This is a genomic window from Streptomyces sp. NPDC054866 (assembly GCF_053610745.1).
This window is the reverse complement of record NZ_JBSGZA010000013.1, coordinates 1-55,226: the sequence shown is the minus strand read 5'-3', so window position 1 is coordinate 55,226 and position 55,226 is coordinate 1. Positions and strand designations below refer to the sequence as shown.

At 67.6% G+C, this 55,226-nt stretch carries 56 protein-coding genes and 5 pseudogenes (1 of these 61 running past the window's edge); 31 read left to right on the top strand and 30 right to left on the bottom strand.

The window, feature by feature from the left end:
- Both secD and ACWGI2_RS39915 read right to left on the bottom strand, forming a co-directional pair.
- Positions 1–1,527 carry the 5' portion of a protein translocase subunit SecD gene (secD, locus tag ACWGI2_RS39920; protein ID WP_453700871.1) on the bottom strand. 816 nt of this gene lie to the left of the window's left edge, so only the first 1,527 of its 2,343 coding nucleotides appear in the window; it begins with the start codon at positions 1,525–1,527; its stop codon lies beyond the left edge, outside the window.
- Between the two features lie 62 nt (positions 1,528–1,589).
- Positions 1,590–1,994 carry a hypothetical protein gene (locus tag ACWGI2_RS39915; RefSeq protein ID WP_453700869.1) on the bottom strand — a complete coding sequence of 135 codons (405 nt, stop codon included), beginning with the start codon at positions 1,992–1,994 and terminating at the stop codon, positions 1,590–1,592.
- Between the two features lie 147 nt (positions 1,995–2,141).
- On the opposite strand from ACWGI2_RS39915, the gene ACWGI2_RS39910 reads away from it, so the two are divergent.
- Together ACWGI2_RS39910 and ACWGI2_RS39905 are read left to right on the top strand one after the other, a co-directional pair.
- A complete protein-coding gene (locus tag ACWGI2_RS39910) occupies positions 2,142–2,438 on the top strand; it encodes a transposase (RefSeq protein WP_453700867.1) in 297 nt (98 codons plus the stop codon).
- Positions 2,435–2,857: a hypothetical protein gene (locus ACWGI2_RS39905; protein ID WP_453700865.1), complete on the top strand. Its 423-nt coding sequence runs from the start codon at positions 2,435–2,437 to the stop codon at positions 2,855–2,857. The genes ACWGI2_RS39910 and ACWGI2_RS39905 overlap by 4 nt, the downstream gene beginning before the upstream one ends.
- 96 nt (positions 2,858–2,953) lie before the next feature.
- Here the strand turns inward: ACWGI2_RS39905 and ACWGI2_RS39900 are convergent, their stop codons facing one another.
- On the bottom strand, positions 2,954–3,373 hold the full coding sequence (locus ACWGI2_RS39900) for a nuclear transport factor 2 family protein (protein WP_453700863.1): 420 nt from the start codon (positions 3,371–3,373) through the stop codon (positions 2,954–2,956).
- Between the two features lie 135 nt (positions 3,374–3,508).
- Between ACWGI2_RS39900 and ACWGI2_RS39895 the strand changes: the two genes are divergently transcribed.
- From ACWGI2_RS39895 to ACWGI2_RS39885, 3 genes are all read left to right on the top strand, one after another.
- The gene (locus ACWGI2_RS39895; protein WP_453700862.1) at positions 3,509–4,408 is read left to right on the top strand and encodes a LysR family transcriptional regulator; all 900 of its coding nucleotides are present in this window, start codon (positions 3,509–3,511) and stop codon (positions 4,406–4,408) included.
- 1,423 nt (positions 4,409–5,831) lie between these two features.
- A complete protein-coding gene (locus tag ACWGI2_RS39890; RefSeq protein WP_453700860.1) occupies positions 5,832–6,491 on the top strand; it encodes a HEAT repeat domain-containing protein in 660 nt (219 codons plus the stop codon).
- 5 nt (positions 6,492–6,496) lie between these two features.
- A complete protein-coding gene (locus tag ACWGI2_RS39885) occupies positions 6,497–7,327 on the top strand; it encodes a HEAT repeat domain-containing protein (protein ID WP_453700858.1) in 831 nt (276 codons plus the stop codon).
- A 46-nt stretch (positions 7,328–7,373) separates the two neighbouring features.
- Here ACWGI2_RS39885 and ACWGI2_RS39880 read toward each other — a convergent pair whose 3' ends face one another.
- The gene (locus ACWGI2_RS39880) at positions 7,374–7,703 is read right to left on the bottom strand and encodes a hypothetical protein (protein WP_453700856.1); all 330 of its coding nucleotides are present in this window, start codon (positions 7,701–7,703) and stop codon (positions 7,374–7,376) included.
- Between the two features lie 103 nt (positions 7,704–7,806).
- A complete protein-coding gene (locus ACWGI2_RS39875) occupies positions 7,807–8,028 on the bottom strand; it encodes a hypothetical protein (protein WP_453700854.1) in 222 nt (73 codons plus the stop codon).
- A gap of 877 nt (positions 8,029–8,905) precedes the next feature.
- On the opposite strand from ACWGI2_RS39875, the pseudogene ACWGI2_RS39870 reads away from it, so the two are divergent.
- Positions 8,906–9,629, top strand: a pseudogene (locus tag ACWGI2_RS39870) (IS5 family transposase).
- Between the two features lie 29 nt (positions 9,630–9,658).
- Here ACWGI2_RS39870 and ACWGI2_RS39865 read toward each other — a convergent pair.
- Both ACWGI2_RS39865 and ACWGI2_RS39860 read right to left on the bottom strand, forming a co-directional pair.
- Entirely contained in the window at positions 9,659–11,344 is a 1,686-nt protein-coding gene (locus ACWGI2_RS39865; protein WP_453700853.1) for a membrane-associated oxidoreductase, read from the bottom strand.
- 226 nt (positions 11,345–11,570) lie between these two features.
- Complete coding sequence (locus tag ACWGI2_RS39860; RefSeq protein ID WP_453398203.1) at positions 11,571–11,696, bottom strand: hypothetical protein; 126 nt, start codon at positions 11,694–11,696, stop codon at positions 11,571–11,573.
- Positions 11,697–12,053: 357 nt separating this feature from the next.
- On the opposite strand from ACWGI2_RS39860, the gene ACWGI2_RS39855 reads away from it, so the two are divergent.
- From ACWGI2_RS39855 to ACWGI2_RS39820, 8 genes are all read left to right on the top strand, one after another.
- The gene (locus ACWGI2_RS39855) at positions 12,054–12,227 is read left to right on the top strand and encodes a CsbD family protein (RefSeq protein WP_453398202.1); all 174 of its coding nucleotides are present in this window, start codon (positions 12,054–12,056) and stop codon (positions 12,225–12,227) included.
- Positions 12,228–12,785: 558 nt separating this feature from the next.
- Positions 12,786–13,535, top strand: coding sequence for a 4-hydroxy-tetrahydrodipicolinate reductase (dapB, locus tag ACWGI2_RS39850; protein WP_453700851.1), 750 nt, complete (start codon positions 12,786–12,788; stop codon positions 13,533–13,535).
- Between the two features lie 104 nt (positions 13,536–13,639).
- Positions 13,640–14,788, top strand: a complete 1,149-nt coding sequence (locus ACWGI2_RS39845; protein WP_453700849.1) for an isopropylmalate synthase — start codon at positions 13,640–13,642, stop codon at positions 14,786–14,788.
- Between the two features lie 26 nt (positions 14,789–14,814).
- Positions 14,815–15,003 carry a lysine biosynthesis protein LysW gene (locus tag ACWGI2_RS39840; protein WP_453398199.1) on the top strand — a complete coding sequence of 63 codons (189 nt, stop codon included), beginning with the start codon at positions 14,815–14,817 and terminating at the stop codon, positions 15,001–15,003.
- Positions 14,987–15,853: an ATP-grasp domain-containing protein gene (locus ACWGI2_RS39835; RefSeq protein ID WP_453700848.1), complete on the top strand. Its 867-nt coding sequence runs from the start codon at positions 14,987–14,989 to the stop codon at positions 15,851–15,853. Before ACWGI2_RS39840 ends, ACWGI2_RS39835 begins: the two co-directional genes overlap by 17 nt.
- Positions 15,850–16,905, top strand: coding sequence for an N-acetyl-gamma-glutamyl-phosphate reductase (gene argC / locus ACWGI2_RS39830; protein WP_453700846.1), 1,056 nt, complete (start codon positions 15,850–15,852; stop codon positions 16,903–16,905). Before ACWGI2_RS39835 ends, argC begins: the two co-directional genes overlap by 4 nt.
- Positions 16,902–17,705, top strand: a complete 804-nt coding sequence (locus ACWGI2_RS39825) for an amino acid kinase family protein (RefSeq protein ID WP_453700845.1) — start codon at positions 16,902–16,904, stop codon at positions 17,703–17,705. Before argC ends, ACWGI2_RS39825 begins: the two co-directional genes overlap by 4 nt.
- Before the next feature lie 13 nt (positions 17,706–17,718).
- The gene (locus ACWGI2_RS39820) at positions 17,719–18,282 is read left to right on the top strand and encodes a type 1 glutamine amidotransferase (RefSeq protein ID WP_453700843.1); all 564 of its coding nucleotides are present in this window, start codon (positions 17,719–17,721) and stop codon (positions 18,280–18,282) included.
- Positions 18,283–18,407: 125 nt separating this feature from the next.
- Here ACWGI2_RS39820 and ACWGI2_RS39815 read toward each other — a convergent pair whose 3' ends face one another.
- Together ACWGI2_RS39815 and ACWGI2_RS39810 are read right to left on the bottom strand one after the other, a co-directional pair.
- A complete protein-coding gene (locus tag ACWGI2_RS39815; protein WP_453700841.1) occupies positions 18,408–18,935 on the bottom strand; it encodes a transposase in 528 nt (175 codons plus the stop codon).
- Between the two features lie 299 nt (positions 18,936–19,234).
- Complete coding sequence (locus tag ACWGI2_RS39810; protein ID WP_453398194.1) at positions 19,235–19,468, bottom strand: hypothetical protein; 234 nt, start codon at positions 19,466–19,468, stop codon at positions 19,235–19,237.
- Positions 19,469–19,610: 142 nt separating this feature from the next.
- Between ACWGI2_RS39810 and ACWGI2_RS39805 the strand changes: the two genes are divergently transcribed.
- The 3 genes from ACWGI2_RS39805 (at position 19,611) to ACWGI2_RS39795 (ending at position 20,927) form a co-directional block, all read left to right on the top strand.
- Positions 19,611–19,895 (top strand): hypothetical protein, encoded by a 285-nt coding sequence (locus tag ACWGI2_RS39805; RefSeq protein ID WP_453398193.1) that lies wholly within the window; start codon positions 19,611–19,613, stop codon positions 19,893–19,895.
- 228 nt (positions 19,896–20,123) lie between these two features.
- On the top strand, positions 20,124–20,588 hold the full coding sequence (locus ACWGI2_RS39800; RefSeq protein WP_453398192.1) for a phospholipase A2: 465 nt from the start codon (positions 20,124–20,126) through the stop codon (positions 20,586–20,588).
- 3 nt (positions 20,589–20,591) lie between these two features.
- The gene (locus ACWGI2_RS39795) at positions 20,592–20,927 is read left to right on the top strand and encodes a hypothetical protein (RefSeq protein WP_453700840.1); all 336 of its coding nucleotides are present in this window, start codon (positions 20,592–20,594) and stop codon (positions 20,925–20,927) included.
- Between the two features lie 3 nt (positions 20,928–20,930).
- Here ACWGI2_RS39795 and ACWGI2_RS39790 read toward each other — a convergent pair whose 3' ends face one another.
- Entirely contained in the window at positions 20,931–21,191 is a 261-nt protein-coding gene (locus ACWGI2_RS39790) for a hypothetical protein (protein ID WP_453700839.1), read from the bottom strand.
- A 190-nt stretch (positions 21,192–21,381) separates the two neighbouring features.
- Positions 21,382–22,251: a hypothetical protein gene (locus ACWGI2_RS39785; protein WP_453700838.1), complete on the bottom strand. Its 870-nt coding sequence runs from the start codon at positions 22,249–22,251 to the stop codon at positions 21,382–21,384.
- Between the two features lie 406 nt (positions 22,252–22,657).
- Between ACWGI2_RS39785 and ACWGI2_RS39780 the strand changes: the two genes are divergently transcribed.
- Positions 22,658–22,942: a hypothetical protein gene (locus tag ACWGI2_RS39780; protein WP_453398188.1), complete on the top strand. Its 285-nt coding sequence runs from the start codon at positions 22,658–22,660 to the stop codon at positions 22,940–22,942.
- A 23-nt stretch (positions 22,943–22,965) separates the two neighbouring features.
- Here ACWGI2_RS39780 and ACWGI2_RS39775 read toward each other — a convergent pair whose 3' ends face one another.
- Positions 22,966–23,370, bottom strand: coding sequence for a hypothetical protein (locus ACWGI2_RS39775; protein ID WP_453700837.1), 405 nt, complete (start codon positions 23,368–23,370; stop codon positions 22,966–22,968).
- A 387-nt stretch (positions 23,371–23,757) separates the two neighbouring features.
- Here ACWGI2_RS39775 and ACWGI2_RS39770 point away from each other — a divergent pair, with 387 nt between their 5' ends.
- Positions 23,758–24,144 carry a hypothetical protein gene (locus ACWGI2_RS39770; RefSeq protein ID WP_453700836.1) on the top strand — a complete coding sequence of 129 codons (387 nt, stop codon included), beginning with the start codon at positions 23,758–23,760 and terminating at the stop codon, positions 24,142–24,144.
- Between the two features lie 96 nt (positions 24,145–24,240).
- Here ACWGI2_RS39770 and ACWGI2_RS39765 read toward each other — a convergent pair whose 3' ends face one another.
- The 6 genes from ACWGI2_RS39765 to ACWGI2_RS39740 form a co-directional block, all read right to left on the bottom strand.
- The gene (locus tag ACWGI2_RS39765) at positions 24,241–25,281 is read right to left on the bottom strand and encodes a terpene synthase family protein (protein ID WP_453700834.1); all 1,041 of its coding nucleotides are present in this window, start codon (positions 25,279–25,281) and stop codon (positions 24,241–24,243) included.
- A 123-nt stretch (positions 25,282–25,404) separates the two neighbouring features.
- The gene (locus ACWGI2_RS39760; RefSeq protein ID WP_453700833.1) at positions 25,405–26,151 is read right to left on the bottom strand and encodes a squalene/phytoene synthase family protein; all 747 of its coding nucleotides are present in this window, start codon (positions 26,149–26,151) and stop codon (positions 25,405–25,407) included.
- A 430-nt stretch (positions 26,152–26,581) separates the two neighbouring features.
- Entirely contained in the window at positions 26,582–27,133 is a 552-nt protein-coding gene (locus tag ACWGI2_RS39755) for a GNAT family N-acetyltransferase (protein ID WP_453398183.1), read from the bottom strand.
- 64 nt (positions 27,134–27,197) lie between these two features.
- Positions 27,198–27,995, bottom strand: a complete 798-nt coding sequence (gene istB, locus ACWGI2_RS39750) for an IS21-like element helper ATPase IstB (protein WP_453700831.1) — start codon at positions 27,993–27,995, stop codon at positions 27,198–27,200.
- On the bottom strand, positions 27,992–28,234 hold the full coding sequence (locus ACWGI2_RS39745; protein WP_453700829.1) for a hypothetical protein: 243 nt from the start codon (positions 28,232–28,234) through the stop codon (positions 27,992–27,994). Before ACWGI2_RS39745 ends, istB begins: the two co-directional genes overlap by 4 nt.
- The gene (locus ACWGI2_RS39740) at positions 28,231–28,932 is read right to left on the bottom strand and encodes a Mu transposase domain-containing protein (protein WP_453700827.1); all 702 of its coding nucleotides are present in this window, start codon (positions 28,930–28,932) and stop codon (positions 28,231–28,233) included. Before ACWGI2_RS39740 ends, ACWGI2_RS39745 begins: the two co-directional genes overlap by 4 nt.
- Before the next feature lie 107 nt (positions 28,933–29,039).
- On the opposite strand from ACWGI2_RS39740, the gene ACWGI2_RS39735 reads away from it, so the two are divergent.
- Together ACWGI2_RS39735 and ACWGI2_RS39730 are read left to right on the top strand one after the other, a co-directional pair.
- Positions 29,040–30,146 carry a tyrosine-type recombinase/integrase gene (locus tag ACWGI2_RS39735; protein ID WP_453700825.1) on the top strand — a complete coding sequence of 369 codons (1,107 nt, stop codon included), beginning with the start codon at positions 29,040–29,042 and terminating at the stop codon, positions 30,144–30,146.
- The gene (locus ACWGI2_RS39730; protein ID WP_453700823.1) at positions 30,143–32,647 is read left to right on the top strand and encodes a tyrosine-type recombinase/integrase; all 2,505 of its coding nucleotides are present in this window, start codon (positions 30,143–30,145) and stop codon (positions 32,645–32,647) included. Before ACWGI2_RS39735 ends, ACWGI2_RS39730 begins: the two co-directional genes overlap by 4 nt.
- Here ACWGI2_RS39730 and ACWGI2_RS39725 read toward each other — a convergent pair.
- The 4 genes from ACWGI2_RS39725 to ACWGI2_RS39710 form a co-directional block, all read right to left on the bottom strand.
- Positions 32,644–33,324: a hypothetical protein gene (locus tag ACWGI2_RS39725; protein WP_453700821.1), complete on the bottom strand. Its 681-nt coding sequence runs from the start codon at positions 33,322–33,324 to the stop codon at positions 32,644–32,646. The genes ACWGI2_RS39730 and ACWGI2_RS39725 overlap by 4 nt on opposite strands.
- Before the next feature lie 123 nt (positions 33,325–33,447).
- Complete coding sequence (locus ACWGI2_RS39720; protein WP_453700819.1) at positions 33,448–33,723, bottom strand: hypothetical protein; 276 nt, start codon at positions 33,721–33,723, stop codon at positions 33,448–33,450.
- Between the two features lie 10 nt (positions 33,724–33,733).
- Positions 33,734–34,591: an IS21 family transposase gene (gene istA / locus ACWGI2_RS39715; RefSeq protein ID WP_453700817.1), complete on the bottom strand. Its 858-nt coding sequence runs from the start codon at positions 34,589–34,591 to the stop codon at positions 33,734–33,736.
- Positions 34,592–35,289: 698 nt separating this feature from the next.
- A complete protein-coding gene (locus tag ACWGI2_RS39710) occupies positions 35,290–36,081 on the bottom strand; it encodes a SigB/SigF/SigG family RNA polymerase sigma factor (RefSeq protein WP_453398174.1) in 792 nt (263 codons plus the stop codon).
- 294 nt (positions 36,082–36,375) lie between these two features.
- Between ACWGI2_RS39710 and ACWGI2_RS39705 the strand changes: the two genes are divergently transcribed.
- A complete protein-coding gene (locus ACWGI2_RS39705; protein ID WP_453700815.1) occupies positions 36,376–36,624 on the top strand; it encodes a DUF5133 domain-containing protein in 249 nt (82 codons plus the stop codon).
- A gap of 309 nt (positions 36,625–36,933) precedes the next feature.
- Here ACWGI2_RS39705 and ACWGI2_RS39700 read toward each other — a convergent pair whose 3' ends face one another.
- Positions 36,934–37,803, bottom strand: coding sequence for an alpha/beta fold hydrolase (locus ACWGI2_RS39700; RefSeq protein ID WP_453700813.1), 870 nt, complete (start codon positions 37,801–37,803; stop codon positions 36,934–36,936).
- Positions 37,804–37,906: 103 nt separating this feature from the next.
- A pseudogene (locus ACWGI2_RS39695) lies at positions 37,907–38,282 on the bottom strand (transposase); the annotation flags it as partial.
- A 479-nt stretch (positions 38,283–38,761) separates the two neighbouring features.
- Between ACWGI2_RS39695 and ACWGI2_RS39690 the strand changes: the two are divergent.
- Positions 38,762–39,487, top strand: coding sequence for a HisA/HisF-related TIM barrel protein (locus ACWGI2_RS39690; protein WP_453398171.1), 726 nt, complete (start codon positions 38,762–38,764; stop codon positions 39,485–39,487).
- A gap of 365 nt (positions 39,488–39,852) precedes the next feature.
- Here ACWGI2_RS39690 and ACWGI2_RS39685 read toward each other — a convergent pair.
- A pseudogene (locus tag ACWGI2_RS39685) lies at positions 39,853–40,278 on the bottom strand (transposase family protein); the annotation flags it as partial.
- Positions 40,279–40,468: 190 nt separating this feature from the next.
- Between ACWGI2_RS39685 and ACWGI2_RS39680 the strand changes: the two are divergent.
- Complete coding sequence (locus tag ACWGI2_RS39680) at positions 40,469–41,203, top strand: formylglycine-generating enzyme family protein (protein WP_453700812.1); 735 nt, start codon at positions 40,469–40,471, stop codon at positions 41,201–41,203.
- Between the two features lie 95 nt (positions 41,204–41,298).
- Here the strand turns inward: ACWGI2_RS39680 and ACWGI2_RS39675 are convergent, their stop codons facing one another.
- Together ACWGI2_RS39675 and ACWGI2_RS39670 are read right to left on the bottom strand one after the other, a co-directional pair.
- Positions 41,299–42,822 carry an ISL3 family transposase gene (locus tag ACWGI2_RS39675; RefSeq protein WP_453700928.1) on the bottom strand — a complete coding sequence of 508 codons (1,524 nt, stop codon included), beginning with the start codon at positions 42,820–42,822 and terminating at the stop codon, positions 41,299–41,301.
- Positions 42,823–42,998: 176 nt separating this feature from the next.
- A pseudogene (locus tag ACWGI2_RS39670) lies at positions 42,999–43,314 on the bottom strand (helix-turn-helix domain-containing protein); the annotation flags it as partial.
- Between the two features lie 233 nt (positions 43,315–43,547).
- Between ACWGI2_RS39670 and ACWGI2_RS39665 the strand changes: the two are divergent.
- Positions 43,548–44,081 (top strand): hypothetical protein, encoded by a 534-nt coding sequence (locus ACWGI2_RS39665; RefSeq protein ID WP_453700810.1) that lies wholly within the window; start codon positions 43,548–43,550, stop codon positions 44,079–44,081.
- Positions 44,082–44,275: 194 nt separating this feature from the next.
- Here the strand turns inward: ACWGI2_RS39665 and ACWGI2_RS39660 are convergent.
- Positions 44,276–44,549: pseudogene (locus ACWGI2_RS39660) on the bottom strand (IS110 family transposase); the annotation flags it as partial.
- Positions 44,550–44,677: 128 nt separating this feature from the next.
- On the opposite strand from ACWGI2_RS39660, the gene ACWGI2_RS39655 reads away from it, so the two are divergent.
- Positions 44,678–44,965 (top strand): DUF6355 family natural product biosynthesis protein, encoded by a 288-nt coding sequence (locus tag ACWGI2_RS39655; protein ID WP_453700809.1) that lies wholly within the window; start codon positions 44,678–44,680, stop codon positions 44,963–44,965.
- Between the two features lie 642 nt (positions 44,966–45,607).
- On the opposite strand, the gene ACWGI2_RS39650 is transcribed toward ACWGI2_RS39655, so the two are convergent.
- Together ACWGI2_RS39650 and ACWGI2_RS39645 are read right to left on the bottom strand one after the other, a co-directional pair.
- Positions 45,608–46,270 carry a response regulator transcription factor gene (locus tag ACWGI2_RS39650; RefSeq protein WP_356749419.1) on the bottom strand — a complete coding sequence of 221 codons (663 nt, stop codon included), beginning with the start codon at positions 46,268–46,270 and terminating at the stop codon, positions 45,608–45,610.
- Positions 46,245–47,417: a sensor histidine kinase gene (locus ACWGI2_RS39645; RefSeq protein WP_453700808.1), complete on the bottom strand. Its 1,173-nt coding sequence runs from the start codon at positions 47,415–47,417 to the stop codon at positions 46,245–46,247. The genes ACWGI2_RS39650 and ACWGI2_RS39645 overlap by 26 nt, the downstream gene beginning before the upstream one ends.
- A 176-nt stretch (positions 47,418–47,593) precedes the next feature.
- Here ACWGI2_RS39645 and ACWGI2_RS39640 point away from each other — a divergent pair, with 176 nt between their 5' ends.
- The 5 genes from ACWGI2_RS39640 (at position 47,594) to ACWGI2_RS39620 (ending at position 54,578) form a co-directional block, all read left to right on the top strand.
- Complete coding sequence (locus tag ACWGI2_RS39640; RefSeq protein WP_453700806.1) at positions 47,594–49,843, top strand: MMPL family transporter; 2,250 nt, start codon at positions 47,594–47,596, stop codon at positions 49,841–49,843.
- A 54-nt stretch (positions 49,844–49,897) separates the two neighbouring features.
- Positions 49,898–50,431: a hypothetical protein gene (locus ACWGI2_RS39635; RefSeq protein WP_453700804.1), complete on the top strand. Its 534-nt coding sequence runs from the start codon at positions 49,898–49,900 to the stop codon at positions 50,429–50,431.
- 566 nt (positions 50,432–50,997) lie between these two features.
- Positions 50,998–52,569: a Mu transposase C-terminal domain-containing protein gene (locus ACWGI2_RS39630; RefSeq protein ID WP_453700927.1), complete on the top strand. Its 1,572-nt coding sequence runs from the start codon at positions 50,998–51,000 to the stop codon at positions 52,567–52,569.
- 3 nt (positions 52,570–52,572) lie between these two features.
- On the top strand, positions 52,573–53,358 hold the full coding sequence (locus tag ACWGI2_RS39625) for an AAA family ATPase (protein ID WP_453700802.1): 786 nt from the start codon (positions 52,573–52,575) through the stop codon (positions 53,356–53,358).
- Positions 53,352–54,578 carry a hypothetical protein gene (locus tag ACWGI2_RS39620; protein WP_453700800.1) on the top strand — a complete coding sequence of 409 codons (1,227 nt, stop codon included), beginning with the start codon at positions 53,352–53,354 and terminating at the stop codon, positions 54,576–54,578. Before ACWGI2_RS39625 ends, ACWGI2_RS39620 begins: the two co-directional genes overlap by 7 nt.
- Positions 54,579–55,226 lie beyond the last annotated feature (648 nt).

Below are 55,226 nucleotides of genomic sequence, written 5' to 3'. Positions count from 1 at the left end.
CAGGCGCCCGCCGGTGAACTCCACCCCGAAGTGCAGGCCGCGCAAACCGATTCCGGCGACGGCAACCACGATCAGCAACGCGCTGACGCCGAGCCAGCGACGCCGGTGGTGCACCAGGCGCGGGGTGCGGTGTGCGAGCCAGGCTCGTACCCGGCCGGTGGAGGTGATGCCCGTCAGGCCGAGCCGGTTGCGTACGAAGCGCCGCCCGATCGCGAAGTCGGCGAGGACCCGGGTAATCACCAGGGCCGAGATCATCGAGACGAGGACACCGATGGAGAGCGTGACACCGAAGCCTTTGACAGGGCCGGTGGCGAAGAAGAAGAGCAGCCCGGCCGCGAGCAGAGTGGTCACATTCGAGTCGACGACCGCGCTCCACGCCTTGCCGAAGCCGGTGCGCAGCGACTTGTCCAGATGCGCCGAGGCCGGATCCAGAGCGCGCACTCCCAGATATTCCTCGCGGGCACGCTCGAAGACCAGCACGTTCGCATCCACAGCCATGCCGATCGCCAGGACGAAACCGGCGAGTCCGGGCAGTGTCAGGGTCGCCCCCAAGGCGACCAGAGCGGCATAGGAGATCAGCCCGTACAGCGCGAGCGCGATGGTGGCCAGGGCGCCCAGCAGCCGGTAGACGACGAGGATGAACAGCCCCGTCAGGGTGAGTCCGATGACCGCGGCCTGGGTGCTGGCGGCGATGGCGTCGGCACCGAGCGTGGGGCCGACGGTGCGCTGCTCCACGACCTCTACGGGCACCGGCAGCGCACCCCCCTTGACGAGCGCGGCCAGATCGCGGGCCTCGTCCTGGCCGAAGCCACCGGTGATCTGCGTGGAGCCGCCGGAGATGCCGACCTCGCACGCCACATCCGCGCTGACGCCGGGCGCCGAGAGGATCTTTCCGTCCAGGACGATGGCGACACGCCGCTCGAGGGCGCCCTGCGGGGCACAGGCCGCCGCCCCGGTGACCCGTGCCCAGTCCTTGTCCGCCTGGCCGCGGAAGGTGAGGTCGACCATCCAGCCCGACATCTTCTGCTGGTCGAGCACCGCCTCGGCGTCCTTGACGCCCTCGCCGGTGAGGGCGGTGGGCCCAAGCTGGAGGAACGCGCCCTTCTGGCCGGGGTCGGCCAGGGTACGCGAGCCGTCCTTGGCTGGCTTCCCCTTGTTCTCGTCCTGCTGGTCCGTCGCGCCCTGGACGGGGTGGACGGTCAACTGCGCGGTGCGGCCGATGACGTCGGCCGCCTCACGCGGGTCCTGCACGCCGGGCAGTTCGACGATGATCCGCTGCTGCCCGGACCGGTACAGGCTCGGCTCGGACACACCGAGAGCGTCGACCCTCTGACGGAGCACCTCCAGGGCCCGCTGGGTCGATTCGGCATCCGCCTCGACGACGGGCGAGTTCTTGGTCTCCAGGACGATCTGGGTGCCGCCGCGCAGGTCGAGGCCGAGGCGGGGGGATTGGGTGAGAGCGAAGAAGAGCGAGGCGGCGATCACGCCTAGGGCGACGATCGCCCGCCACATCTGCGCGCGAGACATGAGTTCTCCACGATGGGCAGGCAGACGGAGTCGACGTCTGCCCCGGGCGCGGAGGCGAAGGGTCAGGCGTCGATATGGACTTCGGTGCTCCATCGGGAGGGTGGGCCACGCGGGCGATAGGCGTCGGCGTCCTGGCTCGCTCCTGTGGCCGAGGTCGCCACGGCCACGGCGGGGCCGCCGACGGAGCGGTGCGGGGCCGTGTCCCCTGCGCCAGGGCGCAGGAAACCGTGGAACGGGTAGGGCACGGCCTCGGCGTGGCCGAGGACGGGGTGCGCCACGGTGACGGTTCGCTGCGCGTGGACGGTCGCGGATGCCTGCGCGGTCGCCGTCGCGGCCGTGCCCGTCGAGGACGGGCGGGGCGCGGCCACCGTTTTGGCCGACGCCGGCAGGAGGAAGGTCAGGGCCGCGAGCAGCGCGGAGAGAACGACGGCGGCCGGACGCGTGGGGTGAGCGCGGTGGTGCTGCACGCCTCTTGCCCCCGCTCAAGTCGTTGTACGGATTCAGCAGTTGGGCACTGTGAGCCGACGACACGGCCCGCCCGGTCGTCATTGACACGAACGCCCTCGAGCCCCCGGAGGTTCCCGACTCACCGCAGGAACGTCTCCGGCGGTGGCATGCGCTGGTACTTCGTCCCTGGAGATGAGCGGGTGGAGGACGGCTCCGCGCACGGGCAGCAGATGGGTGTCGAGGTGGAGATCGTGGAGCGTGACCCCTCGCAGAGCGGGTTCGTCCCTCAGGCCAAGCGGTGGGTCGTGGAGCGTGCGTACGGGATCTTGATGCTGCACCGCAGGCTGGTGCGTGACTACGAGCATCTGCCCCGCAGTTCGGAGTCGCGGGTGTACTGGGCGATGACCGCGGTGATACTGCGCCGGCTGACCGGGGCGGCCGTGCCGGCCTGGCGCACCGCATGAGTGGCGGGGAGCTGACGCTCGGCGTGGTGCTGGCACGGCTGGAGGAGCGGGAAGGCGAGATCACCGCGCAGGCCGAGACCGTGCGGCAACAGATCACGCAGCTGACCGCCCGGCTCGACGAACTCGCCCGGGCCGCCGAGGAAGTCCGGGTCACCCGCAAGACGCTGATGGAGCTGCCCGAGCCGCAACCACCTGCGTCGCTGGCACCGGAGCTGCCGGACCATCCGGCCGACCAGCAGATCATGGCGGTGTTCCACGCGGCCGACCATCCGCTGTGGGCGCGGCAGGTCTGCGAGGCGATGGACCTGCCGGTCGCACCCAACAACATCAACAACGTCCGTCTGAAGCTCAAGCGGCTGACCGGCCGGGGAATCCTGGCCGAGACGGAGCCAGGCTTGTTCACCCAGCCCCGGCCGTAGACACCCGGCGACTCCGCGGCCAGCCCGCTTATCCCTCCCGAAAGAGCGAAACGAACATGAGCTCACGCACCGCCACTTACACCGGGTAATGAAGCGTCAGCCCGCCCACATGGTGCTGTTCACATGCGCGGTGTCGTGGTGTTCGTGGTATTTGCTGATCTTTCCGCCGCTGATCTCGAAGAGGAGGTGATAGTGGTTGCGGTACTCTCGCGTGTTCTTCAGTTTCATTGTCGAGTACGCCTCCACGGCGACCCTTGGGCCTTGAATGGTCCATGCGGTGGGTGTGATGACCAGCGGGCCGTCCGTGATCGAGTCGAGCGGCTTGAGCATGGCGCGGAACTGGTCCTTGGTGACGTGACCGTCTCCCGGAGCCCCGCTCATCCACCATTCAACGTCGTCGGTGAGGCTGTCCAGGAGCTCCTCCAGCGGTTCCGTGTTGTCGGCCGCTCCCCACCGCCCCTTGGCATAGAGGCTCAGGAAGTGTTCGACGATTGCCCTCTTCTGCGCGTCGTCCATCACGCATCTCCGGTTTCTGGTGGTTGGTGGCCAGTGTGTGCGAGCCAGCGTGCATGACCGCAGGTACGCGCACAAATGATGATTGAGCACCCCAGGTATGCATTCTTGGAATACCTCGGCTGTAGGGTGAAGGGCATGACGGATGTGACTCTCGTGGGACTGCGGGTAGTGCGCGAAGTCGCTGCGACGGGCTCCTTCAGCGAGGCAGCAGCTTCCCTCGGCTACACGCAATCGGCTGTATCCCGGCAGGTGAAAGTTGTCGAGTCCGCCGTGGGTGCGGCCCTTTTCGAGAGGAGGGCACGTGGGGTGACACCCACGGAGGCCGGCGTGGCGTTCGCACGGCACGCGGCCGACGTACTGTCGGGCCTCGACGCCGCCGTCCGTGAGGTCAGCGCACTGCGTCAACACATCACGGGCTGTGTGACGATCGGCGCGATCCCGGCTGCGGCTGCAGCTCTGGCTCCGCTTGCCCTCGCGCAGCTGGCGGACGAACACCCCCATGTGACCGTCGGCTTCGTGGAGGATTCAACCCCCAGCCTTTTGCGGCAGCTACGTTCCAACCGTCTGGACATTGCCGTCGTGGGTGTGTGCGCCGGGCCGCAGGAGCATGACCTCGACGGGCTGCGCCAGGAAACGCTCCTGGAAGACGATCTACGTGTCGCGCTGCCCCGGCATCACCCATTGGCCACCCGGCCCCTGGTGCGGGCCGACGAACTGCGCCACGACAGTTGGATCGTCGAGAACGCTGCCGGTGACACCCCGTACTACGGTGCCTGGCCTACCCTCGTTCGGCCAACGGTCGCCCATCAGGCGCGCGAATGGTCCACACGTCTGGGAATGGTGGCTGCCGGCCTGGGGATCTGTCTGCTGCCGGGTATGGCGGTCTCCTCCGCTCCAGCCGGCGTGAGAATCGTCCGGGTCGAGGACCGCCACTGGCAGGGACGAGCGACCATCGCCGTGACCAACGAACAGCGCTCAGCGGAAGCCGACGCGGCTGTCGCAGCCCTCAGACAACAGGCGTCTGACCTGCATTGAGCTTTTCCCAGCATTGCCTCTCCCGGGTGGAGATAGCTGCGGTGACGGTGTCATTCGCTTCGGGCTGCTCCGCGACCTGCGGAAGGACGCACCAGGACTGCAGGCGCGCCATCCCCGTTCGATGGGGGCACGCGCCAGGGCCCGGCTCGCACTGCAACCTGGCTAGCCTCCGGGCCAGATGCCGGGGATGCCACCTGCACTGCGACCGGGACCACCATGCCCGCACCCGGCCCACCCCCGTCCCATCGCAGCGGAATCCTGATCGAGACCGAGCAAGTCTCGTTCACCCGGCCGCGGCCGTCGCCGCCCGGCAACACCGCGGCCGACCCGCTTGCCACTCCCCGAAAGAGCAAAATAGGTATAAGCCAACATACCGCCCTCTGAGCGCTGCGAGTTGACCATCGGCGACTCTCGATAACATGCCATAACGTCGGCCCCACTCCTTGAGGAGCGGGGCCGTAGCCGTTGCCAGGCTCAGTGGTCATGGCACTTGCAGAACGAGTCCCCGCACGTGTAGCAGCCGGGAGATACGCACGTGGATTGCGAGCCTGGCGGGAGGGGCGGCGCACGTCAACGGGAGGGGAGCGGCCGTCATTTGTCGGACCATTGGCGATCGATGGCCTGGATGGCGGAGCACCACATCGAGCATGCGTACCACGACCGTGTCGCTCGCGCCGGCAGCGCCGAGAAAGCACTGCGTCGGCACTGTGACGTCCTCACCAAAACATCACCGCGCACGCCGTGAAGCCGTCAGCCTGGCTGGTTGCCGTCGCACGCCCCACCCGGCCCCTCCCGCACCGGGCTGCTCGCGACGGCGGGCAGGCTTCACGAGGTGGCAGACGTCCTGCACCGTCTCCTCCTGGATGCCCAGGACACCGCCGTGACGTCGGATACGGCCGAAGCCCTGCTGGTGCGCAAGGACACCCTTGGCCTGGCGCTATGTGCTTCTGGCAAGGAGCTGGGCCGCGGATCCCTCGACGGCAGAGGAGATCCAGGCGGCACTGGACTGCGACCCGGACTGGATGACGACGGCGGGCGCAGACCGATCGATCAAGCAACCGCGGGAGCTGGCCACGGACAGCGATCACGGTGTCCGCGATGAAGTGCAAAGGACTCTCGCGCGCATACGTCCACGAGAGGACTGGGCGGGAGGCACGCACGACCAGACACCTGATCCGACTCGTCGGCGGGACCAATCCGAGTCCTGTCAACAGACGCCGCCGTTCGTCCAGGAGCAGCAGAATCGCCTCGAAGCTGGGTGCCAGCACAGCCCGTTGCCCTTCCAGCGCACTCAAGCCAGACCAACGAACCACCGAGCAGAAAGCCACAAGGCAAAGATCTGCACGCCGCTGGACGAATGACATAGGCGTCCGTCCTGGCGCAACCTCCCGTCGGTTCGGCAGTCTTACTTCCCGGGGTGCACGTGACGACAGATCATCAGATTGCCTTCTTCCTGAGGGAGCTGGCGACGGGCGACACCTGGCGACGGGCGGCAGCGGCGAAGGGGCTCGGCAAACTCGGCGACACCGAGCACGCCGCGGTGCTCGTCCGGGCAGCCGCCGACCCCGCGCCCGAGGTCCGGGAAGGCGCGGCGGTGGGCCTGGGCAGGCTGGGGGTCTCCGCGGCCGGGGCAAAGACGCTGCCCACGCTGATGGACGACGACGATCCGTGGGTGCGCAGGCAAGCCTCTCTGGCGTCTCTCCGGCTCGGGCTGCGCGATCGCGAGGTCGTAGACGCCTATGGGCGACTGCTCAGCGATCCGGACTATCACCTGCGGATCAACGCCTTGGAGGCGTTGGGTCAGCTGGGCGTGCCCGGTGATGTTCCCGCGCTCGTCCGGCTGCTGGGCGATCCGGCACATGGCATCTGGGGTCGGGCGTGGAACATGGTCTACAAGTTCGAGAAGGACCCGGACGTGGAGGCGGAGCTGGTCCGTACGGCCCAGTGGGGTGAGGAAGCCGCCCGCGTGCGCGCCCTGTGGATGCTGCCGGATCAGCACGTCGACCGGCTGCTGGAGTCGCTGCTGAGAGATCTGACGGACGATCCTTCTGCCGAGGTGCGCTCCGCCGTGGCTTCCGATTGACGCGCGTGGACCGCCCAGAGGCGCAGGACGCGCTGTTCGCTGCCCTGGAGGCGGAGCGGGACCCGGAAGTGGCCTTACGACTGCTGTTCTGGCTCAGGCGATCGGGTGATGAACGGCTGCTGGGTCCCGCCTCGCGCTGGCTGAGCGACGAGCGGGCGGGGCCGCAGGCCGCCGGTGCCCTGGGGGCCGTCGGCGGCAAGGCCGCCACGAAGCTCCTGCGGGCTCTGCTCACCGACCCGACCACGGCCGCCTGCACCCTTGCGGCAGCAGCAACGGCCTACGGCAATAAGGGGAGATGGGACGCCGTGTGGCTGCTGCTGCCCCTGCTGGAGCATGCCGCGCCCGAGGTGTACGAAGGTGCGCTGCGCGGCCTGGACGCCATGGCGGGCACCGGGTTCCGGCCGTGGGAACGCGCGGCCGTCGCCCGGATGCTCGTGGGCCGTCTTGGCGTCGACCCCACCCTGGTCGGGGTGGCAGCCAGGGTCCTCACGGGCCTGGCGGAAGCCCTGCCCGGTCTGCGGGAACTGGTGGACCGGACGACCTCCCCCGTTGTCCGAGCCGCCGCGCTGTCGCTCCTGGACCCGCACAATGCGACGGACACCGGCACCCCGCACGATCTGCCGCTCTTCGTGCGGCACTTGGACGACGGGGATATGTGGGTGCGCCAGACCGCCGCTGAGGGGATCGCCCACTGGGTGGAGGAGAGGGGCACGCCCCCCACGGGCCAGGAGCGGCTGCGCGAGCGGCTCGCCGCTCTGGACTTGGACCCATCCGATTCCGTACGCGAGGCGGCGGCCGCAACGCTGCGTGCCCTGGACGAGAGCCGGAACAACTGACGAAGGAGGGGTGATGGTGGCAACGTCGGTGACACCCCACCACCTTTCACTCCGGAACCGCCCAGCTCAGCACAGCCGCGCGGACCTCTCGCCAGATCCGGGTCGAGTCGTGGGCGAGCATGGTCGCGATGACGATGTAGGCGCCGGCCACACAAGCAGCCAACGGCAGGATGTCTCCATGGAAATCGGCTGCGCCACTTTCCATGGAGTGCCAGGCACCTCTGTTGCTGGCGTAGTCGGCCGATTCGGTCTGCTCCGCGCTCTTATTCGGCAACCACCACAGGCCCGTTCCCGCGGCCAGCGGAACACCGGCACGGATCAGGTGGGGCACCGCATCCCGCAGGCCAGACGGCGTCGGCAGCGCGGGATCGTCCAAGCTCTGCAGATCCGAAGGCGAGGTCTTGTACTAGAACTTCCGCACATGGGCGGGAAGACCGGGATCGACCACAGGCGAGGTATCGCGGGCCCCGATCAACGTCTCAGCGGCCTGCACAGATTCTCGTCCCCGTCGCGTCATGCTCCGCATTGTGCCCGTGCCGGTGAAGGCCACGCCACCAGACCAGCCGACGGACCATGAACGACGTCACGTTCGCCTTCTCGCCGATCACGTTGGGCGTGCCGAGGGCTTCGCCAATCCGGTCCGCTGCCGCGCCGCAGATCAGCCCGTTGGGGAGCGCGGCCCGGGTGACGTCGACCCCCATCCGATGGGGAGGGCCAACGCGGACGGTGGTGAGGGACCGGGCCGTCGCTGCTTGCTGGCATGAGGGGCTCTGCGAACAGCCAGGTTCAGGGTGCGCGGCGGCATCCGGTAGCCGCCGGAGCGCTGCTGAAGGTAGTCACCAGCACGGATCTTGCGTACCTCGACGGTCCGCGCCTCGTCACACTTGGGCTGCGCGGTGATCTCTTCAGCCAGCTGCGGGAGCTGCTTCTCCAGTTCGGCGTAGAGACAGGACGCGCCCGGTCTTCGACAGTGGTGCGAGCCTCCCTGATGCCTCGCCAAACAGCTGAGCTGTCGTGATCGATGATGTCGGGGACCCTCTCTTCGGCACACGGCCTGCTGCTCGCCGTACGTGCGTGCAGCCCGGAAGGCCGGTACCTCCACCAGGTGGTCGTGAATGCGTTGGCTCTGCCGGCGCGATTGAGGGAGCGTTGCGGAGCGCACCGGAGACTCATAAGAAACTAGATTCCCGAATGCCGTCCGGACCGGAACGCTCGCTGCAGCAGGATTCGGACGAACGCGACGAGCGCGCCGGGCGCGAGGATGAATGCGGTGAGAGGGCCCAGGCCGGAGCCGCTCGCGTAAGCGCAGACTATCGCTGCTGCGCTGATGGCGACATGGCCATAGGGCAGCAGTACCCCGACCTGCCCTTCCCGCGTACTGATGAGCGGAATCGTGATCCAGAGAAGAAACAGGCCAAGGTAGAGAACCGGTATAAGCACCAATGGGATTCCCCCTCTGCCTTGGCCGACCGACGAGGTGGGGCCACCCTCGCTTCATCTTATCTATAATTGACCGTTTCAGATTGACATTCGTTGTGGGGCTTGGCAGTTGGGTGTTGTGTCGGCAGGATCTGTTGGGTGGCTGCCGAACTTGTTCCTGATGACTTGTGGGAACGTGTGGCCCCGCTCTTACCTGCTCGGCCGCCTCGGTTCCCGCAGAACACGTCGGCTGCAGTGGCGTGACGGCCTGGCGGCGAGCGCCTGTGGGACTGGACCGAGGCTGGTGCTGGCCGCAACCGCACGAGGTGCTGCTGGCCGAGCTGCGTGCGGCGGGTCTGCTGGACATGGACCACGCCGCGATCGACGGATCGCACGTGAGGGCTCTGAAAGGGGGGGGTCACACCGGACCTTCGCCGGTCGACCGGGCCCGGCCCGGCAGCAAGCACCACCTGATCGTCGACCGGCACGGCACCCCCCCTTTCCGCCTCCCTGACCAGAGGGAACCGCCACGACATCACCCAGCTGATGCCCTGCTGGATGCGATGCGATACCCCGCATCCGCGGTGTCCGTGGGCGGCCGCGTTACAGGCCAGACCGGCTGTTCGCCGACCGTGGCTACGACGACGACAAATACCGCCGTCTTCTCCGGGCTTAAGGCATCACACCCAAGTTCGCTCGTAAAGGCATCACGCACGGCTCCGGCCTGGGAAAGACCCGTTGGGTCGTAGAGCGCACATTTGCCTGGCTGCACCAGTTCAAACGGCTGCGGATCCGCTACGAGATGCGTGCAGACCTCCACCTGGGTCTCCTCCAACTCGCCTGCAGCATCATCTGCTTGAGACGACTCCGAACCTCATATTGAAACCATCAGCAAGTCGCGGCAGTTCCTCGTCATTGGCGACTGATCGTGCGGGTGACGCCCGCCGCGATCGTCGTCGCGAGGACCCAGCCCATGATGATCAGGGCGTAGGCCAGCGACTGGAGTCCGGGGCTGGTCGGCGTATAGGCATGTTCCTGGCCGAAATCGATGATCGGCAGCAGAAGGTCGAGTGTGTAGAAGAACGAGTTGAAGGTCGGGGCCTCGTCCGGTTTCAGGGCGCGGGGGCGCTCGGCTGTGTAGGCGAGTGTGCCGATCAGCAGGAGTGAGAACAGCCAGGAGGCCGCGCGGACGGGGCGGAAGCCGTAGCCGACCGTAGCGTCCTGGACGTAGCCCCACAGGCGGGCGTAAGGCGACAGAGTTGCGCGGTGTCGACGCTGTTTGGCGAGTTGGACCGTGCGGGCCGCGTCGTCGTCGCCGATCCGGCGGTAGGCGGCGGTGAGTTGTTCGTACGAGAACGGGACGTGGCCGTCTCTGTCCCGCCGCAGCAGCGCCAGCCGGCGTTCGGCCGGCTCGTGCGGGGCGAGCGTGGTGTAGGTCAGGCCGTCGAGCCGGATCTCGTCGGGCCAGGTCTCCGGGGCGATGTGGAGGAGATCCAGTTGGGAGCGGCGCAGTGAGACCATGCCCTGGATGGGCCGGGCCTCGCGGAACCAGAGTTCACCGGCGACCAGGCTGCTGGCTCGCAGAGCGACACCGCCCGGGCGGGCGAGCGTTGCGTAGGCAAAATTGAGCTGGCCTGGTATGCGCGCGCCGCGCAGATTGATCCGGCCGTTCGAGACGAGCCGCATCGCGTTCAGATCCGCGCCGACGCTGAGCGTCGAGGCATGCAGGGTGGTGTCAGTGGGGTTGTCGAGCCGCGCGTCGCTGAGGGCGAGCGTGCCCGCGATCGTCGCTCCCTTGAGGCAGAGTTCGCCGTTCGCCGTCAGGTACCGGGCATTGAGGTCGGAGCCAACCGCCAGGCCAGTGCCGCGCAGGGCCACGCCCGCGGGACAGTCGAGCTGCGCCTCGTCGAGGTCGAGGGCGCCCGCGATGCTTGCGCCGTACAGACGGAGCGTGCCGTGCACGGTCAGGCCGCGTGCCGAGAGGTGGTCCTCGATCACGGCGCTGTTGAGCTGCAGGACGTCCTCGCGACGCGGGTTCGGGACAGGTGGTATGGGCGGGACGGAGGTGTCGTCGGGCAACGGCGCGGGGGTCGCGTCGGCCCCCTGGGCCGGTTCGCCGATGCGGGCACCGTCCAGGAAGAGCGCCCCCGTGATCCGCGCCCCGGCCAGGCGTACGGGGCCGCGCACCCGGCACAGCGTCAAGCGCAGTGAGTCGTCGAGTCTGAGCGCCGTGGCATGCAGCGACGGCAGGACGGAGACGCCGAGGCTAAGGCGGCGTAACTGGGCGCCGTACAGGTCGACTTCTTCCTCGAAGTAGCAGGCCCACAGGTGGATGGGGCAGTCGACGGCCGCGTACTGGAGGTCGAGCCGGCCCGTGATCCGGGCTCCCGTCACCTTGAGGACGGCGGTCTCGCCTGCCGTGCGAGGCCCGTTGAGCAGCAAAGTGCGCAACACCGCTGCGCGCACGGTGCGTTCGGGCCCCCAGGTGTTCCCGGCCGTGGCTTCCTCGTCGGGGGTCGTACGGAAGTTGACCTCGGTCCCGCGCGGAAACGCCTGCCAGACCCGCAGTTCGGCCGGGGTCAGCTCATCGATCTCCATCGCGCGACTGTGGCCACGCGGGTCGGTCTTTGTCAACGGGCTTACGGGTTCACCACGATCAACAGAGCTGTCCCGTCCATCAGCACGGTTCCACGAGAGCCATGTCAGTTGCGAACACTGAGGCCTGGTGTTCTCAATCAACGTGCCACCAACATTAGGTCAGCGGCTTGCCATCTGAGAGATGCACTTCGATGGGACATCGGGTGGTGCGAGGGAACGGCCGCCGTCAGTCGTCTCCGGCAGCCCGCCGTGCGAGGTTCTCGCGGAGTCTGGCCAGCCGGTCGATCTCGGCATCGAGGTCGGCGAGCCTCCGGCCGACGACCCCGGACGCGGCAGCGCCGACTGCGGACACGTTGGCGGAGGTCTTGACGCTCTGGGCGTCCAGCAGGCGGGCGCTCGGCTCGGGGCCCGTAGGCCGTCTCCTGAGTCGCCGGACCCACGGAGCGCGGCCTCGGCGAGGTCGGTGATTGCGTCCACCGCACGTTGCTGCCCTTGTACGTCCTGGGCACGCACGGCAGATGTCAGTCCGCCCCTGGAGGCCGCCGACCGGCAAGCGCACATCGGCACGGCCCGCACCCCAAGCGCCCTCACGCCTCGGTGCTCGTGCCGCTACCTGGGCTAATCCACCCAGCCGGGCAGCCCGCCTCGAATGAGGGTGAGTGACGAGGCGTGTCCACGCCTCTGAGCCATCGCGACCGAGGAGTCAGTCATGGGTGCCGCAGACAAGGCGAAGAACAAGGCGGACGAGCTCGCCGGCCAGGCCAAGGAGAAGTTCGGGCAGGCTACCGACGACCGGGACCTGGAGAACGAGGGCAAGGCGGATCAGGTCAAGAGCAACCTCAAGGACGCCGGCGAGAAGGTCAAGGACGCATTCAGGGAGTAGCGACCGGCCCTGGCAGACGCCGCCGGGCCCCCTCCCCGCCAGGGAGGGGGCCCGTCCCCTGTTTCGGAGCTGCCCCGGGTGCCCCACTGGCACTGCACGCGGTACGCGGTATGCCTGTCACCACTGCGGAGTCGTTTTGCGCCAATGTTTCCGCGGTGCTTCGGATTCACCGGGTGATCTCGGCTGACAATGGGCAGCTTTGGGTGTGCGGTAGGAGGGAGGGGAGAACATCGGGATACGGTCGTGCGCGCTGCGACGAATCACCCGCCTCTGACGAAAGCACACGTCACTGGCGATGCCCCATGCGCCACCCTCATCGTTCCTGCGCACGTTCATTTCCCTGGGACAGGCCTCTCACTCCTCATTCCCGTGCCACGACGTGGGCGTCCGACTCACTGCCCGCCGCGATTCAGTTGAGGCCCGTGGCGCCGCGGCGGTCGGCGTCGGTTCACCCTTCGAGACCTGCCGACCGTACGCTCCCGGCAGTCTCATCCGCTGCGAGCAGCACCCGGTAGGCCTGCACCGATCCTTCAGCAGTCAAGAGAAACGAGGAACGGGATGAGCGCCATCCGAGTCGGAGTGATCGGCGCTGCCGGCCGCATGGGTCGCGAGGTGACGAAGGCCGTTGAATCCGCCGGCGACCTTGAACTGGTCGCTGCCCTGGGGCGCACCGACCCCCTTCAGAGCCTCACGCGGGCAGCGGCCCAGGTCGTTGTCGAGTTGACCCACCCGGACGCGGTCATGGACCACCTGCAGTTCTGCGTTCGCCACCATATGCACACGGTGGTCGGTACGACCGGCTGGACCGAGGAGCGACTGCACACGCTGAGAGGCTGGTTGGCTGACTCGCCGCGGACGGGCATGCTCATCGGTCCTCTCTCGGTCGGCGCGGTGCTGACCGTGCGCCTTGCCCAGCACGCGGCCCGCTGGTTCGAGTCCGTGGAGATCGTCGAGATGCATCACCCTGACAAGGCCGACGCTCCCAGCGGCGCCGCTGTCCGCGCCGCTCAGCTCATCGCCGACGCACGCCGCAGGGCGGGCAACCCGGGCCAGCCGGACGCTACGACCACAGCTCTCGCCGGTGCTCGCGGCGCAGACGTGGAGGGGGTGCCGGTACACGCCGTGCGGGCGCGCGGACTCGTGGCCCATCAGGAGATCATTTTCGGTGGGACGGGCGAAACCCTCACGATTCGGCACGACTCCATAGACCGCGCCTGTTTCACGCCCGGCTTTCTGCTCGGGGTACGTCGGATCGCTTCGACTCCTGGGCTGACGTTGGGGCTGGAGTCCTTCATGGACCTGGACTGAGGGGGCCGCTGCCAGGAGGCCGACAGCCGTTCGCGCACCTCAGGGAAGCAGGCGGGCAAAAGCACGTGAGCACCTGAACGCAGACCGTCTGAAGGGGGAAGCACATGGCAACAGGACGGCATGACAACCCACCCGGACCGACGCACATATCCGACGCCACACTGCGGGACTCGGCCCACATGGCCGGCGTGGAGTTCGGCTCGAAGGACGCCGCAGCCATCGCGGACCTCCTGGTGAGGACCGGAGTCGAACTGGTCGAGGTGGGCATGATCTCGGGCTCGGGAGCCAAGGACGCGGACCTCATCCTTGCCACGCATGAGAGTGTCGGCCCCGAGCACTGCATGACACTCCTCGTCGTCCGCAATCGTCGGCAGGTAGCAGGCGCCCTCTCGGAGGCCGAGCGTCTGGGGGTGCGCCATGTCATGTGCTCCATTCCCACCTCCGAGCGGCATGCCGAGCTGAAACTCGGTTCGAGCAGCCTCAAGTTCCTGCAGGCGCTGGCTCGTTCGGCGATCACCCAGGCCAAGGAGCGCGGCTTCCACGTCACCTTCAGTGGCGAGGACGGCGCACGAACCCCCGCGGATCGGCTCATCCCGTACGTGACGACGGGTTTCCAGGCCGGTGCTGACCGTTTCCGGCTCGCCGAGACCGTCGCGTGCCTCTCGCCCTGGCACATGCAGGAGATCATCGAGCAGCTCGTGGCGATCGACGGCTCCGAGGTCGAGATCCACTCGCACAACATGCTGGGCATGGCCGTCGCCAACTCCCTGGCCGCTGTTCGAGCCGGTGCCCGATGGATCTCCGCGACCGTCGGCGGCATCGGCGAGCGCGGCGGCAACACGCCCCTGGCCGAAGTGCTCACCGCCCTGCGTGTCCTGTGCGCGGACAGCCGTTTCGACCTGACCCACCTCACCGAACTTACCCAGCGCACGCTCAAGAGCTCTGGTCTGGGTGACGCCTTCCAACCGGGTCCGGCCACCCCCCACTCATACGCCTACGAGTTGCCGGGCCAGCTCACGCATCCGGAGGCGTACGAGACCCTGCCCGCGGAACTCGTCGGCAACAGGCGTCGATTACGAGTGCGCAGCCGGCTCACCCCGGCCCTGGTCGCCTGGGCGCTGAGCGATTCAGGAATCCAAGTGGACATCGACGCCTTCACCACTTGGCTCACCGAGCGGCAGGCACACCAGGGGCACTCGGTCCTCGACCGGGACGCGATCCGCGGTGCAGCCGCCGACTTTTCGACCTCCTGACCGTCACACGACCCCTGGAGCTCCCCATGACGAGCCACATGCTCGCCGGTACGTGCCCTGAGTGCGAGATGGACCTGACCGTACCTGCGATGGCCCCAGGAGAGACCTTCGTCTGCCCCGAGTGCATGCTCACCCTGCGCATCGAGGAGATCAGCGAGGCCGGTCGTATGACCCTGCTCATGGTAGAGACCCAGCTCCGTGACTGGGGCCAGTGACGTGTGGCGCACCATTGCCGTCGCCGCGGACCGGATCGGCTGGGAGGAACGCCGGCTGATCACCGCCGCGCCGGCGCTCGGTCTGCACCTGGAATGGGTCAACGACGAGTCGATGTGCCTGGGGCACCCCGACGCCCCGCCGCTCGCGGGCTACGACGCGGTGCTGATGCGCAGCCGCAGCTATACCCGCGGCGGGCTCATCGCCACCCTCGCCGAGGCCGCCGGGATTCCCACCCTGAACACCGCCCGAGCCATCCAGGTCTGTCAGAACAAGGCGGTGCTGCGCACCGTGTTGCGTAGCGCCGGCATCACCGTCCCGGACTTCCGGCTCGTGCTCTCGCGCAAGGACTTCGAACGCTGCCTGCGGGACATGAGGCTGCCCCTGGTCCTCAAACCCGTCTTCGGCGGCATGGGCAGACGGGTCACCCTGCTCCGGGACGCCGACACAGCTCCTTCCGTGTACGACTATGTCGAGGACCTCGGGCACGCCTTCGAGCAGGCGTGCCTGGTGGAGCCGTACCTGGGCGAGAACTCCGTGCGCTGCATGGTCGTGGGCGGCGAACTGGTCGGCGCCGTCGAGTTCGCCGGCGATGGCACCGACTGGCGCAGCAACGCGGCGCTGGGCCACCGTGTCCGTGCGGTGGCCCACGACCCCGACCTGCGCAAGCTTCTCGACGATGTGGTGTGCGTACTGGGCCCCGGAATCTATGGAGTTGACCTCTTCCGTACGTCTGAGGGCTACCTGGTCAACGAGGTCAATCACACCCCAGGCTTCAGAGCACTGGCCACGGTGACCGGGGTGGACATCCCCTCGGCCATCGCCCACCACGTCCGAGAGGTGTGCACATGATCCGGGCAGGGGTGATCGGCGCCTCCGGACTCGCCGGGGGCGAACTCATCAGGCTGCTCACCCAGCACCCCGCCCTGGAACTGACGTTCCTGGGCGGCTCATCGAGCGTCGGCATGCATGTCGGCGAACTGCACCCCGGCATGCGGATCGACCCTGCCCTCACGGTCCAGCCGGTCACCGAGGCGGCCACCGCTCACCTCGACGTGGCCTTTTTGGCCACCCCCGCTCCGGTCTCGGCGGATCTGGCCGCCTTGCTCACGGACCGGCTCCCGGCTGTCATCGACCTCAGCGGTGCCTTCCGCATCCGCACCCAACGACTCCATGACCGCTGGTACCCGAAAGTGGAGCGCCCCGCGGACCTGTTGGACCGTTCCGTATACGGCGTGCCGGAACTGGTCGGTGAACAGCTGGACGGAGCCGCGCTGATCTCGCTTCCCGGCTGTCACGCGACCGCGATCACCCTGGGCCTGGCACCCCTCATTCTTGGCATGAGCCTGAAACTGAAGATGGTGCTCGTGGACTCCAAGAGCGGGTCCAGCGGCAGCGGTCTGCACTTGCGCACCGCCGGTCTGCATCCCTGGCGCAGTGCAGCCATCACGCCGTACGCCCCGACCGGCCACCGGCACGCCGCAGAGGTCACCGATTTCCTTCGGCGCACGAAGCCCGGATCGATCGGCTCCTTGAGTATGTCGGCATACGGCGTCCCCACCGTGCGGGGCCTGCTCGCAAGCCTCTACGTGTTCACCGACCGAACCGTCAGTCAACGTGAACTCCAGCGAGCTTACCTTCGCTTCTACCGGGGGCACCCGTTCGTTCGCCCGCGGCGGCATACCGAGACGCGGATTCCGGTGCCCGATCCGCAGGCGGTGCTCGGATCCAACTTCTGTGACGTGACGGCACTCGTCGACGAGGACGGCGGCCGCATCGTCGTCCTTGCCGCACTCGACAACCTCGTCAAGGGAGCGGCAGGCCAGGCGGTGCAGGCTGCGAACCGCCGGTTCGGCCTTCCTGAGGAGACGGGTTTGACGATGCAGCCGGTGATGCCCGCATGAGCGCGACGCCCCAGCGGACGCCGACGATCGTCGTCAAACTCGGCGGCAGCTGCGTCGATCTGCTCGACGGCCGGTGGTGGGACGACCTGGCCCACCAGGCGCAGGAGCGGCCACTGATCCTCGTCCACGGCTGGTCCCGCCCACTACAGCGGCTCGACCCCCGCCACCGGCGGCCCTCGGCGATCCTGCGCGATCGGTACGGCAACCAGAGCCGCTGGACCACACCGAGTGTCCTCGACGACATCAAGACCGTCAGCTCGGCAATGTATGAGGAGATGAGGCGACAGCTCACACAGCGCGGTGTCACTGTGGAGCGGCTGGTCGGCAGCGGAGGGCTGATCAGCGCGGGACCGGGGGAGCGGCTGTGGTGGAAGGACAGGCAGCTCATCGAGCTGGAGAACCTCGTCGGTCCGCCCACGGGCATCAGCGCCGCCATGCTGGACCACACCCAGCCGGGCCATGTTCTGGTGGTGACGCCACTGGCGCGCAACTCGGCCGGCCGGGAGGTCAATACCGACGCCGACCGGGCGGCGGCCGCGATCGCCGGAGGGATTGGCGCCGCAGATCTGGTGCTCGTCACTGATGTCCCCCACCTGATCGTCGACCAGCAGCCAGTACGTGAGATCACCAAAGAGGCAGCGATCAGCCTTCGCGACAAAGCCACCACCGGCGGAATGCGCAAGAAGCTGCGGGCCGCATGCGAAGCCGCGGACCATGGCGTGGGGCGGGTCGTCATCGGCAACGCAACCCTCACCGCCCTGCTTGCTTCCCACACCGGAACTGTCATCACTCAATCCTGAGGAGGCCAGACACGTGCTTAGCCCTCACGTCCTGGTCGTCGACAACGGAACGCTGTCATTACCCCAACTACGCAGATGCCTGGAAGAACTGGGCTCGACGACGGCCACCGTGGACACGGCCTCGGTGCCCGCACGACTCGAAGGCCGCTACCAGGCAATCGTGCTGAGCGGCACCAAGGTGCGCGCCCACGATCGTGAGCACTACACACCCCTCATCAACCTCATCAGGGGCACCGACGTCCCCGTACTCGGCATCTGCGGCGGCATGCAGATCCTCGCAGTCGCCGCAGGCAGTCGCCTCTTTCCCGGGCCCCAGCGCGTGGGGCGCAGCGAGGTACAGGTCGACCCGCAGGAACCGCTCTTCGCCCACGTGCAGCCGACCGTGACGCTTTTCCAGCGGCACACCCTCTACCTGCGCACGCCCCCACCCGGCTTCCGCGTCATAGGCCGCTCCCAGCAGGCGCCCGTGGAGTTCCTCCGCTCGGACGACGGCCGGCTCATCGGCTCGCAGGCCCACCTGGAATACCGGGACCACGGCCGGGAAATCCTGCGAGGCTTCACTCACTTCTACCAGTAGCTGAAGCAGTAGCCATGGCCTTTGGATCTGCCCCGGGGAGGCAATGTGACGGAAGACGCAGACTGGCAGGGGCGACCAAGCTCTAAGAGGTCCTACTGACCTCTCCGATGAGTTGTCGGGGAGTGTTACGTCGTGAAAGACAGGCCAGTGCCCTCCAGGCAACCATCGATGAGGGGTGGTGTGTACTGGATGTGTCTCAGGCCGCTGCGGACGGCCCGGACGAGGCGGTCCCGGCTGGCGAAGACGGTATTCGCCGTCATGGCCCGCCGCAGAAGAGACCACACCCCTTCCACGGGGTTCAAGTCCGGTGCGTACGAAGGGAGCTGGATGATGGTCAGCCAGTCGTGCTCGGCTGCGTAGTCGCGGATTCCGGCACTGCGGTGGACGTTGAGATTGTCCCAGATCACGACGATGGGGCCGCCGAGTTGGAGATGAGCGCGCACGAGCAGGTCACGATAGTTCTGCCAGGTGAAGCCTCGTTGAGCGCCCAGGTGGTGGCCCTGGATCCGTGGCCGGTAGATGAGCCGGCTGCGTTCGCCGGGTTTGTAGCAGGCGAGTGCGGCCAGGGTCACTCGGCCGCGGGAGGCGCCATTGAACCGGACCACCGGGGTCTTCCCCTTCGGCGCCCAGGTGCGTCCACGATGCGACGTCATCGTGACAGCGGCTTCGTCCTCGAAGACGAGCCAGGCCCCGAGCGCCGCCGCGGTGGCTTTGCCGATGGCCAGGTCTCCTTAACCCAGCCTCCCGCACCAGGCGTCTCGGACCCCGTGGCACTCAACCTCAGTACCCGTACTCCGTGAAACGACAGATGGCCCAACCCCGCGCTCGCCCACAAACTGAACAACCCGCGTTGCACATGCGCGGATCGCCGCTTTCCTACGTATCTGGAAGCCCTGACTCGCCCATCCGGCGTTGCTGGGCATCCTCTACGAGGAGGGCCAGGTGAGCCTCCTCATGTGGGCGCACCCGTGCGATACGCCCGTGTTCGATCCCGGTCTGCTCTCGTCGCGGCCCGGGGGCAGGGGTGGTCGATCTTCTGGTGGCCGTAGCCGTCGGCAAGGTCGCGCAGCACGGCGACCTCGTCCTGCTGCGGGGGTGTGGCCTCTAGCGGGATGGCCCGGCGGTACCAAGCACCGGAGCGGCACGAGGCGGCCAACATCGTTGACCAGGGCGGATTGAAGGCCACGATGACCTCCTTGCAGGCGTGGAAGGGATGAGCCATGTGGACGTAGACCCGGCTGCATTCGAGTTGATCAAGCTGTTGCTCCAGGCAGGAAGCTCACGCGGAGAACGATGCTGAACACATCACGACTCAGAAAGTGACGCCCATGCGCCTCCGTACAGTGCTCGCCACCGTCGCTGTTACCACGGCGGCCATCCTGGCAGGCGCCGCCTCGTCCACCGCAGACGACGGGCCTTACATCGAGTCAACCGGCAACGGGCCTTACATCGGCACCGCGATGTCATCCACGGCCCTCACCAGTGACAACGGCAAGCTGTCGACGCTCACTGCTGCTGGGAGGGGTGGTTCCGGTATGCAAGATCATGGCGGCTACACCATGGAGATGACAGAGGAGAGCTTGCGGCCAGGCAGTGACTTTGCCCCTCTGTAGGGGCGCTGCCACCGTCAGGCGGCGTGGAGAGAGCTGAGATCAGCCGGACGCGCAGCCGAGAACCTGGCATGTCCCGGCTGTCCGCGCTACTCAGCTGAGGCTGTTCGGGACCGCCGGGGGTAGGGAGGGCGTTCGCCGCGTCCAGACGGGTGGCGGGGAGGTCATGGGCGTGCCTTAACGCGTACCGGGCTGGTTCACCTGGGACAACGACCAGGAGGAGCCCCCCTCGTGCGCACTTTCGCCAAGACGGCTGCCATCACCCTCACGACTGCTCTGCTCGCTCTCGCGCCGCCCGCCGCGGCCGTCGGCAATCCTGAACTGCTCCCAGCTGCCGACCAGATCCTGGCCCTTCCGGTCGAGGAGTTCGAGCAGACACAGCAAGTGGCGCCCTACGACTGGTCAAACGATGGGTGCTCTGTGCCGGGCGGGATGGCCCCCTACATGAAGCTGTTCACCCCCGCGTGCAAGCTGCACGACTTCGGCTACCGCAACTACGGCACCCGCAACCAACACCTGAGCCTTGACCCGACAGGTCCGCGTAAGCAGCAAGTCGATGAGCGGTTCCTCGCCGAGATGCGCCGTCTGTGCGACAAGCACAGGCCCGGCCTCATCCGCAACAAAGCGTGCCACGGTGCAGCCCATGCGTTCTACGACGCAGTCCGCATCGGTGGCCACAAGGCCTTCTACGCCTAAAGAATGTTGCACAAGGCAGCGTTCGGGCAGGAGAAGGTGACCTTGTCGACGGGCAGTGCCGGCTTCTACACCGGCACTGCCACGGTCCGCGGCAGCGCGGAGGCGGGCGAGTACAACGTGGACGTGGACTGCGCGGGCGGTGTCTCCTCCTACACGCTGAACGTGGCCGGAGGCGTGATGCCCCATCCGCCGCGTCCGCATCCCACGCGGGGTTCGCACGCCGGGGCCGGTGGTACGAACGACGGCGTCAACCTCGGCTACGTCGGGGGCGGCGTGGTGTTGATCGCCGGGGTGGGTGGCTATGCCTGGTTCAGGTCCCGCCGTACCGGCGAGCACTGAGGGTCAGGTCAGCGGTGCTTTGAGGGCGATGGCCCGGGCGGTCTGCTCGGGGATGAGGCCCAGGGGTTTGCCGGTGGATCGCTGGGCGCTCTTGCGGGCGATCTGGCCGGCGATGTTGGTGGCGGGCTGGATCTCTTCGCGCGGGGTGCTGTGCGGCACCGTGGAGGGCGCGTGCGGTTGGGCTGCGAAGGCGGCGATGGTGGGCAGCGCGGTGGCGGCGAGAGCGGCCAGGACGATGAAGAGGGCTCGCAGGCGCGCGGACACGAGACGAGGGCCTTTCTGGCTTGACTGGATTGGGGGCGCGCCAAGGCCTGCACCGGCTGTGTCCCACCGGATCCGGTGCGGGCCTTGGCCACGGGAATTGCTCGCCAACGGGGGTCCGCAGAGGAGGGGAGGCCTCATCCCGGGTGACGAGTGGTCAGGACGGCACAGTCCTGGCCTTTGGGGGCCGCTGTCAGGCGGCCGGTGCCAGATGGACCTGGCCGGGGTCGGCGCTCGGGGCGACCGGCGTCGGCGCGGGCTTGGTGTCGTCGGCCGGCTTCGGCTTGGGTGCGGCGTCCGGCAGGACGTCCGGGGCCGGGGTCTGGTCGCCGGCCGGCACCGGGTCGGGGGTGGGCTCCGGGTCGGGGTCCGGCGTCGGGTCCGGGTCCGGGGTGGGGTCGGGGTCCGGCTTCGGGGCGGGAGTGGGGTCTTCCTTCACCTGGTCCACCCAGGAGCGGAACTGGCCGTCCGGGGAGAGGACGACGTGCAGTCCGTTGTCCTCACCGGCGGCGGAGCGGCCGTTCGCATCCAGGGTGCCCAGCTTGGCGCCGCGGCCGAAGATGTCGGCCTGGTAGTGGTTCGTCGCCAGCTTGTAGACCTTCGCCGAGCCGCTGCCGCCGGCCAGAGCGTGGGTGGAGACCAGGACCCGCTTGTTCGGCGTGGGCTTGGGCTTCGGCTTGGGGGCGGGCTTGGCCCGGTCGACCCAGGACGTGACCGCTCCGCGCGGGGTGAGCTTGACGTGCAGACCGTTCAGGTCGGCCAGGGCGGTCTTGCCGAACGCGTTCAGGGTGGCGATCTTCTTGCCGCGGAAGAGGACGTCGGCCTGGTATTTGCCCTTGCCGAGCTTGTAGACCTTGGCTGTGTGGCCCTTCGACGCGAGCTTGACGGTCTTGACGTAGACGCGCTTGTGCTTGGTCTTCGTATGCGTAGCGGCTTCGATCGTCACCGTGGCGGGCGTGTGCTGCGTGGCGGCTATCGCGCCGGAGGCGGCACCGAGCGTGATCGCCGTGGCGGCGGTGGCGGTGATGATGCTGGTGCGCAGGGCGCGGGGAGTAATACGCATGGGGGGAAGGCCCTCTCGGGTGCGGTCTCTCGTGGGGATCGCCGCCCTGGTGTGCGGCGATAACCACGAAGTTACGCACCTCACATCAAGCACACCCATAAGAGATGTAACAACCAAAAGGTATATATGCCGCAGATTCTTTACGGAGCCCTCAGGGTTGCCTGGAAGGTTTCTCGTAGGTTCCCCGGATGCTCCAACAGTCCTCCGCCATGTACTGCCCCTTTCACGGCACCCAGGACGAGTGCCTGCGAGTCGTCCGCGTCGTCATCGGGGGCGGCCTTTTCGCCGCCCCCTCCCCACACGCGCCCGTCGCCTGCAGATGCCGCGTCGTCCGACCCGGTACCGGCTGCTCTCGCGCCACCGGGCTCGCGGGGTCGGTCCGTGCGGTAGCGGGGGTCGTGAACGGGTGGGGCGCCCAACGACACTGGGCGTCGACGCCCGCGATGAGCGCCAGGTGGCCTACGCCGACATCCAGGCCCTCGTCGAGGCCTCCTGCGAGCACGGGCGCAGCGACTCCACGCTGGGGCAGATGCGAGACACACTTACCGAGGTGCAGTCCGCTCTCCAGCGCGCCCAGCTCCACGCCGGACCGGACGCGGGCGACCGCCGGGCCCAGGCCCTGCACTGGCATGTCGCCCGCCTCATGCTCGATCACGTCCGCACGGTGTGGCCGACAGCAGGCGGGCACTGACGGACCATGGGGTGCGGGTCGGTTTACTGCTGCTCGCAGGAGTAGGCGAGCAGTGTCATCTTGCGCATGAACTGGTTGTACTTGCCGCCACCCTGCTCGACCGGCTCGAAGCTGGCCGGGACCTTCTCCTTCCACGTGTAGCAGACGAGCGCGGTGGTGCCTGCGGCATCCTGGACGCGGAAGTTGCGGTGCATGGCGTGGACGGCGGTGGTGTCTGCGGGACGGGTGCACTCGGAGCCGACGATCATGACTCTCGGCTTGCCGTTCGGCCCGGTGGAGGGCTGCGTGGCCTTCAGGGTTTTGCAGGTGTAGGTCGGCATGGCGGTCGTGGTGACCGGGGCGGCGCTGGCAGCACTGGCAGCACTGGCCCCGGCTAGGGCAGTGGCGGCGGCGAGGGTGGCGGTGGCGAAAATCGTGCGCGGGCTCATGGTTCCTCCGAGGTGGTGAGCGATTTGGCGGAGGGAGATTCACCGTCCCGGCCAGCCGCGAAAACGATCATGGGCTGTCTGCGGGAACGCCACCGCCCTATCGGGGACCGGTGATCGCTCTTCTGGGCGACGGGCAAGCGGCTCTGGGCTTCGGTGCATGCCCACGCTGACGGCCCTGCGCACGCCACACCCTGATAGGCGGCGGCCTCGCCTCTCATGCCGCCCTGGGGCCACAGCACGTCACCGCGGGCCCGGTGACGGCGGCCTTTCCAGCCCAGACTCTGGGCGGCCTCGAGGGCGGTGGGGAAGTCGCCGCTGATGCGGGCAAGGTGGGCCAGACCGCGGCGGGCAGCGGGGGCGAGGTGGCGCGCCGCTGTCGGCGACCAGATGCATGCGGTGCCGCGATTCTGCCGTGCGGCCGAGGTCGCGCTGGGCTTTGGCCTGGTAGTACACCGCCATCTCGGAGAGCTCGGTGGGCAGCAGCCCGGTGTCGATGACTGCCTGGAGCCGATCGACGGTGCGTTCACGGTGTTCGTGCTGGCGCCGGGCCAGCGTGCTCAGCACTTCCACCAGGGCATCGGCCGCACTGTCCAGCTCTCGCCCGCCTCCGAGGGGCGGGATAAGCGGCTCCCAGACGGAGTCGGCGACGTACTGCCACGCGGCGGCGGTGAGCCAGTCCAGGTCGAGGCCCAAGTCGGCGGCCAGGGCGAAGCCTTGGCGCAGGCTTGCGACCAGCAGCCTCCGGTCGGGCCCGGGGCGCTGGCTGATGACTGAGCCGAGGCGCGGTAGTTGTCACATAGGCAGGCTGTTGCCACCCGCCGCCTTCCGATTCGTTCCTCGGTGCGTGGCAGGAGGATGTGTCCCTGCCTCTCATGTGAGTTGTTGCCACCACCAGGAAAGACCTGGAATATCCACTGGGTCGGGCTCGACCTGGGCGAGCGGACCGGGAGTGATCGCCAGCGGCGCAGATGCTCCCCTGTAGCGAGGGCTGGCTGCGTGCCAGGGGAGGACGTTTCCGATCATGCGGCCGCAGTCGTCCATGAGCCGTCTGAGTGGTGCGCTGCCGTGGGTGGCCTGCTGCGCACGAAGCCTGAGAAAGAGCAGCATGGTGCGATTCCAGACGGAGACGGCCTCGGCGACGGCCTCCTGGGGCGAACACTGGCGCTCCCTTTGGAGACAGGTGACAAGGTTGTTCGTGCCGCCTCCGTCGTGCGTGTCCTTACTGAAGGAGTAGAGGTCGTTTGCCCAGCCGATGAAGAGGCTGGTCATCTCACGGATGGCCTGGACTGCGGGGTGGTCGAATTCCGCTGAGGGAATCTCCTGGCCGTTGCAGATCTCTGCGGCGGCGACGAGGGCCGGTCCTGCCGCGAGGTTGAGGCGCAGCGCCACGTTGGTGTGGAGATCGGGTGTCTTGCCTCGCAGCCGGTAGCTCGCCTCCCAGGGAATGGCCTGGAAGTAGGCGCGCTGCCCTTCGACGAGGCGCCTGTACTGCGTGGGGGTGGCCATCCTTCGGAAGCCGCCCATGACATCCAGAAAGGATGGCAGGAAGGGCACGTCGGTCAGTGCCGCGTCCGGGGCTTCCTGCGCCCGCTGCAATGCAGAGCACACGGTGATGACCTCGTCCAGGGAGGTGCGCGACTCGAACCAGTCGTCATAGGCGAAGCCCAGGTAGACGAATCTCCCCGCGACTTGGAGACGTTCGATGTCCGCGTGAGGACTGGAGCCTGAGCTCAGGTAGGAGCACTTGCTTCTCAGCAGGCGTTCCCGTAGGTCCGGGTCCTGGGGGATGGCGCAGGCGCGCATCCATTGCGAGGCCGCTTTGTCGATGGCGGGTGCGTGGGAATGTTGGGAGGCGGGGAACGGGCAGTACAGGGTGGGCACGTTAAGCCGTGGCTGCTGCTTGAGATCCATGCGTTAAGGGTCCTTCGGCTCAGACGCGGTGGGCCAGGCGGTGAGACTGCCCGAGCCGGATGAACTGGTGGGAGAGCGGCCGATGTTGTTCAGCGTCGCGGAGCTGTTGGGTTCTGCCGGAGATCACACGTTCGTGGTTGCGTCTCTGGGCAGGGAGACAGAGCCCTGCAGAGCGTCCTGCGCGCGCTCGAGCGGGCCGGAGAAGAAGGTCCAAGCGGGCCCGGAGCCGAGAGCGTTGACGTAGGCGGCCGCGTCGGCCTCCTGGACGCGGGCGTAATCGATCATCTGTTGGAGGTCCCAGCCCGCTGGCAGGAAGTTCACGCCTCGCTCCGCGTCCTCCTCCCGTCCGAGGAGGATGTTGACCGCCTGGAGGAAGCGGCCGAAGGCGACTCCGTGGGTGCGGTGACTGGCGGTCCCGTCGTACCAGGACCACAGGTCGCAGAAGATCAGCACGGTGGCACTGCCCACGGCATACGTGTACTGGTCCAGGTCGGCTCGGCTGTTGATACGGAAGTCCCTGCTCACCCAGTCGGCCATGCGGTCGGCCATCGCCGCGATGGCTTCGGCCACGCGCGGGGCGATGTCCGGCGGGATCAGGGCAGCCCATTGCTGCAAGTAGCGCGTGACGTCGGGCAGCGCGTGGCGGTGCTCATCCATGAGGACGTCAAAATGCCCGGGGCCGGCCTGTGTCTGGAGCGCGGCACTGACCTGCTGCAATAGCGCTGCTCGATCAGTGGCGGGAAGTCGTGGGTGATCTTCAATCTCGTCGATGGCGCGCAGCATGAGATAGGTGCCGGTGCAAGCCTCGTTCAGCCCCGGCGGCATACTCATGATCGGCTCACACCAGGTGGTGCTGTGCTTCCGGACCATGGCGTGCGCATCCGCCAGAGACTGGCTCGGCGGTCGCCCCACCTCGTCCCTCACGCACTCCCATGCCGCTCTCGGGGAGGGGGCGGGCGGGGGTGAGGGCTTGCTGGCGGGCATCGACAGCGATGCGGATTGCACGGTTTTCCCTTCCTGTGGCAAACGCTGCGCCTCAGCCAATCAGGGTCAGGGCACGTCGGCTCAGCGCTCACCCGCACGTGGGCGTGGCGGCTGCCAAGTCACCAGTGGCTTCGTGCATCTCTAGGAACAGCGTTTCTCGAACGGTTCCGGAGTCAGTTTGTGATCAACCAGCTCGCGAATGTCGAAGAGAAATGACGGCACTGTCGCGGCTGCGAACGCGGGACGGCCAGCCGTCCGTCAGGGCGGCTGGCCGCGGGGTAGGTATCCGTCATGCGTAGCCGAACTGATCCCGATGTCAGGTGATCTGGTCCCGTGCGGTTCGACTGAGGTTGTCGCTCAGCGTGGAGTCGCGAGTCATACGCACATTTGGCAGTTTTCCTCGCCAGATCTCTCGCTCACCTGTGGTCTTGAATCCGTAGCGCTCGTAGAAGTGGACCGCTCGCTCGTTGTATTCGGTGACCCACAGGCGCATAGGTGAGCTTCCCGCCCAGGTGAGGAACTCGCTCATCATCCGGCCTCCGGCACCTCGGCCCTGGGCTTCGTTCAGCAGATACATCGGCCCGAGGGTGACCACCTCGTCCCGGCGACCGCAGAGGAAGCCGACGATCTCCGTCTCGGAGCGGACAACACGGCAAAACAGCAGGTCCGGTCGCTGCATTGCAGCCTCGATGAACTCCCGCCACTGGGCGATACCTTCTGCGGTGGCGGAGGCGCCGCGGTGCTCACGGATCCAGGTCTCATCGATCCCCGCCGCCTCGTTGGGATATGTCTGCAGCCAGATCCTCAACTGCAGAGGCCCCAGAAACGCGGCGTCGTCGGCATGGGGGACTTCGATCACGTGGGTCATGGCAGCCATCCTCACCGATGTTCCCCGAACGCTTCGCACGTTTTTTGGGCAGCGGTGGCAGAGATCAGCCGGCCTTCGCGGGCTCCTCGGCTCGTGCTCGGGTGCTGGCGAGGCGGTAGGAGTCGGTGCCGGTTTCGATGATGGTGCCGTTGAAGGTGAGGCGGTCGACGATGGCGGCGCAGAGGCGTGGGTCGGTGAACGTCTTGGTCCAGCCTCCGAAGGACTCGTTGGAGGCGATGGCGACGCTGTTCTTCTCCTCGCGTTCGGTCAGGACCTGGAAGAGGAGTTCGGCGCCGTGGCGGTCGAGCTCCATGTAGCCGAGCTCATCGATGCACAAAAGATCAACACGCCCGTAGCGGGCGATGGTCTTGTTCAGTTGCTTCTCGTCGGCGGCCTCGACCAGCTCGTTCACCAGCTTCGTCACAAGCGTGTAGCGGACGCGGTAGCCCTTCATCGCGGCCTTGGTGCCCAGAGCGATGAGCATGTGGGACTTACCAGTGCCTGAGTCACCAATCAGGCAGAGCGGCTGGCTCTTCTTGATCCACTCGCAGCTGGCGAGGGTGTGGATGGTCGCGGCGTCGATGTTCGGGTTGGCGTCGAAGTCGAACGCCCGCAAGGACTTCTCCCGCGGGAAGCCGGCCGCCTTGATCCGCCGCTCCGAACGACGCCGGGCCCGGTCGTCGCACTCGGCCATCAAGAGCTCTGCGAGGAACCCGCGGTAGCTCATCTGGTCCTTCAGCGCCCGCTCGGCGATGTCGGAGAACTCGTTGCGGATCGACGGCAGCCGCAGCAGCCGGCAAGCACTGTCGATTGCGGCGTCGGCGGCCTGTTCGGTCAAGCCACGCTGGCGGGGCAGGGTCACTGTGCTTCTCCCTCACGGTGGTCACCGCCGCTGGTGCGGCGGCGTCGGAGCAACTGGTCATAGGGGGTCACCGAAGGCAACGGCCTGGTGTCCGGAGGAAGATGGGCGAGCCGCCATTCGTGCAGGGAGGTCACCGTCGCCGACGACTTTCCGGAAACCAGCCGGTCGGTCGCTGGGGTGGGTTCGGTCTCGGCCTGGGCGGCCTTGCGGGCCTCCAGGGTAACCGCGTCCGCGGTCATGGCTCCGGCCCGCAGAGCGGCGGCCAGGCCGGCGACGACATGCTCGTGGGGAAGATGACGCCCCAGCAGGAGGACTCGATCAGGGCCCTGGTGCCGTCCCGTTCACCATGGATCTTGCGGGCCGGGTCCCACCAGGCGTCGTGGACCGGGGTGAACCTGCCTGCTGAACGGGCCTGTTCGAGCGCTGTGGAGCCAGGAAAGGCGCCGGGCTTGCGGACCAGGACTTCCAGGTAGTGGTCAAGGTCCAGACGAACGGCGCCCTTCGCGATCAGCCTCTCGTGCCGGGCCACTTCCACGTTCTGGTCGTAAACCACCAGATGAGAGGCGTGCAGCACGACCCGCACGCGTTTGCCAATCAGCCGGATCGGGACCGAGTAGCGGTTGGTGCGGACCGGGATCTGGCCGTAGCGGTCGACCCGAGGCGTGAACACTCGGCCCGTTTCGAACGGTTCCTCGGGCAGCGGCATCAGCAGTGGCTGTTCGAGGCCGAAGTACTCCGCGACGGTTTTGGGCCGGGCCCCGATGCGGCGGGCGTCGTCCTGCCGGTCCCATTGTTCAACCATCTCGTTCAGCTCGGCGAGCGAGGAGACCTCGGGCGTGTTGACTGAACTACGGGACGTTCTCTCCTTGTTCTTCGAACAGGCGGGATGCGGGGTGGTTACCGTCCTCTGCCATGGCTGAAGGTGCGGATGTTCCAAGGGACTTGGGCTCGTTGGTGGTCCCTCGAGTGGGCTCGCTCGTGGAGGCTGGCGATCTGTGGGAGCCGTATCGGCTGGTTGATCCAGCGGGGTTCCCAGTGGGTGCGGTGACCGCGTATCTGAGCGAATTGCAGGCGGCGGGGCGGCCCGCGACGACGCAACGTTCCTATGGAATGGACCTGCTGAGGTGGTTCCGCTTCTTGTGGGCGATCGAAATGCCCTGGAACGAGGCGACGAGGATCGAGGCCCGCGACTTCTCACGGTGGATCCAGATCACCGCCAAGCCTCCCCGACGCCGACGTACAGCTCAACGTGTACAACCTCGTACAGACCGGGCTGTGAATCCGATCACCGGGAAGCGACCGATCGGAACGACCTACGCTTCCTCGACGGTCGCGCACAGCGAGACGGTGCTCCGCAGCTTCTACGCCCACCATTTGGAGGCTGGGACCGGCCCGCTGGTGAACCCATTTCCGCTGGCCAGGGCGCCTCGGGTGAACGCGCACCACAACCCGATGGAGTCCTGGCGCCCACAGCGGTCGGGGCTGTTCCGGCCACGGCAGCCCCAGCGGATCCCCCGGCAGATCCCCGATGAGGTCTTCAACGAGTTGTTCGCGAGGCTGTCCTCGGACCGGGACCGGGCCCTGGTCGCCTTCTGGATCTCGACCGGGGCTAGAGCCTCGGAACTGCTCGGCGTCGTGTCCTCGGGCACGGAGCCGGGGCGGCAACTCGTCACGGTGGTCCGCAAAGGATCGCGCGCGACGCAGCAGCTGCCGGCGTCGCCGGACGCGTTCGTCTGGCTGCGGCTCTACCAGCAGCAGATGCACGGGCTGGTGCCTACCGGCCCGGATGTCCCGCTGTGGTGGACGCTGCGACGGCCGTTCCGTTCACTCAACTACCATGCCGCGCGGGCGATGTTCGTCCGCGCGAACACCACACTCGGGTCGAACTGGTCGCTGCACGACCTTCGGCACACCGCGGCCTACCGGCTAGCCCGCGACCCGCTCATGCCGATCACAGACGTCCAATGGGTCCTCGGACATGCCCGTTTGTCCACGACTCAACGGTATGTCGCGCCCACCGCCGAGGACGTCATCGAAGGAGTCCTGGCCCACCACCGTCGTCAGGCGGAGGGGCAAGCGGAGCAAGCGGCGCCGTCGCTGCACTATCGCCCGGAGAGTCTGGACGTGCTGTTCGGCCGGAGGCGGCCGTGACCACCAGCGCCATCACCGCAGCAGTGGCCACTCGGCCTTGGCAGCTCAGCGCGGAGGCCGAGGCCCTCTGGAAGAAGTTCCCGCCCCGCGCCAACCCGAAGAGCTGGCCCGCGACCCGAGTCTCCCGAGCCGCCGTGGTGACCCGCATGCTCACGCCGCCGTTCTTGGGGCACGACTCCAAAACACGCTGCAACCGGAAGCTGACCCTGCTCAAGGTGCTCGACTGGCTGGAGATGCAGCCCGGCAGCACGTGGCAGGAGCGGTGGGACGCCAGCGGCGTCGGGGCCGACGGGCGCGTGGACTGGCGGACCCGCCTCATCGACGACCTGAAGAGCGTCGACAACCTCGGCCCGCGCGGGGAACGGATCTTCAAAATCCTCGGCATGGGCCTGGTCCAGCTGATCGGCGGCGACGTCCTGCGGCCGGATCTGAGCTGGTTGATAGCCACCAACTCGCCCCTGCGGATCGCGAACGAGATGGAGCGCGTCCGCGACGGCGAGGCCATCGCCAAGCTCCGGGCCCTGCGGACCGCGAGCACGGTCGGCGACTCCACGGTGCTGCCCGCGATCGAGAAGATCGCGCTCATCATGGCGGCGAAGGGCGGCATGGTCGCCGACCTCACCCCCGGCGACTGCCTGGAACTGTTCAAGACCAGCAAAGAGGTCTTCCCGGGACCGGGCAAGTCCGCCCGACACAGCCCGTTCTGCTATCAGCTGCTGCACTCTCTCGGCGCTTTCCCTGCCGACGCGCCGCCCTCGGTCCGCATGTTCAGCACACGCTTCCCCGGCCAGCTCACCACCGAGCAACTCGTCGACCGCTACGACCTGGCCTGCCGCCCCGTCCGCGACCTGCTGGTCGACTACCTGAGAGAGCGTCAGCCCGGCGTCGACTACAACACGTTGACTGGCTTGGCGACCGCGCTGGCCTTGTGGTTTTGGAAGGACCTGGAGAAACACCACCCCGGAATGGACTCGCTCCGGCTCGCACCGGACGTCGCTGCGGCTTGGAAGCGACGCTTGCAGACCCGGATCGTCCGCAGCACCAACGAGCACGGCCAGGTCGTGGAATCTACGGTGGAACGGGCCACCGCCTCCGACACGCTGATGACCGTTCGCGCCTTCTACCTGGACTTGGCGCAGTGGGCCCTCGACGAACCCGCCCGCTGGGGCCCGTGGGCTGTCCCCTGCCCGGTCCGCGCCGACGACGTCCAGCACCGCAAGATGAAGTCCCGGCAGAAGGCCCGCATGGACCAGCGCACCCGCGAGCGACTTCCCGTCCTCCCGGCCCTGCTCGAAGCGGTTGACCGGAACCGCAAAGCCGCAGCGGCTCGCCTGGCTGCCGCCGAACACGTCCGCCCCGGCGAGCTGTTCACCGCCGGCGGACAGACGCTGCGGCGTGCGATCCTCAAGCGGCATTCACCTCACCTTTGGGCCGAAGAACCCGCAACCAGTCAGCGCCGGAACCTGGCGAGGGAGGAGAGCAACTCCTTCTGGGGCTGGGCCGCGGTCGAGGTCCTGCGCATGACCGGCATCCGGATCGAGGAACTGAGCGAGATCTCGCACCACAGCCTGGTCCAATACCGGCTGCCAAGCACGGGCGAGCTCGTCCCGCTGCTGCAGATCGCCCCGTCCAAGACCGACGAAGAGCGGCTCCTGGTCGTCTCCCCGGAACTCGCCGACGTGCTCTCGGCGATCATCTGCCGCGTCCGCGCCGACGATGGCGGCGTCCCGCTCGTAATCGCCTACGACCATCACCAGAAGGTCTGGAATCCGCCCATGCCGCTGCTGTTCCAGCGCAAGATCGGACTCGAGGACCGGCCGATCCCCATCGACGGCATCCGCACCCTCCTCCAGGATGCACTCGCCACCACCGGGTTCACCGACGCGACCGGCAGACCGCTGCACTTCGCTCCGCACGACTTCCGGAGGATCTTCACGACCGACGCCGTCATGAACGGCATGCCGCCCCACATCGCCCAGCTGCTTCTCGGGCATCGCGACATCAACACGACCATGGGATACAAGGCGGTCTATCCCGAGGAAGTCATCAACGGACACCGGGCGTTCATCGCCCGCCGCCGGGACCTGCGGCCCAGCGAGGAATACCGCAGCCCCACCGAGGAGGAGTGGGAGGAGTTCCTCGGCCACTTCGAACACCGCAAGGTCGCTCTCGGCGACTGCGGCCGAGCCTACGGCACCAGTTGCATTCATGAGCACAGCTGCATCCGATGCCCACTTCTGCGGGCCGCCCCGGCCCAGCGGCCGCGACTGGTGGACATCCGCGACAACCTCATCGACCGCATCGCAGAGGCCGAACGCGAGGGCTGGGCCGGCGAGGCCGAAGGGCTCAAGGTCAGCCTCGCCGCGGCCAACGCCAAACTCGCCCAGCTCGACAACCTCATCACCCACCGCGCCGCCGCCATCCACCTCGGCATGCCGACCTTCCCCGACGTCGCGGGACGTCACATCACCCGAAATCAGGGAGTAGTCACGGGCTCCTAGCCTTCTCGGCTGCCACCGTCCTTGACGCCTGCTCGCAGGCCCCACTCATCCAGACCTGAGTAGATCAACGCAGTGCGACCACGCGCGAAAGACAGTGTCTCGGCCTCCCCTGAATAGATCGCCACCAGTGAGTCGGCTCCTCGCCACCAGGTGTCGGCCATCCCCAGCACTTCGTGCACTGGCTCGAACTCATCCAGCACAATGCCGTCGACCTCGTCGCCAGTGACCTTGACGATCTTCTTTGCCCACATGGAGGCGTGGTGGGTCAGTGCGAGCGACTCGACCCAGCCCTCGACGGTGGCATGGAGGGGTGACCACTGACCAGCGTGAATACCAAACTCACCAGATGGCCCGATCATGAACGAGTAGGGAACGGCTGTCCGCTGCATACCTGCTTCGAACCACCACCCTTCGGACGCGGAGCCTTCGGGAGAATCCGCTGCGAAGTATCTCGGGCCGCCGTCGTACTCGGATGCAGGTGGCAGGACCAGGCCGCCCCATCGCTCTTGAAAGGCCGCCATCCGGTCGATGACCGTCGCGGGGATGTCTCGCTCAAGCCACCACTGTCTGTGTTCCTCCACGGTCCCGACGTCAACCTTGACGCCGTGCGCGCGGACGAACGATCGAGCTCGTTGAGTCAGGCCATCGGGCACATCGTTGAAGAGGTTGAGATTCACCAGCATGACGCTACTGCCAGGGCTCAACCTCGCCAGCTCCGAGAAGCCGGGTCCAACCAGCCCACAGGAACGGCCGAAGCAACGAAGAGAGAATCGTGGCCGAAGCCAAACGGCGGCGGAAGATCAAAATGGAACGGACAGACCAGCGTCGCGCAGACGAGCCAGAGCGACGGACACGCACTGCTGGAAAGTCCTCCCGTCAGCTCGCATCCCATGCGCCAACGGCCCGCCACTGGCGGCGAACGTCCACGCCGGCGCGTTGTCAGCCAGCCTTTCGGCGTCCATCCTGATCATGGCGCTCACACCCTGTTCGCCCAGCCACTCCAGGATCAGGAGTGTCACGTCCTCGACGCCGCGCTCCTCATCGATCTTCGGCCAACGGCCTCGGTTCCCAGTCATCACTCCGACTCTATCGAGGTCCTGAAGGCGGTCGAGGGGACCCAACCCGCAAGTTCAGAGAAGGGACGGGAACGAAGTGGTTGCGGCGGAAGTAGCCGATCATCCCTTCGACCCCACCCTTCTCATGGGCGCCCTCGATGCCGGGCCGACAGTAGAAGCTCTCAATGCCGAAGTGCGAACGGAAGGCGATCCACCGGTCGGCCTCAACTCTTCCCCGGCTCTGCCCCAGCACCCTGGCGACGGCGGCCTTCAGGTTGTCGTAGCGGACCTTGGCCCGGGGGACCCCGCCCAGAGTCCGCAGTGCGTGGACGTGGCCTTCGAAGAAAGCCTCCTGGCCGCACGAGGCGAACACGCGGTGGACGGCCTTGCCTGAGTACGACAGCCGGAAGGAGAACAGGTAGCAGGTCACCAGTTCGCCGGCCAGGCGCACGGTCACGTCACCGAAGTCGACCTCCGCTTCATGGCCGGGCAGGTGGGTCTGAGGGACGAACGCCTCAAGCGGCGCTTTGCCGGAGTCGACCAGAATTTCTGGCTTCCGGCCGGCGACGTAGTAGCGCACCACCCCGTAGGAGACGTCCGCCCCGTGCTCCTCGACCAGCCGGTGGAAGATCCCGGTGACCGTGTGCCGCTGCTTGCGCGGCGCGTCCAGATCCGCCCGCAGGATCTCGTCGATCACCGGCTTGTACGGATCCAGCGTGGTCGCTCGGGGCGGCAGTTTCTTACGAGGCTCCGGCCAGGACGAGTCCAACGCCTTGCGCACCGTCCGCCACGTCACGCCGTGCTTGCGCTCAAGCTCCCGCATCGACATGCCGCCGCGATGGTCACGCCGGATAGCCGCGTACAGCTCGACCTTCGACATCTGCGGCATGACCAGCACCTTTCGCCAAGAGCATCCCGATGCTGCCCTGGCAAGAGCCGCCGTGCCTCCCTACTGCTCGATAAAGCCATCACCAGGCACGCACCAGCAATGGTGGTATCGGCCGGCCCTGACTCCGCTGCGCGAGCAAGCTGGGCGCCAGGTGAAGTGGCGCACCGGGCCACCCGACAGCACCGGTTCGTGCACGCGTCCCTGTAGCGAAAAGATCACCTCGTCCCCGGCGGCCCGCCAGGAGACCGCCCACCGCCTCATCCAGCCCTCGCTTCCCGCCACAGCCCCATGAAACCGCCCCAGGTCACCTGGGCTTTCCGCTCTTTGCTACTGGTGAAAAAGGTTGCCGAACGAGCAGTTGTGACAAGCCGGATGCCTCGCCGGTGACAACCGGGCTGCTTCGACGAGTCTCGTTAACCAGCTCAATCAACAACGGCGGTGACAACTACTGAGTTTCGGCTCACGACCTCGTCCGCGGGCCGCCACCGGCATGCGTCGATCAGAGATTTGAGGGCTTGTCTTTCGTCGCGTTCGAGGCAGGCCTTGTGGAACCGTTTGAGCTCATCCATGGGGGCCTCGACGGCGATGGCACTGATCAGATGGTCGCCGTACGCGGAGCTCTCAGGCGGGCGGCCCGCGACATAGCGAAGAAACGTCTTTGTCCGCCACAGGCAATACAGCATAGGCGCCGGGGCGGTTCAGGCGGCTTGCTGGAGATGAAGGTCGCGGGTGGCGTCTTCGCGGACCTTCTGGCAGCTGCGGGTGATGAGGCGGGAGATGTGCATCTGGGAGACACCCAGCTCTTCCGCGATGCGGGACTGCGTCATGTCCTTGAAGAAGCGCAGGTAGAGGATGGTGCGTTCCCGCTCGGGAAGCTTCTTGAGGCCGGCTTTGGCTGCTTCCCGGTCGGCGATCAGGTCGTAGCTGGGCTCTGCTTGGCCCAGGGTGTCGGCGAGGCTGTACCCGTCTGGTGCGGCGCCGATTTCGGCGTCCAGGGACAGGCTGCTGTAGCTGTCCAGGGCCTCCATCCCATCGCGTACTTCATCCAGCGTGAGCCCTGCCCGCGCGGCGATGTCTTCGAGTCCAGGCTCGGCACTCTGCCCGGGTTGCTGCATCAGGTCGCGTCGGACCATGCGGACCTTGTTGCGCAGTTCCTGGACCCGGCGCGGGACACGTACGTCCCAGCTGTGATCACGGAAGTGGCGGCGCAGTTCCCCGGTGATGGTGGGGACGGCGTAGGACTCGAAGGCGCCGCGGTCGGGGTCGTAACGTTCAACGGCCTTGACCAGGCCCAGGGCTGCGACCTGCTTGAGGTCCTCGAGGCTTTCGCCCTTGTTGCGGAACCGGGTGGCCAGGCGGTGGGCCATCGGCAGCCAGGCCTTGACCAGTTCCTCGCGCAGCGCGTACCGCTCGTGGCCCTCAGAGGTGGAGGCGAGGCGGCGAAATGCCTGCTCGGTGGCGGGGGCGTCGTCGTGGAGGCGGTCGGGCATTAAACACTCCTCATCACTGTGGTCAGCGGGGGCGACCAAGGGCCGCAAGCCCTGGTCTTTCCTTTGAGAAGCGCCTGTTGTCCCAAGCACTTGATGACCGCCTGCCCCACGCCCCTGTGGGTAAACAGCCCCGGTTCGCCGGTGGCCACCTGCCGGCCAGAGGATGATTCGAGGCCTCGACTCGTGGCGCTGAGGCGCAGAGCGACCATGCAAAAGTGCGGGCGAATATCGCTCTGGCTCTGGGGCACAAGATGCGGTGCATACCCCTGGTAGTGGCTTTGAGGGAGGCCCCTGATGCTGATGGCACACCCCATCGTGCTGAAGAATCTGCTGGAGCAGTACGAGACGCTGAGCGCCCTGCATGCGGAGAACGGCACCAAGGAAGCACGTCAGTGCCTGGAAGACGTCGCCTACACGCTGTGCATATCGACCGGCACCCGCCGCATCGACGCCGCCCTCAGCGCCGCACGTCGCCAGCTTTCCGCGCCCCACGTAGAAGTTTCCGCTTCCCACGTAGAAGCCGGACCCTTCCTCACCGCCTGACGGCGCCGCGGGGCAGGCCGGGCGTGATGCTGCCCGTGTGGCGGCGCAGGAACGGGCCGAGCACGCGGGAGGCTGGGGCGGCCGCCGACCGCGGTCCGTCCGGCGCTGGCGTGCGACTTCGGCACCACCTCGCCGCGTCCATGCCCGAGGTAGCTGGAGCCGTGCAGGGCGTGGCCTTTGACAGGAAGAGACCGCCCAAGGCCGCCTATCGAACTCGATGGTGGGCCTAGTTCGAGGACCATTTCGACAGCGGCCCTGCCGCGGTGCCGACAGCCGGGGATGAGGTCGGCCGGTAATCCGGCCGAAGCCCTATGAGCCCACCGCGCCTTGCACGAAGCGCCGAAGGTGCGCACGCACGGTGTTGGGCTGCTCCAACCAGGGCTCGTGCCCAGCGTCGTCGACCCGGGTCAGCGGAAGATTGAGCCTGAGCGCGAGTGCTTCAAGCGCCGACACAGGACGGGGGTCGTCGGCCCCACCGAGGAGCTCCGCCCGCGCGGGTAGGCATGCGCGGAGCTCGGCAAGATGCTCATCGAGCGGGTCCGCGCGGCCTTCCTTGCCGAGCTCGCTGTTCATAGCCCAATTGACGGGACGCCGCCGCCGGGCACCCTGCGTGGCCCAGTGCCACCCGCGTTCGGGATCGGCGTGGTCGGTGAACCAGGCCAGTGTGAGCAGCTCGACTTCCTGCTCCTCCGTGCGGTGTGGCAGCTCCTCCAAGGCGCGGAGCTGCTCCTGCTGCGCTGCGGACATGCGGCGGCCGCGCTCCGCTCGGTCCCCGGTACGCCAATCACCGATGAATGGCCCGCACATCAGCAGCATTGCGGCAACCCGGTCAGGATGCGTCAGACAGAATCGGCTCGCCAGGTCGGTGCCGTAGGAGTGCCCGATCAGCACGGCCTTGGGCACGTCCCATGCGTCGAGCAGCTCGGCGAGATCGTCGACATGCCTGGCGAAGGAATGGCGGCCTCGCCACAGGGATTTGCCCGTGCCACGCTGGTCGTACCGGTACACGGGCGCGAGGTCCGCGATCATGGGGGCAATATCGCCCAGATAGTCCGGTAGCCCCGGACCACCATGGAGCAGGATCACGGCCGGTTGCCGAGCCGTGTCCCCCAACGCCATCCAACGTAACTGCGCCTCGTCGGTCATAGACGTGAGGCCCTGCATCTCTATCAAGGTCACCGCGGAGAACCTATCGGTGTCGCCGAGGCTCCGCCAAAGGTTAAAGAGCAAGCTGAGCGCCTGTGTCGGAACCTCTTGTCGTAGTCCAGGGCAGGACTTACGTCCTTGGAGCGGCGCCAGCAACCGGAGGGATCTTGTCGAGTAACGGCAGCAACTGGGGTTTCCGCCGGTCAGCGAGACCGCGAGCGGGATGCCTTGCCCGTCGACGATGAGGTGGTGCTTGCTGCCCGGCCGTGCGCGGTCGACCGGGCTGGGCCCGCTTTTGGGTCCCTGCGAGCGGCCCGGACGTGGGAGGAGTCGAGCACCGCCCGCGACCGGTCGAGCTGGTTCTTCGAGCGCAGCTTCTCCAGCAGGACGACGTGGAGTTGGTCCCAGACGCCGGCTTCGTTCCAGGCGGCCAGACGTCGCCAGCAGGTCATTCCCGAGCCGAAGCCCAGCTCCTGGGGCAGGTATTCCCATTGGATGCCGGTGTGCAGGACTGATGGCGGTCATGCCAAGCTCCCACGGGCGGCCATTTAGCGCCCCACTGATGGCCTCGGGAATCCTCACGTACGGCTGGCTAGAACTCCCCACCCGCTTGGACAAGTTCGCTCTGGGCAGCCCAGAGCGGGTAAAGAACAGCAGGGAGATCATGGAGATCCTTGAGGCGTATGACCTGACAGGCAGTTCCAGTAGAGGGGCCCTGGTGAAGCACGGCAGCGGCTCATCACCTGCGCCTTGCGACTTGCCACCTGGGCCGACAGGGAGGCCCTGTCTGCCCCACCACCGGCCTGACCCCTGCTCGGGCGGTAACCGGCGCACAGTCACCTGCCTGCAGAAGCCGCCCGGACTTGCCGCCAGGGAATGCGCAGCGGGGCGCGACCTGATCGTTACCGTGAGCGGATGGACTGGGAAGCCGGACCCGAACCTGCGCAGCCGATGCCGGCCCCGAGCAGCCCGTCTCGATAGGAGAAAAGCTGTGTCGTTTACGGTGTTCCCCTCGCTCCACATCGACCGGGGTCGAGTCGTCCACCTGGTAGAGGATCAGCCGGTACCCGAGGCGGTTCAGACCGACGCACTCGAAGTGGCTCTGCGCTTCCAGACCCAGGGCGCCCGCTGGGTCCATCTGGTGGCGGTCTCCGAACAGGCCCACGACGCCGACTTCGAACTCGCCCAGCGCATCGTCAGCGCCCTCGACATCAGCGTCCAGGTGCTGTTCTGCTCCGTGGCTGACCAGGACACCCTCCACCGTGCACTCAGCACTCACTGCGCCCGGCTGAACCTGGGCAGCGCGGCCCTGACTGACCTCGACTGGTGCGCCCAGGCCATCGCCGAGCACGGCGACCGTCTCGGAGTCAGCGCTCTGGTCCGCTCGACGCCGCAGGGACCGCGCGTGGTAACAGACGGCGGAGCCGGTGAGGTAGGTGGCCTGGGGGAGATCCTTGACCGTCTGGAGCACGCCGGCTGCGCCCGCCTGCTCGTGACCGACATCGGCAAGGAAGGCTCCCTGGCCGGTCCCAACCTCCCTCTCATCAAGGATGTCTGCGCGCGCACTGCCGTCCCGGTCCTGGCCGCTGGTGGAATCCGTCATCTGGAGGACCTGCGGGACATCTCCGCCCTCGCACCCTCTGGCGTGGCGGGTGCCGTGATCGGACGTGCCCTCTACACCGGGGCGTTGTCCCTTCCCCAAGCCCTCGCCCTCTAGCCTGCCAGCGGTGACCTGGATGCTCGGGAGAGTCTGGGCGCAGGGGGTGCTTGAAGCTGCTGGCCCGCGGGCGCCGGCGCATTGGCTCACGCCCGGGTGCCATCCACGTCCGGCCCTCGGGCCAGCGGACTGCCAGGTGGGCTCGGCTCTCCGACGGGAGGACTGTGGGCCCGATCAGTTCCCATCGCGCGTCGGAAAGGTGGGATACGGGCGCTGTCGCCTCATGTTTCGGTAGTACCGTCGCGCAGGCCGCCTCCACAGGGCGCAAACGAGGTCAACCGGGGGCGTGTTGAGATCAGACAGGAGCGAACGCAACGAAACGGGTCGCCGAACGACGACACGAATCCCTTGAGGGTTTTCCATCCTCATGCTGACGCGTGGTGAAGGACGAGGATGGCCTTCACCACGTCGGTGATGCGGTTGGTGCTGCAGCGGAGTTTCCGTAGCAGGCCGCCATCCCTTGATGGCGGCCATGGCCTGCTCGCCAATGCAGCGGATCTTGGCGTGGGTGGTGTTGTGCCGACGCTTCCATCGTTCGAGCCGTCGGCCGCGGAATGGGACGCGAATATGGCGGCTGGCGCCCTGATATGCCTTGTCCGCCCAGCACCTGATCCCGGCCTTGGCCAGGGCGTCGACGATGCCGTGCGTGCGGGCGGCTGTCAGGTCGTGGGTGGAGCCGGGCAGTGCGGGCGAGGCCCACGGCAGTTTCCCGAACGGGCCGGGGGGACCTGAACGTTCATGCCGTGGCGCTTGTGTCTCCCGGAGTAGTACGGGGTGTCCGCGGCGATCCGGTGTCGGCGTACACATGAAGATGCTCCGACTGGTACATGCGAACATGCACCGCTCGTTGTGCCGGAGCACGGCTGCTCCGTGGCCCGGCGCCCTGGTTCCAAGGTCGCTGTCGAGGTAGGTCCATCGGCCGATGTCCACCCCGAGCACCTAGGTGATCATGAGGTTGTCCGTTCGAGCCGAGGAGGAGCCATGCGGGTGGAGCAGGTGGACTGGGCGGAGGTTCCGGCGGGCTTGCTGCGTCGGGGTACGCCGGTCGACGAGGTGGCGGCTGTGGCCCGCCGCTATGCGGACACCGGGGTGCCGGTGGAGTGGTACGCGAAAGAAGCTCCGCGCGCGGAGATCCACATCCCGGCGTTCCGGATCGCCCGCACCCCGGTCACCGTCGGCCAGTGGGCACTCTTCGCAGCGGCCACCGGCCGACCGGTCCCACAGACGCCTGTGGACCACCCGGTCATCGGGGTCGCCTGGGAGGCGGCGACGGCCTACTGCCTTTGGCTCGGGCAGCGGCTCGGCCTCGGTGTGCGGCTGCCCACGGAAGACGAGTGGGAGCGAGCCGCGCGGGGCGACGACGGCCGGGAGTTCCCGTGGGGCGAGGAGTACCGCACCGGCCTGGCCAATCTGGTGGACCTGGGCATCGGCACCACGATGCCGGTCGGTTCGTTCCCCGAGGGCGCCAGCCCTTTCGGGGTGCTGGACATGGCGGGCAACGCCGACGAGTGGACCTCTACCCTCTACGCTCCCTACCCTGGCGCGCCCGCCGAGGTGCCGAGCAGCGAGGACTGGGCCTTCGACCGGCACATCACCCGGGGCGGCGCGTTCCGCCACGACCGGGACCTGGCCCGCTGCGCCCGCCGCCACGGCGCCTATGAGCCGGACCTCGAAGCGATCGGCGTGGGCTTCCGCCTGGCCGCACCGGCCGAGTAAAACCGGGCACCGTGTCGGCTTCATACGACCGACGGCGTCTCCTCAGAACTGTGCACTTATAGCGGGTCTGTCGCTGATCTTGTGATGGTGTCGGGTCAGGTTCTCAGGAGAATTCTGATGCGTAGGAGGTCGAGGTTGGCTCTGCCGTAGCCAGCCCGCTTGAGGAGTTTGGCTCTGGTGACCTGGCCTTCGACCTGGCCGGAGCTCCATGGGCTGGAGAGCCCGGCCATGACCGCGTCGTGGTCGCGTTCGAGACCGTCGGCGAACTGATGGAGGTGGGGCAGGTCGTCGCCGCGGACTTGGTCGATCCAGGCTGGCAGGCCAGCCCCGTCCCGCTCGTGCATGAGCGTCGCGAAGGGGCGGACGTGCCGGACCGTGGCGTCCAGCTCGGGGCAGAGGGCTCGGATTTCCTTGAGTCCCTGTAGGTCGCCCACGCCAAGGAATTCTGGGTTGGTCATGATCCAACGAAGGGCCCTGCGGGGCTTGGGCGGTGTCCATGGAGTCGGCGGTGGGATGGTGCCGAGCTTGAGCTGACGGATGTAGGCGTTGACGGTGCTGCGATCGCCGCTGAAGCCCTGGTCGCGCACCTCGCGGAAGAGCTGGGAGGCGTTGCGGCAGCCCTCGGTGAACCGCTGGTAGAGATAGGGTTTGTAGTCGTCGAGCTTGGTTCGGCGTTGAGTGACCTTGACCAGGAGCTGGCGGACGTCCGGCGTGCGGGCGTAGCGGCGGACCGCGTAGTAGTCGAGATGCAACTCGCGGCTGATACCGCGTAATGACCGTCCTTCTGCGCGGAGTTGCTGCACGGAGGCGTGCCGCTTGAGCATCGTCGGAACGATGCGGCGGGGCCGACCGCGGGAGTCGAGCATGCCGTCCGGCATCGGCGGGACCAGCTCGCCTACCGGTTCCGTTCCCTCATCTCGACCAGGCAGACGAAGGCATGCGTAGTGTCTGGTCACGCACTTCTCCACGGCCTGGGCGAGGTTGTGCCAGACGTGCCACACGTCGGCGACCTGAACGGCCTGGGGCGCCGCCCGCCTCGCGGCCTCCGAGTAGGCGGAGGCCCGGTCACGGCAGACGATCTCCACTTCGGGATGGCCGGCGAGCCACCGAGCAACCGGCTCGGCCTGGCGGCCGGGCAGCACGTCGATTGGCTGTCGAGCTTCGAGGTCCACCAGCAGCGTCGCGTAGGTATGCCGTTTGAGCAGCGCGAATTCATCGACGCCCAGCACCCGCACCCCTCCGGTCGCTGGCAACGGAACGGCCCGTAGCATCCGGAGCAGGGTGTCCTTGGCAACCGGCATGCCCAGCTTGACCGCTAATCGGGCGCCGGGCCTGCCCGCCAGGGCCTCGGCAACCCGCGCCAGCAGCGCGCGAAGCACTGGCGTGTACCGGGCATGCGGGCTGGTCAACCCTGGGATCTGCTCGACGAAAGTGACGGCCGGGCACCAGGTTGAGCCGCATTTGAAACGACGCACGGAAATCTCGATCACGACCGGCACACCGCTGGCCGGCGCGTCGGACACTCGCCGCACGTACCGGCCGTGCACCCGCCGAGACGGCATCCCGCAGCGCGGGCATCTGACTCGGGGCGTACGACACCGCGTACGAAACGTGACCACGTACGTACCCACTCGGACCGACTCGACCACCACACCTGAAAGTTGGGGCAGCACCTGCCCCAACCCCTCTGAACTGCACACACAGTTGATGCCCAGCTCAGACCGACACCATCACAAGATCAGCGACAGACCCCTTATAGCTGTACCGACCTGTGCACATTCTGGTGTACGCCGACAATCCGGTCGATCGGGAGCAAGGTGCCGTCCAGGAATGACGAACGCCTTCGTCCGTTCCGTCGCCATCGCTTCGTCTAACGTCGGTGCGAGCGTGTCCAGGACTTCGACGGCCTCGCGGATGTAGCGGTAGACCGTCGCGATCCCGATGCCGAACCCGGTGGCGAGTTGGGCGTATGTGTCGCCGCACCGCAAGTGGGCCAGTACCAGCAGGGCCTGCCGCCCAGCCGTAAGCCGCCGCCACCGGGTACCGACCTCCCGTCGTCGGACAACGAGTTGCTCAGCGAGATACCGCAGGGTGCGGCTGGACGGATCTATGGACGACGGGTAGACAAGCGCAGAAGCTCCTGGCGGCGCGGGTGATCTTGGTCGAGAACCCGTCTACCAGGAGCTTCATCGTTGCGTAGAACCGTCCAACATGCGGTCGCAGCCGTCAGTTTGGAAGAGGCTCAGTAACCCGTGGCCATTCCCTGCCCTCGCTATGCGTCTTATCTTCACGACATGCCGTGGCTCTCCCGGACTGCAACCCACATTCAGAGACGGGTGACGGAATGAACGCCTCCGTGATGGCGGCCCTGGCCGGTGCCAGCGCTGCGCTGCTGGGCGCGCTCGTAGCCTCGCTGGCGACCAGGCGTGTCGAGACTATGAGGTTACGCGCCAATTTGGTTGAGAAGGCAGAAGATCGCAAACTGGCCGCCCTCGAAGGATTTCTGCTAGCCGTGACTTACTGGCTCGACTGGATCGTATTCACCGAGGAAGTCGGATGGCCGGGGAGGGACCTTGGCGAGCTAAAGGCGCTGGTCAAGGCAAGGGATGACGCTTACCGGCGCCTCTTGCTGCTCGCGTCGGATGACCTATACCGCTGGTTAACCACCACCTACAACCCACAGGAGTACCGCCTCAAAGCCGGTTATGTGAGAAAGCTCCGTCTCGGAGTGGATCTCAGTGAACACGACCTCGATCTTCGCCGCTCTTTCTCTCGTCTTCTCCGCGAAGATCTCATCACCCACTTCCGACCGGAGGTCTCAGCTCTACGTGACCCTACGCATCCCCGAAATGAACGCCGGTGGCGTTCCACACTGTGACGATGGCAGAAAGCAATGAGGGCTTACCTGACGCTGCGCCATCAGGTCCCGTGGGACCTGATGGCATTCCTCCAGGACGCGCACGAGCATCGCGGCGTGCTACGGCAGGTCGGGCCGGTGTACCAATTCCGGCACATCGACTTGCAACGTCACCTCGTTCAACAGCAACGCTGACTGATTCCTAATGCCGTCTGTCAAGCCGCGAGAGCAGCGGGAGGTGCGGCCTCATAGCGTCGGCCGTCGCGCAGGAGAGTCCAGAGGACGTTGACGCGGCGGCGGGCCAGAGCGAGCACGGCTTGGATGTGGAGCTTGCCCTCTGCGCGTTTGCGGTCGTAGAACCGGCGGGAGTCCTCGCAGTGCCGGATGCCGTAATAACGCCGAGGGGTAGAAGACCCGTTGGAGGCGCCGGTTGTATCTCCGCGGGCGCCGAAGGTCTCCGCTGATCCTTCCGGAGTCACGAGGCACCGGTGATGCTCGCGCGCTGTGGCGGCACTCGCTGACCTCCCGGAGGGCCTACCGCGCCGGCCGGTGCTCCACCACATTGGTGCCCGCGACCCGAACAGAGCCGTTCCGCGCCTGTAAGAGCCCTGCCCTCTGTGGGCGGGGGGGGGAGGGGCTTGCCTCGGGGGCAGTGCGCGGAAGTGGTGGGGGTGCGCTGGTGGAACCAGGGCGCGCGGCGCGCACTTCGCCCGGCAGGGCCAGCCGCCCGGTTGACGGTGTCCTCCACTTCGGCGCGGTTTCAGGCGGGCGGTGGTGTGCACTTTGATCAACGAGACCGTCCAACGACAGCCCCCAACACGATCAAGTGTGTAGAACCGGGCGTCACCTGGATCGATGAAGCCGCCGACGTGGATGGCGCCTGGTACATCGGGCGTACCTGCTGACCGGGACTGCCCTCATATTTCGGTGCGGCCCGTCGCTCCTGCGGGCGGGCCGCACCGAAATTTCCCCGTGACTTCAGGTGTGTTGAGGAGTTGCATTTCCGTCCAGCCGGATAGGGGCAGCGAACTGACCAAAAGCGTGTGAGACCGCAGGCGGGAGATGATCCAGGATTTCGGTTCCTTGGAGCGCGTGCCACTGATGGGTTGGGATGCTGACTGTTCTGGGACGCAGCTTGCCGGGTTCCTGGGAGTCCGAGCATGGAGGTGTTGCCTCTCAGGCCGAGGGCTTGAACCCGGGCGGAACAAGGGCATCGGTCGGCCCGCTCCCGGCCACAGGATCGGCGGTGAGTCGGGCTCCTCAGTGGCGTGTACTTCGAATACCTCGATCACAGCCACTAGGGCGCGTATCGAGTCGTCATCATCGGGTGGTCCTGGTGAGGTCTTTGATCCAGATCATCGAGGCGTGCAGGTGGAGACTGGCGAGGTAGCTGTCGGGAGTTTTGTCGTATCGGGTGTCTCACCGTCCCAGTTCCGGCTTCCTGGTACGTCACGCTCTGGGGCGGGTGAGGCACGTGGAGCCGACGTGAGTCGACCGGTGCACTGATGTCCGGGCGGGGACTCATGGGACATGGCCCGGCACCCGGCTCAGGTTCCGGGGAGGATACGGCGCGTTTCGTAGGCCCACATCGCGATCTCGACCCGGTTGCGGGCGCCGAGTTTGGCCATCAGGCTGGCCAGATGCGTCTTCACCGTGCTGAGGCTGATGTGTAGTGCATCGGCGATCTCGGTGTTGGTCAGCCCGCGGGCGACGGCGAGGAGCACCTGCTCCTCGCGGGCGGTGACGGGGGAGACCGGCTGGGCCGCGGGCCGGCCGGCGGGCAGGTCCGCGAATGCCTGGAGCAGACGGACGGTGACGCTGGGCGCGATGAGCGCCTCACCGTCGGACGCCGACCGTACGGCCTGCGCCAGAAGGTCCGGTCCCGTGTCCTTGAGGAGGAATCCGCGGGCGCCCGCACGTAGTGAGCCGTAGACGTACTCGTCGAGGTCGAACGTGGTGATGACGACCACGACCAGCGGGTCGGCGACGCCCGGGCCGGCGACCAGCCGGGTGGCCTCGAGCCCGTCGAGTACGGGCATGCGGATGTCGAACAGGCAGACGTCGGGGCGTAGTTCGCGGGCCAGCCGTACCGCTTCGCGCCCGTCGGCGGCCTCGCCGACCACCTCGATGCCGGGCTGGGCGTTCAGCATGATCCGCAACCCGGTGCGGATGATCGTCTGGTCGTCAGCGACGAGGACGCGAATGGACACCGCTCTCGCTCCTCGCTCTCGGCAGTTCGGCTTCGACATGCCAGCCCCGGTCGGTACCCGGGCCGGCTCGTAGTGTGCCGCCGAGCAGGGTCGCGCGCTCGCGCAGTCCGGTAAGTCCGTATCCGTCGTGACCCTGGCCGGTGCGCCGGCCGTTGTCGCGCACGCTCAGCCGTACCGTGTGCCGTTCCGCGGCGACCCGGACGACGAGCTCGGTCGCGTCGACCGCATGGCGCAGCGCGTTGGTCACCGACTCCTGCACGATCCGGTAGACGGCTGCGTCCACGGCCGGGGGCAGCGCGTCCAGTTCGCCGTCGAGCCCCAGGTCGACCCTGAGGCGACCACCCGGGGTGCGCACCAGGCGCTCCAGATCCGCGACTCCGGCAGGGGGCGCCAGCTCGGCGCCGACCCCGCGGTCGCGCAGCGCGGCGACCATGGCGCGCATTTCCTCCAGCGTGCGCGCCCCTTCCTCCTCGATCCCCTCCAGCGCCTCGACGGCGGCGGACGGGTCGGTGCCCGCGACCACCCGGCCCGCCTGGGCGGTGATCACCATGGCCGACACGTGGTGGGCCACCGTGTCGTGCAGTTCCCGGGCGAGCTGCTCGCGCTCGCGGGAGCGCACCTGCTCCAACTGCCGCTCGCGAGCGGTCACCCGGAACCGCACGGCAGCCCCGACCACGCCGGGCAGCAGCAGGAAGACGAAGCCCACGACCTTTTCGACGACCGGGGTGTCGTACGTGACGACACACAGTGCGCCGACCGTGACGATCACCGCGCCGCCCAGCACGATCTCGCGTCCCGATCCCCACCGGGGCAGCGCGTACACCAGCACCAGCACGACCGCGCCGGTGTCCAGGCCGACGGGCTCGCGCGATGCGGCGACGAGCGAGGCCACCGGAAGCAGGAGCACCGAGCCGAACGCCATCGTCACCATCGCCAGCGGGCGCGTCCGGCGCCACAGGAGCAGCAGGCACAGCCATACGGCGAACACCACCGCCACCGGCCGCCACTCGACGTTCTCGCGCAGGGTGGCCTCCAGCACCACACCGCCCAGGCCCGCGGCGAGCAGCGCCCAGTCCCGCCGCACCCGGGCGGGCGCGTCGGGCGGCCGGGGTTCGGTCCACAGGGTTCGCAGGTCGTCTCGCAGCACGGTTCTCAGCGTAGGGACCGCGCCGTGCCGCGCATCGGCCGAAAGGACGGGGACGCACTCCGACTTGGGGCCGACGGATCCGCGGCCCGCGAGCCGATGCCGCGGAGCGCCGTGGCGACGAGCCTTACGCATCGGCGGTCGTACAAGGACGGCCGACGAGGTGGTTGGAGGATCCGATGCTCTCGAAAGCCCTGTTGCGCTTGGGCGCAAGCGCCGCCCGCCATCCCTGGCGGGTGATCGCGGCATGGCTGGTCGCCGCCACGCTCGCCGTCCTCGCCGCCGTCGCCTTCGGCGGGCGGAATGCGGATTCGATGACCGCTCCCGGACTGGACTCCCAGCAGGCCGCGGAACTGATCGAGCGCGCCGGCACCAGCCAGGAGGGGATGACCGCCCAAGTGGTCGTCACCCCCCTCGACGGCGCTGCGACGTTCTTCGACCACGACAGCGCGCGCACCGCTCTCACGCGGCTGCAGACCGAGGTGAACGGGCTGCCGCACGTGCTCGGCACGAGCGACCCGGCGGGGGCACTCGACGCAGGCGGGGACACCGCCGTGCGCGGCGGCCTCGTCTCGGCCGACGGGCGGATCGCGGTCGTCCGGGTGCAGTACCCCGACCAGAGCCGGCTGTCGGCCGAAGACCTCGACGCCCTCGTCGATCTTGGCGACCGGCTGCGCGCCGAACTGCCCCTGCGCATCGAGATGGGCGGGAGCCTCTTCTACGCCTTCTCCGATCCCGACGGCGGCGCGAGCGAGTTGATCGGCCTCCTCGCCGCGGCCGCGATCCTGTTCCTGGCGTTCGGTTCGCTCGTCGCCGCCGCGCTTCCGATCGGCATGGCGGTCTTCGGACTGACCGTCGGGGTCGCCACGATGACGGTACTGGCGGGGGTCACGGACGTCCCCACCTTCGCACCGGTCCTGGGCAGCATGATCGGGCTCGGAGTGGGCATCGACTACGCGCTGTTCGTGCTCGCCAGGCACCGGGAGTACCTCGCGCGCGGGCTCGATCCGCACGAGGCGGCCGGACGAGCGGTGGCCACGGCGGGGCGGCCGGTGGTCTTCGCCGGCGGCATCGTCGTCGTATCGATCCTCGGCCTGGCGGTCGCGAACGTACCGTTCATGACGGTGGGCGGGCTTGCCGTCTCGATCGTCGTTCTGACCATGGTGGTCGCGTCGGTGACGCTGCTGCCGGCCTTCCTCGGCGCCGCCGGCCCACGCCTGGCCCGGGCGGGCCGGATCGGCCGGGCTCTGCAGACCAGGAAGCCGGGCCGACTCGCACGGCGGCGGGACCCGGCGGCAGGCACCGCCCGCGCCGCCGGGTGGCGTCGCTGGATCGGGCATGTCAGCCGGCACCCGGTGCCGTACGCGGTCGGCGCGGCGGGGCTGCTGCTGACCGCGACGCTGCCGGTGCTCGGCCTGCCCGACGACGGCTCACTGCCCCACAGCCGTACCGAGCGCCGGGCCTACGACCTCGTCGCCGAGGGGTTCGGCCCGGGCACCAACGGTCCCCTCGTCATCGCCGCGGACCCCACCGGTGATCCGGGAGTGCTGGACCGACTCGTCGGGGCGGTCGCGGCGGATCCGGGCATCGCATCCGTCGCGCCGACACACATCGATCGGGCCACCGGCATCGCGACCCTCGTGGTGTTCCCGACCACCAGCCCTCAGGACAAGGCCACGGCCGACATCATCGCCCGGCTGCGCACCGACGTGCTGCCCACGGCGATCGGGCATGGCCCGGCCAGGGCCCACGTCGGCGGCGCCGCCGCGAGCCTGTCCGATGTGGGCCAACGCACCAGCCAACGCCTGCCGGTGATCGTTGCCGCCGTGCTGGCGATGTCGTTCCTGCTGCTGATGCTGGTCTTCCGCTCGATACTCGTACCGCTCAAGGCGGTACTGCTGAATCTGCTGAGCATCGGCGCGGCCTACGGCATCATGGTCGCGGTCTTCCAGTGGGGCTGGGGAGGCGCACTCATCGGGCTGGAAGCGACGGTTCCGATCGTGTCGTTCATCCCGGCGTTCCTCTTCGCCATCCTGTTCGGCCTGTCGATGGACTACGAGGTGTTCCTCCTCTCCCGCGTACGCGAGGAGTACCTGCGCACCGGCGACAACGGCACGGCGATCGTTGAGGGCGTCTCGGGCACCGCCCGGATCATCACCTCGGCCGCCCTCATCATGGTGGCGGTCTTCCTGTCCTTCGCCGTCGCCGAGGACCCCTCCACCAAAATGTTCGGGCTCGGCCTGGCCACCGCGATCTTCATCGACGCCACGGTCGTACGCATGGTGCTGGTCCCGGCGACCATGACACTCCTCGGCCGGACCAACTGGTGGCTGCCGAAGTGGCTGGACCGGATGCTTCCCCGCGGCCCGGCCGGCACCGACGCGGAATCCACGGGTGAGGCCCCGCGTCCACGGCTGGTTGACCGTTGACTCAACTCCTGCCCGCCCTTGGCGTCCGGCACCTCAGGGGACCCGCAGGGCCGGGTGACGTCGTACAAGTACAACAACAACGACGTCCGCACCGAAACCGCGTACCCCGGTGGCACCGTGCAGAAGGTCGACGTCGACAAGTCCAGCCGTCCCGAGAAGATCAAGGCAGCCTCCCCCAAGGGCACCCTGGTCGACCTCGCCTACTCCTACGGCTATGGCACTGGTGCCGCGACCGACGGCGACAAGATCCGCACCAGCACCGACGCCGTGACCGGGCTGAAGACCAGCTACAGCTACGACGGCGCGGGCCGCTTCTCCTACGCCGCGGAAAACAAGGGCTCCACCATGAACGAGTCCTGGCAGTACTGCTACGACCTGGCCGGGAACCTCACCAGCCAGGGCACCGAGAAGGGTTGCCCCCGCGGCACCACCTACACGATCAACGACGCCCAGCAGATCACCGCGAAGAACGGCTCGGCCACCAACTGGTCCTACGACAAGGAGGGCCACGAGACCGCCGCAGCCCCGACCCCGAAGGGCACCAGCACGGCGAGACCTGGTCGGACCACAGCCAGCTCACTTCCCTGACCGTCGGCGGCAAGACGTATGGGGGCCAGTACGGCTCCACCGACCAGAGCGAGCGCATGAAGCTCGGCGACACCTACTCCCACGCCGCCCCGCGCCAAGCGGCATCACCGCAGCCGACGCCGGACAACGCCCCGTCCGAAGCCGGCTCACAACACAGTCTGGCCAGTGTGCCCCGCGCACTATGCCTACCCCTGTGCGAATCTGCGTTGGGGTGTCACTGGTCTGTGTGTGGGGGCTGGTGGGTGGGGTGTGGGTCTGGCTTGGGCTGATGTGGGTGTTGGTGTCGTCGGGGTGACGTGATCATGGTGTCGTCGTGGTGACGTTTTGCTTGTCGGCGTGGTGCAGATTCCTGAGCGGTGGGTGAGTGTACGCCGGGCGGTGATCCTTCTTTCTGGTTTGGTGAAGTTCCCTGTTCTGTTTGCTGGTTGGCGGACTGTGGGGTGTGGCGCGTTGTGGTCGCATGCTGGGGGCGCGGTATGGGATACGCGGACCGGAGTGATGTCGGTGATTTCCGTGGCTCGGTGTCTGGGCCGGTGGTGTCCCGGGTGTTGGGGCGTGAGCAGGTGGTGGGTCGTCTGCTGGTGTTGGATGGTCGTGGGGAGCTGACTACGGAGCATGTGCGGCTGGCTGCTTCCTCGGCGGGGGTGTCGTTGCGGACGGTGTGGCGGTGGGTTGAGGCCGGTCGTGATGGGCGTGTGGTGCCTGTTGTGCGGGGGCGGTTTCGGATTACGCCTGAGCTGCATGCGCGGCTTGCGGGGTGGTGTGGGAACGCGGCTGCGTTGCATCGGGAGTTGACGGCTGAGGGCGAGCGGGCCCGTGAGGAGGGCAGGGGTGCGCCTGTCGTGCCGTCGTTGGCGACGCTGCATCGGGCGATCCGTCGGGATCTGAACGCGGGGCAGCGTGCGGCTCTTGTGGGTGGGGAGCGTGCTAGGCGCCGTCATGATGTGCATCTACGGCGTCCGCGTCAGTGGCGGAATGCCTGCTGGGAGGCGGATCACAAGCATGTCCCGGTCGAGGTGCTGCTGGACGGGGAGTTGGTGTTCCCGTGGGTGACGTGGTTCATCGACTGCGCCACGGAGGCGATTTTGGGTGCGGCGGTCACGCCGCACCAGCCGTCCAGGGATGCGATCCTGGCTGCTCTGCGGATCGCGCTCTTGCGTGACGAGGAGTCCGCCGGCCCATGCGGGCCGATGGGCGGGCTGCCCTCGCTGGTGCGTATCGATCGCGGCGCTGATTTCCTCTCTCATACTGTTGCCGATGCTCTGGGCCATTTCGCTGTCCCGGTGCAGTCGCTGCCGCCGTACCGGCCGGACTTGAAGGGGTCGATCGAGAACCTGAACCGGTGTGCTCAGAAGATGTTCTTCGCCTCGCTGCCCCGCTACATCCACGCCCCTTCGACCCGGCTGCGTCCTGGTGCTCGTAGTCGGGAGGCCGATGAGGCGGCGCCGTTGCCGTTCGCTGAGTTCGTGGCGCTGCTGCTGGAGTGGGTGGGGTGGTGGAATACCGGGCACACCAGCCAGGCGCTCGGGGGTCTCACGCCGTTGGGGGCGTGGCGGGCCGATCCCACACCGATCGAGGATGTGGAGCCTGGCTTGCTGTGCCGGTACACGCTCGCCGATGACGGACGTCTGCGCACTCTCACGGCCAGCGGTGTGCGCTGGCAGAACCGGTATTACGTGGGGGAGTGGATGCATGGGCAGGCGGATGCGGGCACGAAGGTACGTATCCGCTACATCCCTCACCATAACCACGTGATCGAGGTGTTCGACGCCGTCAGCGGTGGGCATCTGGGCTCGGCGCATCTTGCGGATGCGGCCACACCTGCGCAGCGCAAGGCTCACCGTCGCAGTAAGGACGCCGAGAAGCGCCGTCTGGCGCGTGCACTGGCCGCTGCCTCCCGGCACACGCGTTCGCGCTACGCGGCGGTCACCGAGGCGGAAACGCCGCAGAGGCTGGGAGCATTGACGGTCTTGGAGGCCGAGCGGGACCTGGTTGAGGGCTACGGTCCTGGCCTGGCGGCGCGGGCGTTGCCGGACCTGGTCCCGCCTCGTGAGCCCCCGGCCGGGTGGGCGCGCCCCGTGGAGCGCTCTGGCGACGTCACACACCGGGCACCGAGCGCGCCGAATGAGGAGGGCTGAGCGGTGGCCGCCGCCGGGCACCGGGGTCTGCTGCCGCGAGAGCGCGATGACCACTTCATGCGGCTGAAGGACGCTCAGGTCGTGGCCACCAAGGTCTTGCTCGAGGTACGGGAGAACATCCGCGCGGCGATCACGGCCCAGGCGATGATCTGCATCTACGGCGCTACCGGCCACGGTAAATCTCTGGCGGTCAACGCCTCCCTGCGCGAGTTGGCTCCCACGGTGACGCGCCGCATCCGTTTTCAGGCTCGGCCTACCACTCGCGGCTTGCGCCATGAGCTGTTCTACGCCCTGGGGCTGCCGGGCCGTCCGCCATCTCAGCCCATTGAGTTCGACCGCGTGTTGCGGGCTGCTCTGCAAGAGCCGCGGCTGCTGGTGTGTGACGAGGCGCAGTGGCTGTCCAAGCACTGTTTCGAGTATCTGCGCTATCTGTGGGACGACCCCGATATCGACCTGACGATCGTCTTCACGGGCGGCGACGGGTGCTTCGAGACGCTGCAGAGCGAGCCGATGCTGGAGTCGAGGGTCTACATCTGGCAGGAGATCCCCCGCATGCCGCTGACTGAGGTCCAGGCGGTCATCCCGGCCTTCCACCCGCTGTGGGCCGAGGCCGGGCCGGACCTGATCGCCCTGTGCGACGGTGAGGCGGCGCATGGGAATTTCCGCGCCTGGGCGAAGATCACTCACCAGCTCCTGACCGGGATTGAGGAAACCGGGCGCGGGGCGGTGGACGAGGACATCCTGCGCTGGGTCTACAGCAAGCTCAGCCATCGGGGGCAGCGGTGCTGATCTGCCCCGATCCACCGCCGGTCACCGTGGTCCTGGACCCGGGCGACGACCTGGTGCACACCCGCGCGGCGCTTGCGGCCCACGCTCCCGCAGCTGGCTGGCTCACGGTCCATCCCACGCCGGGCACCGACTCCACGCTCACGCTGGCGTACGACGTCCTCGCGGCTCTGGGGAAACCCGTGCCCCTGACCGGGTACCGCCACTTCGACACAGGGCCGGCCTGGACGATCGCCGCCGCCTGGGTCCTCGCGACCCGCACCACCCATCTGATGCTGCTGCGCGCTCACTTCCTGACCCCCTACCGCCTGCGCGCCCTGCTGGAGCTGCGCCAACGCACGGGTCTTCGCCTGACCCTGGTCTGTCACCGGTCCCACCTGCCCGTCCCCCTGGAGCGCGTCCTGGCCGGGGTCCGCCATGATGCGGCCGATGCGACAGCTCTCCTCCCGCCCGTGGAGCAGCCGACCGAGGACGATGAGCCTTCCGCTGTGTACCGTCCGCTGGCGCACCGCTGGATCAACCTGCCGGCCCTGACCACGCTCGTCGCCTACGACAGCGAAGCCGGCCCGTGCCGCTGCTCTGCGCCCATGGCAGCGGACCGGGACTTCTTTCCGCCCTTGATGCCGCTGGCCACTGAAGCAGAGGTCGCCTTCCGTCTCCACCGTGCCACCGCTCACCCGTACTTGGCGGCAAAGCTCGCCACGGCGACGTTCACCGCGGCCTCCACCACCCAGCTCGATACCGCACACGTCCACGACCTGGCCCCGGACGCCACGGCCATCACGCTTCACGACCACGGACTCCGGCAAGGCTGCATGACCCACCACGTCCCACCCTGGGCCCGCCCGCTCCTGATGGCCGCGGCGTTCGTGTGGCGTATCCAGGCCGGCACGGACGGCCCTCTCTTCAGTAATCCTCTGGGGAGTATCGGCCTACCACGCCTGACAGCCTTCGCTGAGAGCTGCAAGCTGCGCCCACCCCAGCCGCCCCGCGCCAAGCGGCATCACCGCAGCCGACGCCGGACAACGCCCCGTCCGAAGCCGGCTCACAACACAGTCTGGCCAGTGTGCCCCGCGCACTATGCCTACCCCTGGGCCACGGGCCCCGATCTGATGGAAGGGTGCCCGCACCCGCCTCCCCACACCCGCCTGACCATCGCCAGGCGGAAGAAGGGGTGGTTGCCACCGGACTACGGCCTGCGCTCCCTTCAACCTCCGCGCTGAGAACCAGGCTGTCACCATGTACGGCACGGATCACAGGTGTTGAGCTTGGCGCTGATCTTTCAAGCAGTCGTTGTGGCATCTGCACTTCGATGTCACCGCGGAAGTCATGCGGTGTCACCGTAGTTGAGCAGGATCGATGACGTCCTGATGCGCTGATTCCCGGTGTCATGGCGTGACGGATTTTGATGACAGCACAGTGCAGACACTTCGATCATCGGGCGACGGATCGGGGTGACTCATCCGTTCCAGACTCAATCCGCGATGTATTTTGAAGCAAAACCCAACCCCGCTACTCCACAACCATTGGGAGGATCACTCCTTACTGCCGGGCCGTCAGGCCCGTTAGGTGGGCCGCGCGGAGCGTGGCGCGCCTGGTGACGCGGAGCTTCACGGGTAGCTGGAGCGCAGCGGAAGCTACCACGGGGGCACAGTCCCCGCAGGCTCCGGGAGCGTAGCGGACGGAGCATCAACTAGGTTGCACAGCAACCTAGTTGAGCGGGACGCGCAGCGTCCCGCCAGCGCTCCCGCGGAGCGGGAGCGCAACACCCTCGCGCAGCGAGGGTGTTCGCTTGCGCAGCGCGCAGCGCTGCGGTACCCGCTCTGTAGCTTATACACAACTACGAGCCCACCAGACGGAGCTCTATCGCG

Excerpts from the sequence above, each read along its gene's own strand:
- ACWGI2_RS39910 (WP_453700867.1), top strand. The coding sequence starts at position 2,142 with ATGCGCTGGTACTTCGTCCCTGGAGATGAGCGGGTGGAGGACGGCTCC.
- ACWGI2_RS39905 (WP_453700865.1), top strand. The coding sequence starts at position 2,435 with ATGAGTGGCGGGGAGCTGACGCTCGGCGTGGTGCTGGCACGGCTGGAG.
- ACWGI2_RS39900 (WP_453700863.1), bottom strand. The coding sequence starts at position 3,373 with ATGGACGACGCGCAGAAGAGGGCAATCGTCGAACACTTCCTGAGCCTC.
- ACWGI2_RS39895 (WP_453700862.1), top strand. The coding sequence starts at position 3,509 with ATGACGGATGTGACTCTCGTGGGACTGCGGGTAGTGCGCGAAGTCGCT.
- ACWGI2_RS39875 (WP_453700854.1), bottom strand. The coding sequence starts at position 8,028 with ATGGGGGTCGACGTCACCCGGGCCGCGCTCCCCAACGGGCTGATCTGC.
- ACWGI2_RS39865 (WP_453700853.1), bottom strand. The coding sequence starts at position 11,344 with ATGGAGATCGATGAGCTGACCCCGGCCGAACTGCGGGTCTGGCAGGCG.
- ACWGI2_RS39855 (WP_453398202.1), top strand. The coding sequence starts at position 12,054 with ATGGGTGCCGCAGACAAGGCGAAGAACAAGGCGGACGAGCTCGCCGGC.
- dapB (WP_453700851.1), top strand. The coding sequence starts at position 12,786 with ATGAGCGCCATCCGAGTCGGAGTGATCGGCGCTGCCGGCCGCATGGGT.
- ACWGI2_RS39845 (WP_453700849.1), top strand. The coding sequence starts at position 13,640 with ATGGCAACAGGACGGCATGACAACCCACCCGGACCGACGCACATATCC.
- ACWGI2_RS39840 (WP_453398199.1), top strand. The coding sequence starts at position 14,815 with ATGACGAGCCACATGCTCGCCGGTACGTGCCCTGAGTGCGAGATGGAC.
- argC (WP_453700846.1), top strand. The coding sequence starts at position 15,850 with ATGATCCGGGCAGGGGTGATCGGCGCCTCCGGACTCGCCGGGGGCGAA.
- ACWGI2_RS39825 (WP_453700845.1), top strand. The coding sequence starts at position 16,902 with ATGAGCGCGACGCCCCAGCGGACGCCGACGATCGTCGTCAAACTCGGC.
- ACWGI2_RS39815 (WP_453700841.1), bottom strand. The coding sequence starts at position 18,935 with ATGACGTCGCATCGTGGACGCACCTGGGCGCCGAAGGGGAAGACCCCG.
- ACWGI2_RS39805 (WP_453398193.1), top strand. The coding sequence starts at position 19,611 with ATGCGCCTCCGTACAGTGCTCGCCACCGTCGCTGTTACCACGGCGGCC.
- ACWGI2_RS39795 (WP_453700840.1), top strand. The coding sequence starts at position 20,592 with ATGTTGCACAAGGCAGCGTTCGGGCAGGAGAAGGTGACCTTGTCGACG.
- ACWGI2_RS39785 (WP_453700838.1), bottom strand. The coding sequence starts at position 22,251 with ATGCGTATTACTCCCCGCGCCCTGCGCACCAGCATCATCACCGCCACC.
- ACWGI2_RS39775 (WP_453700837.1), bottom strand. The coding sequence starts at position 23,370 with ATGAGCCCGCGCACGATTTTCGCCACCGCCACCCTCGCCGCCGCCACT.
- ACWGI2_RS39770 (WP_453700836.1), top strand. The coding sequence starts at position 23,758 with ATGCATGCGGTGCCGCGATTCTGCCGTGCGGCCGAGGTCGCGCTGGGC.
- ACWGI2_RS39765 (WP_453700834.1), bottom strand. The coding sequence starts at position 25,281 with ATGGATCTCAAGCAGCAGCCACGGCTTAACGTGCCCACCCTGTACTGC.
- ACWGI2_RS39760 (WP_453700833.1), bottom strand. The coding sequence starts at position 26,151 with ATGGTCCGGAAGCACAGCACCACCTGGTGTGAGCCGATCATGAGTATG.
- ACWGI2_RS39755 (WP_453398183.1), bottom strand. The coding sequence starts at position 27,133 with ATGACCCACGTGATCGAAGTCCCCCATGCCGACGACGCCGCGTTTCTG.
- ACWGI2_RS39745 (WP_453700829.1), bottom strand. The coding sequence starts at position 28,234 with ATGACCGCGGACGCGGTTACCCTGGAGGCCCGCAAGGCCGCCCAGGCC.
- ACWGI2_RS39720 (WP_453700819.1), bottom strand. The coding sequence starts at position 33,723 with ATGACTGGGAACCGAGGCCGTTGGCCGAAGATCGATGAGGAGCGCGGC.
- istA (WP_453700817.1), bottom strand. The coding sequence starts at position 34,591 with ATGCCGCAGATGTCGAAGGTCGAGCTGTACGCGGCTATCCGGCGTGAC.
- ACWGI2_RS39710 (WP_453398174.1), bottom strand. The coding sequence starts at position 36,081 with ATGCCCGACCGCCTCCACGACGACGCCCCCGCCACCGAGCAGGCATTT.
- ACWGI2_RS39705 (WP_453700815.1), top strand. The coding sequence starts at position 36,376 with ATGCTGATGGCACACCCCATCGTGCTGAAGAATCTGCTGGAGCAGTAC.
- ACWGI2_RS39680 (WP_453700812.1), top strand. The coding sequence starts at position 40,469 with ATGCGGGTGGAGCAGGTGGACTGGGCGGAGGTTCCGGCGGGCTTGCTG.
- ACWGI2_RS39665 (WP_453700810.1), top strand. The coding sequence starts at position 43,548 with ATGAACGCCTCCGTGATGGCGGCCCTGGCCGGTGCCAGCGCTGCGCTG.
- ACWGI2_RS39640 (WP_453700806.1), top strand. The coding sequence starts at position 47,594 with ATGCTCTCGAAAGCCCTGTTGCGCTTGGGCGCAAGCGCCGCCCGCCAT.